Source organism: Devosia sp. Leaf64, from assembly GCF_001421945.1.
GTDB lineage: Bacteria > Pseudomonadota > Alphaproteobacteria > Rhizobiales > Devosiaceae > Devosia.
In genome coordinates this window covers 232,793-288,169 of the sequence record NZ_LMLO01000021.1, presented here as the reverse complement: position 1 = coordinate 288,169, position 55,377 = coordinate 232,793, and the positions used below count along the sequence as shown (strand labels likewise).

The following is a 55,377-nucleotide window of genomic DNA, read 5'->3' as shown; positions in this document are numbered from 1 at the left end:
ATGCGGCATGGGCTTTATCATGCGGCGCTCGACATCATGGATGCCAACAAGAGCGAGCCTGGCCTGACGCCCGACAAGGTCGCAGGAAGCATCGGCATTTCACGGCGGCAACTGTTCACCGTCTTTGAAGAGGCGGAAACGAGCTTTGCCAAAACGCTTTCAGTCATGCGCATTCGCGCGGCGCGGCAGTGGCTTCTCGAGAGGCCAACGGCGCCGGTGATCGACATCGCCTTCGGCTGCGGCTTTGAAAGTGTCGCGACCTTTTATCGGGTGTTCAGCAAAGCCTATGGCATGTCGCCCAATGACCTGCGCCATAGCGAGCACATTGACTAACCCTAACTGGGTGTACCCAATAATGGTCGGGACATTGCCCGCCGCCTGCACGCAATGAGAAGACTTACCGCATCGATCGCCTGATTATGACAGCCAACACCACCGTGCTTATGGGAATGCACGGTGGTGGACAGCGTCATTGGAGGTTGCATTGGGCCAGGGACAGGGCACCGAGACCGCCGAACAACGGACCGCCGCGGAGAGGCGGGTTCGGCAAGATAGCGAACTTTTCGGATCATATGGCAAACGGCCGCGCTTCTTCGGAAGACCGGGCATGCCGCCAAAAAAGGAAACGGATATCGACCAACCTGCGTTCGGGCGGCGGGTGCAGCCGCCGAAGTCGCAGATTTCATTACAGAAAGAGCGGCTTCGCGGCCTCTATGCCGAGCTGTGGATGGTCTTTTCCGATCCAGCCTATCCCCAGAATGGGGTGCCCATCCAATATCAGGATGGTGAGACGCCGGTCATAAGGCTCGGCGATCAGGCGGTCATTTCGGTCGATGCGCAGACAGGTGCGTTCGTCTTCCGCAATGAAGACGGCACGGGATCGAGCGACACGATCACGACCTCGGATGTCGACCGGCTGATGGATTTTCTCGTCGCGCATCTGACGCGGATAGAAGGCACGCCGCAAGGCGGGCTCGCCCATGTCGAAAAGAGCGTGGGGCGCTCGATTGAAGATGTCGAGCGCGTCTTGATCCTCTCGACGCTTCGCCACTGCCAGGGCAATCGCACCATGACGGCGCGCATGCTGGGTATTTCGCTGCGCACTCTGCGAAACAAGCTGCACGCCTATTGGGCAAGCCTGATCGCCGAGGGTCAGCGGGCGCCAGATGCCCTGACCTGAGCTTTTGCACGCAACGAGAAGACGGTGTCACCTTCGCGTGGCACCGTCAGTTCCATTACATGGCACAATCCGGGGGATGACATGGCCTGGTTTTACATCAAGCTGCCGCGCGGAACCCTGAAGGTGAAACCGCGATCGCAAATGCGCACGCTCGAACTGGCGCGGCACGTGCCGGTGCTCGACCTTGGCTTCTTCGTGATGAGTTGGTGGAGCGACGCGATGATGCGGGAAGATGATCGCCATCGACCAGCGATAGAAAAAAGGGGCCGATAGCGGCCCCTTTTTATTGAACTTGAACGTGCAGCGGCTAGCCGACGTCATTCCCACTCGATCGTGCCGGGCGGTTTGCTCGTGACGTCATAGACGACACGGTTGATGCCGCGGACTTCGTTGATGATGCGGGTGGCGGTACGCCCAAGGAAGTTCATGTCGAACTGATAGAAATCAGCGGTCATGCCGTCGACCGAGGTCACCGCGCGGAGGGCGCAGACGAATTCATAGGTGCGGCCATCGCCCATAACGCCGACGGTCTGGACCGGAAGCAGCACGGCAAAGGCCTGCCAGATCTTGTCGTATTGGCCGGACTTGCGAATTTCGTCGAGATAGATGGCGTCGGCCTGGCGGAGGATATCAAGCTTTTCGGGCGTGATACCGCCGGGGCAACGGATGGCAAGGCCCGGACCGGGGAATGGATGGCGGCCGATGAAGTTATCCGGAATGCCGAGTTCGCGGCCGAGAACGCGGACTTCGTCCTTGAACAGCTCGCGCAGGGGCTCGACGAGCTGCATGTTCATGCGCTCGGGGAGACCGCCGACGTTGTGGTGGCTCTTGATGGTGACCGAGGGACCGCCGGTGAAAGAGACGCTCTCGATAACGTCGGGATAAAGCGTGCCCTGGGCGAGGAATTGCGCGCCGCCGAGCTTCTTGGCTTCGGCTTCGAATACCTCGATGAAGAGGCGGCCGATGATCTTGCGCTTGGTTTCCGGGTCGGACTGGCCGTCGAGTTCTTCGAGGAAGACCTTTGAGGCATCCACGTGGACCAGGGGGATATTGTACTGGTCGCGGAACATGGTGAGGACCTGTTCCGTCTCGTTCAACCGCATCAGGCCGTGATCGACATAGATGCAGGTGAGCTGATCGCCGATGGCTTCATGGATCAACACGGCTGCAACGGAGGAATCGACGCCGCCGGAGAGGCCGCAGATGACCTTGCCCGTGCCGACCTGAGCGCGGATCTTTTCGACCATTTTCTGGCGATAGGCGGACATGGTCCAGGTCGACTGGATGCCGCAGATCTTGTGGACGAAATTGGCGTAAAGCTTGCCGCCATCGGGGGTATGAACCACTTCAGGGTGGAACTGCACGGCCCAGATGCGGCGCGCTTCGTTGGCGATCATGGCGAAGGGCGCGTTGGGCGAGGTGCCGACGACCTCGAAGCCTTCGGGAATCTGCGTGACGCGATCGCCGTGGCTCATCCAGACCTGGTGGTCTGTGCCGAGATCCCAGACGCCGGCATAGAGTTCGCTCGGCTTTTCGATGGTGACCTGAGCGCGGCCGAATTCGCGATGGTGACCGGCTTCAACCTTGCCGCCCAGAGCCATGCAGAGCGCCTGCTGGCCATAGCAGATGCCGAAGATCGGCACATTCGCATCGAAAATCGCCGGATCGATGGTCGGAGCGTTTTCATCCAGCGTCGAAGCGGGGCCGCCGGAGAGCACGATACCCTTCGGTTTCAGCGCTGCGACGGCGGCGGCTGCGGCCTGAAAGGGATGAATTTCGCAATAGACGCCGGTTTCACGAATACGGCGTGCGATGAGCTGGGTCACCTGAGAGCCGAAGTCGACGATCAGGATGGAATCTTGAGCGGAAGCGGGATCTGGGAGCTGCATGGCGAGGCTTTAGCCGCAGCGCGCGGTTTTCGCAAGCGCTGCCACTGCAAGGCCGGAATGTTGCATCACAAAGGCACGATCTGCCATTTGGTGCGTTGGGACGAGGAATCGCGTGGGTAAGCACACATGAACCAAGACAACCGCCTGCTGGGCGCCGACTTTTTGCGCGCAACGGCCTGCATGGGCGTGCTGCTGCATCATCTCGCGTTCCGCATGGACATGAACTCCGTGCCCGAAGCGATCCAGCCGGTGCTGCGGTTTCTGGTCTATGGCAGCTTTGGTGTGTCGGTGTTCTTTGTCCTTAGCGGCTTTCTGCTGGCGCGGCCATTTTGGCTGGCGCTCGACGGGGGAAAGCCCATGCCATCGATGCGGACCTATGCGCTGCGCCGGCTGGCGCGGATCGTGCCTGGGTTTTGGCTGGCGCTCATCGTCAGCCTTTGCCTCGACCTGATGCTGGGCGGCAAAGTTTTGGATGGCGAGCGGATCATTCGGTTTGTCGCGGGTCTCTTGCTGGTCAGCGATTGGCATTGGGTGACGCTCTTTCCAGTCGACAATAATGGGCCGCTTTGGTCCATCGGCTTCGAAGTGACGGCCTATCTGCTTCTGCCGCTCGGAATGGCGGCTCTGTTTGCAGCAAAGGCGCGGGATTGGCCGGCGCGGCTGCTTTGGATTGGCGTGATTGCCGTCGTGCTGCTCGTTCATTGGATGGCGGTGCAATGGGCGCCGATCGACGAGGTGGAACGCGGCTGGAATCATGGCCTCGTCGGTGGCGCCAAGGCCTGGATGCCGCGCTTCAATCCGATTGGGTTTTTTGCGATTTTCGCGCTGGGTGGGCTCGCTGCGGGCGTGCAAGTGCTGGTGCAGCGTCATAGGGGTGTCGCCATGGATGTTATCGGCGGGCTCGCCGTATTGTCGACGGCGGTCATTCTCGCGCTCAATATTGGTGGACTATCCGAGGGGTTCGGCTGGCTTGGGATTCCCTATGCCTTTCCGATCATGCCGATGGCGGTTGGGGTAGCTCTGATCGCCCTGCCCTCTTCGGTCTATCTCGGGCGGTGGCTCGACATTGCACCTCTGCGCTTCATCGCCAAGATTTCCTTCGGCATCTATGTCTGGCATTTCCTGATCATGTGGCTGATCGAAAAGCTGGTGCCGGGCGCGTTCGACACGTCGGGGGACACTGGCTGGGAGACATGGCTGCAGACGAGTGGCGTCGTCATTGCGGTGACCTTTGTCGTGGCGACGCTGAGCTTTTATCTGCTGGAGCAGCCAGCGGTGCGTTGGGCGCGGAAGCTGGAGCAACCCGGCAGGCGAGGTGAGGCGCCGGCCGGGATCAAGACGGCTAGTTGAGAATGCCGATCGAGAGATTGAGGAGGCTCGCAAAGCTCACCCAAGCCAGATAGGGCAGGAACAGCGAGGCGGCGAGACGATCGCGCTTCCAAGTGATGAGGATGAAGCCGACGATCGTGAGCCAAAGCAGCACGATGATGGCGAAGGCCGGCCAGATCATCTGGCCGATGAACCAGACCGGCGACCAGGCCCAGTTGAGCGCCATCTGGGCGTACCAGAGCTTCATCGGCGTGCCGGTCGGGTTGTCCATGAACATGCGCCAGCCGGAAATGGCGATCAGCACATAGAGGGTGAACCACACCGGCCCAAAGATCCAGTTGGGTGGATTGAAAGGCGGCTTGGTGAGGGATTCGTACCAGGTGCCGGGTATGGACTGGGTGCCGATCAGCGCGCCGACGCCTATGACGACGAGAAGGAAGGCGCCGAGGACAAGCCATGACCGCGGCGTTTGGTGGTGGGTGGTGGTGGCTGACATGAGCCTGCCCCTTGTTCGTGGATGACTGATCCTAGAACGTAGGGAAGTTCGCCGTGGTTCACTTCACGCCTTGCGTAGCAGGTGGCAATAAAAGCCATCCGTGCCGGTACGATGCGGAGTGAGAAGGACGCCGCCAGCGGGGGTCGCAAGACCAGACGGGATATCGGTGATGAAGACGCTGCGCCATGCGGCAGCAATGTCGACCGATTTGAGTTCTGGATGCGCGGAGAGAAGCGCTGCGACCTGATCGTCGTTCTCTTCGGGGAGGATCGAGCAGGTGATGTAGACGAGCGTGCCGCCGGGCTTGAGGTAGCGCGTAGCCTCTTCAAGGATCGCGGCCTGGTCAGCCTGGCGCTGGGCGAGAAGTTCGGGCGTCAGCTTCCATTTTGTGTCCGGGCGGCGGCGCCAGGTGCCCGTGCCGGTGCAAGGAGCATCGACGACGACGCGGTCCATTTTGCCAGCGAGATCATCGAGTGCGCCTTGCTCCGGGGCACGGACCTGAGCATTGCGCACGCCATTGCGCTTGAGGCGATCATAAATGGGCGCGAGGCGATTGCGATCGCTGTCATAGGCAAAGATCTGGCCCTTATTGCCCATGGCCGAAGCGAGTGCGAGGGTCTTGCCCCCTGCCCCGGCACAGAGATCGAGCACCTGATCGCCGGGCTGGGCGCCGGCAAGGGCCGACACCATCTGGCTACCCTGATCCTGTACTTCGAACCAGCCTTTTTGGTAGCCCTCGTCGGTCGTGACATTTGGTGTGCGCGCATCACCAGGGCCAGCCGGCATGGTGAGGCCAAGAAGCGCGTATTGGGTTTGCTGGGGCGAAAAGCGAGCGAGCGACTTGGCGACCTTTTCCGGCGTCGCTTTGAGGGCATTGACGCGAAGGTCGAGCGACGGTCGGCCGGCCATCGCCTGGCCCTCGGCGGCAAGGTCTGTGCCGAAAGCGCGCTTGAGGGACGAGGCAAGCCATTCGGGAAAATCGGCCTGGACGATATCCGGCGCGGCTTCGACCTCGGCATGTGCGCCGGCTTGTTCGAGCGGGGTCAGCGGCGCTGGGGCGTGGCTGTCGTCGGCGAACATTGCGGCGAGGGTTTCGGGCGTTTCGCCCCAATGGCGGAGGACAGCCGCGAGAACCAGCGCGCGCGGCTCGTGGCTGCCCATCGCGAAAGCATACGAGGCGCGGCGCCGCAACGCGTCATAGACGAGATTGCCGATAGCGGCACGATCGCCGGCGCCGGCAAAGCGATTGTTGAGGCCCCAGGCTTTCAGCGCCTCCGAGACGGGACGCTTGCGGGTTTCGACATCGGAAAGGACATCGATGGCGGCGGCGATACGGCCGGGAAGGCGCATGGGTCAGATACTCGGGGCGAGAAGAATTTTACCCACGAGCCATAGCCAGAAGAGCACCAGCACCGCAAGACCGGCCGAATAGACCATGAAGCGATGGAGCACATGATTGCTGGTGATGTGGATGGCGGCATGAACATAGCGCAGGACGACGAAAGCCCAGGCAAAGAGCACTTCAACCCAGCCAACGAAGCCGATCTGTAGCGCGAGAAGCGCGGCGACGAAGAAGAGAATGGGGAGCTGGAACTGATTGTCGAAATTGTTCGACAGCAGCCTGGCGCGCAGCGGATAGGCCGAACGCTCGACGGCAATGTCGGCCATCGGGATTTCGCCGCTTATCACGCGTGGCACGCGCTCGCGACCCATCATGACGAGGATGGCGACCGCAAGGAGAACCTGGGCGGCCATGGCGAGGACGAGGAGTTTTTCGGTAAGGGGCATGGCAGGGTCCGGTCGATTGCGCTGAGGCAGTAACGGGGCGGAACGCAAAATGGTTTGGCGGGGAACGCAGATGGGGGTGACCGCCGTTGCCTTGGCAAACGAGGAGCAAGGCCATGGCCCAGGACGATCACGAGGATATCTACAAGCAGTTTTCCGAGGCGGTGAACATGACGCCGGCCAAAATCGACAAGTGGCTTGAGACTGAGGAGAGCAAGGAAGTCGGTTGGCCGAAGGACGGCGACAAGGAGTCCGTAGGGCACCATTCAGGACGGCGGATTGTCGAGATCAAGCACAAGAAAAAGGCCGACCTGACCGACGCGGACTATGCGCATATGAAGAAGGTGGTCGGCTATGTGCATCGGCATCTGGCGCAGAAGCCCAAGGGCGACATCAAGGAAACCCCTTGGCGCTATTCGCTGATGAATTGGGGGCATGACCCGCTGACCGACTGACCAGCGGGCCGAAACGGTCAGCGACCGCTACGATAGTTCGGGGCTTCGCGGGTGATGGTCACGTCGTGGACGTGACTTTCGCTGAGCGCGGCACCGGAGATTTTGACGAAGGTGGCGTTCTCGCGGAAGTCCTTGAGCGTGTGCGCGCCGGTATAGCCCATCGAGGCGCGGAGGCCACCGGCGAGCTGATGGAGCACGGCGCCGACTGGGCCCTTATAGGGTACCTGGCCTTCGATGCCCTCGGGCACGAGCTTCATTTGATCGCGCACATCCTGCTGGAAATAGCGATCGGCAGAACCTGCACCCATGGCGCCGACCGAGCCCATGCCGCGATAGGATTTGTAGGAGCGGCCCTGGTAAAGGAACACTTCGCCCGGCGCTTCATCGGTGCCGGCGAGCAGCGAGCCGACCATGACGCAGGAGGCGCCACCGGCAAGGGCCTTCGCCATATCGCCCGAGAACTTGATGCCGCCATCGGCGATGACCGGAATGCCCTGCTTGTGGCCCTCCTCGGCGCAGCCCATGACGGCGGCGAGCTGAGGCACGCCGACGCCGGCGACGACGCGGGTGGTGCAGATCGAGCCCGGGCCGATACCGACCTTGACCGCGTCTGCGCCGGCATCGATCAGCGCCTTGGTGGCTTCGGAAGTGGCGACATTGCCAGCGACGATGCGGGTGGAGTTGCTCTCGCGCTTGACACGTTCGACGGCTTCGGCGACGCGCACCGAGTGGCCGTGCGCGGTGTCGATGACGAGGAGATCAACGCCGGCATCGATCAGCGCGAGGGAGCGCTCAAAGCCATTGTCACCCACGGTTGAGGCAGCAGCGACGCGCAGGCGCCCCTGTGCGTCTTTGACGGCGTTCGGGTGAAGCTGGGCCTTTTCGATGTCCTTGACGGTGATGAGGCCAATGCAGCGATAGTCTTCGTCGACGACCAAGAGCTTTTCGATGCGGTGACGATGGAGGAGAACCTTTGCCTCTTCCTTTGAAACACCCTCGCGAACCGTGATGAGGTTCTGGTGCGTCATCAGTTCGGAGATCGGCTGGGCCGGGCTCGAGGCGAAGCGCACGTCGCGGTTGGTGAGGATACCGACGAGCTTGCCGATGGCGCGACCGCCGGAGCCGCCATTTTCGACGACCGGAATGCCGGAAATGCGGCTCTTCTGCATCAGGGCCAACGCATCGGCGAGGGTCGCATTGGGGCCGATGGTGATGGGATTGACCACCATGCCGCTTTCAAAGCTCTTGACCATGCGGACCTGCTCGGCCTGTTCGGTCGCCGTCAGGTTCTTATGGATGACGCCGAGCCCGCCGGCCTGCGCCATGGCGATGGCCATATTGGCTTCTGTGACCGTATCCATGGCCGAGGAAATGATCGGTAGGTTGAGCGCTATGTCCTTGGTGACATAGGTCGCAATATCGGTTTCGGTCGGCAGGATATCGGAGCGCGCGGGCTGGAGCAGCACGTCGTCGAATGTCAGCGCATATTCGCCGGTAATGGTGGTAATAATCTTCGCCAAGGCCAGACCCTTCCTGCCTTCTGAACTCATTCAGAGATGATGGAATATGAACCGGCGGAGCAAAGCTGCGGGTTCAGGTTGGCGAGGGTCAATAGCATCGGGGCCTCGGCTTGCATAGGGCCGCGCGGGACGGGAGGAATGCGTTTGGGCACCTAGCTCAAGAGGGTCCCAAGTGCTATCAGGAAAAGGTTTGGGGCATTGAAAGCGCTGACGCTTTGCCAAAAGCCTCTCTGGCGACACGAAAATCCTGCCCTGAAATGCCACTATTGACTGGCGCCGCCCGTTTCATCGGCTCATAGTCTCCAGGTCGCATTCGCGGCATTTTCCGATTCATAGGGATTGGTCCCTTGATCCGCGTTACACCGCTCATTCTGGCGGTCGCCCTGTTCATGGAACAGATGGACTCGACCGTCATCGCCACGTCTCTGCCCGCCATCGCCGCCGATATCGGTAGCGATCCGATTGCGCTGAAACTGGCATTGACCGCCTATTTCGTAGCGTTGGCGATCTTTATCCCCTTAAGCGGATGGATGGCGGACCGGTTCGGCGCCAAGAACATTTTCCGGCTCGCGATCTTCATCTTCATGCTCGGCTCGCTCGCCTGCTCTTTTGCGTTTTCGCTCGAGAGTTTCGTGATCTCGCGGTTTTTCCAGGGGATCGGCTCATCGATGATGACGCCGGTCGGGCGCTTGCTGCTGGTGCGTTCGACGCCGCGCAATGAACTGGTTTCGGCCATGGCCTGGCTGACGGTGCCTGCGCTGATCGCGCCGGTGACCGGCCCGCTCATCGGCGGATTTTTGACGACCTATCTCTCGTGGCACTGGATTTTCTGGATCAATATTCCGATCGGAATTGCTGGGATCATCCTTGCTGGAATTTTCCTCCAGGTGCCGGATGAGCGAACGCCGCGGCCGGTCGATCTCATCGGTTTCTTTATTGCCTCAGTGGCGTTTTCGGGCACCGTGTTTGGGCTCTCGGTGATCAGCCTTCCCGCGCTGCCAATCATCTACGGTTATCTGACGATCGCGGTGGGCGTCACGGCGGGCATCTTCTATTTCCTCCACGCCAAGCGGACGCCCTATCCGCTGCTCGACCCAAAGCTTCTTCGCCACCGCTATTTTCGATCCTCGATCACGGGAGGCTCGTTCTTCCGCGTCGGGGTTGGCGCCATTCCGTTTCTGTTGCCGCTCATGTTGCAACTTGGTTTTGGGCTCACCCCGTTTCAATCGGGTGCCATTACGTTCGTGTCCGCCATCGGCGCGATCGTAAGTAAATTTCTCACCGAATGGCTCTACGCCCGGTTCGGCTTTCCGCGCGTCCTGGGCCTAGCCGCGATCTTCGGCGGACTGTTGATCGCGGCGCAGGGCATGTTCACGGCCACGACGCCCGTGCCGATCATGATGGCTGTTTTGGTCGGTGGCGGTGTCTTGCGATCGGTCTTCTTCACCGGCTCGAATGCGCTCGGCTATGCCGACGTGTCGGACGAGGAAGCCAGCCAGGCGACCGCGATCGTCGCGGTGTGCCAGCAGCTATCGGTCGCTTTCGGCGTCGCCGTGGCCGGCGGAATTCTGGAAGTGTCGAGCCGCTTCACCGGCGGGCATCTCTCGGTACTCAATTTCCAGATCGCCTTCTTTACGGTGGGCGCCCTCAGCGCCCTCGCCAGCGTCGTTTATCTCACCCTACCCAAGAACGCCGGCGCCGATGTTTCGGGCCACCGCCGCTATATCAAGGAGTAGCGGCGGCTCAGCCGGCGCCTGATCTCTCGTGAACCGTAGTACACCCCTGATCCTCGCCACGGCCCTGTTCATGGAAAACATGGACTCGACCGTCATCGCGACCTCGCTCGCCGCCATCGCAGCCGATATCGGCACCGATCCGATCTCGCTGAAACTAGCGCTAACGGCCTATCTCGTCGCGCTCGCCATCTTCATCCCCATTTCGAGCTGGATGGCCGACCGCTTTGGCGCGCGCCGCGTGTTTCGCATCGCCATGCTGGTCTTTATGATCGGTTCGATCTGCTGCGCCTTTTCCGGCTCCCTCGCCCAGTTTGTCGGCGCTCGCTTCATCCAGGGGATGGGCGGGGCGATGATGGGTCCGGTGGCGCGACTGGTTCTGGTGCGCGCCACGCCGCGGCATCAATTGGTCGACGCCATGGCCTGGCTGACCATTCCGGCGCTGATCGGCCCGATCGTCGGGCCGCCCTTTGGCGGATTTCTGACGACCTATTTCTCGTGGCACTGGATTTTCATCATCAACGTGCCGATCGGAATTTTGGGCATCGTGCTGGTCGGCTTCGCGCTGCCCAACGAACATCGTAACAAGCCCCGCAATATCGATGGACCGGGCTTCGTGCTGGCAGGTCTCGCCTTTGCGCTCTTTGCCTTCGGCTGCTCCGTCGTCAGCCTGCCTGCCCTGCCCCCGATCTATGGTGTCATCTCAGCCATTGCCGGCATGGTGCTCGGGGTCTTCTACACGCGCCACGCGCTGCGGACGGAATTTCCGCTGCTCGATCTGCGGCTGTTGCGGGTGCGAACCTTCCGCATCGCCATCGTCGCCGGCACTTTCTTCCGCCTCGGGCAGGGCGCGACGCCGTTTCTCTTTCCGCTGATGCTGCAATTGACGTTCGGCTTCTCGCCCTTTCAAAGTGGTATGGTGACCTTTGTCGGCGCGATTGGCGCGCTGGTCGCCAAATTCGCCGCCAATTGGATGTTTGCCCATTGGGGTTTCAAATATCCGCTCGTTTGGTCGACCGCGATTTCAGCAGCTGGCATCTACGCGATGGGGCTCTATACACCCGAGACGCCCATCCCGCTGATCCTGGCGCTGCTGACCTTTATCGGGTTCTGGCAATCGACCTTCTGGACCGGCTCCAACGCCTTCACCTTCGCTGATATCGAAGACAAGGACGCCGGCCAGGCCAATGTGATCAGTCAGGTCTGGGGCCAGTTGATGTTTGCCATGGGCGTTGCTGTGGGCGGGGGAACCTTGGAACTCGTACACCGGATGCGCGGCGGCGGCGAACTGGCGCTGATCGACTTCCACATTGCGTTCTATGTGGTCGGGACCGTGGGGCTGCTGGCGACAGTGCTGTTCCTGTCGCTGCCCAAGAATGCCGGGCATCAATTGCTCAAAAACCCACGCCCGCACTGACTCGAGTGTGACCCTCAAGACTTTGTGCTGAGGTGTGCAGCAAAGCGCATCTGGATGAGGGCCAATGACAAAGACGCGTCATTCGCCTTCGGTCTCACCCCGCCATTCGGGCATAGCCCTCATGGCCTCGTCGCCTGAAATCACTCCACTGGAGTGATTTCGCCTTCGGCCGGCGCCGAGCCCTTAAAGCCCTTTGCGACCAGATAAGCTTCAGCCGACTCGCTGCGGCTCGATGGTGGCTTGACGTGCATGGTGGTCTTGAAGTGGCGCTTGAGCATATGCAGCAGCTCATGCTCGGTGCCACCCTGAAAGACCTTGGCAACGAAAGAGCCGCCGGGATTGAGCACCTGGATCGCGAAATCGGCAGCGATCTCGATCAGATGGACGATGCGCAAGTGGTCCGTCGGGCGATGACCAGTCGTCGGCCAGGCCATGTCGCTGATAACCGCGTCGGCCTTGTGACCGCCGAGAGCGGCAAACAGCATTTCGGGCGCGTCGTCCTCGGTGAAATCCTTCTGGAGAAGGACGACGCCAGGGATCGGGTCCATTTCGAGATAATCGATGCCGATGACCAAGGGATTTTCGGCCGTCGAACCCACGGCCTTGGCCGCAACCTGCGACCAGCCGCCGGGCGCCGCGCCAAGATCGACGACGCGCATCCCCTTCTTGAAGAGCTTCTGCTTTTCGTCAATTTCCTTGATCTTGAAGGCCGCGCGCGAGCGTAAACCTTCGGAACGGGCACGGGCGACATAGGGGTCATTGAGCTGGCGCTGCAGCCATTTCGTGGACGAGGTCGTGCGTCCCTTGGCCGTCTTGAGCCGGATTTTGAGGTCACGGTCGGATTTGCGTCCGCCTGTGCCGAGGGCTTTATCCACCATGTCCGTTCCTCCGCTTTGGGCGGCTCGGCCGCTTGTGAACCTTATCTGCATCCATCAGGGAAATCAGGATGCCTTCGCGCAAGCCACGATCGGCCACGCGCACGCGCTCGGTCGGCCATTCGCGCCGAATGGCTTCGAAAATGGCGCAGCCCGGCAAAACCAGATCGGCGCGATCCCGGCCAATGCAGGGATGGGTGACGCGACGATCAAACGGCATATTGAGCAGCACACGCATGATCTCGTCGACCTCGCCGCTCTTGAGCCAGAGACCATCGACCTTTTGGCGCTCATAGCGCTCAAGCCCGAGGTGAAGACCGGCAAGCGTCGTAACCGTGCCCGAGGTGCCGATCAAATGCACCGGATGGGTCGCGATCATCTGGCGGAGCTTTTCGCGGCCGCGGAACTGCTTGAGATGCTCAGCAACGAAAGCAACCATCGCCTCGAACACGTCGGGCGTCACATCGACGCCGCCAAAGCGTTCGGCGATGGAAACGACACCCACCGGCAGCGACTGCCAGGAGCGGATCGAGGCCGACATGCGGCCCTGCGAGCGGGGACGGCCACCGCGAAAATCGAGCCAGGCCAGTTCAGACGAACCACCGCCGATATCGAACATCAACGCGCCCTGGGCGCTATCGTCGATGAGGTCGGCACAACCCGTGACGGCGAGCTCGGCCTCGGTACGACGATCGACGATTTCGAGCTCGATGCCGAGCTCGTCCTTCACGCGACCGAGAAATTCCGGGCCGTTTTCAGCAGCACGGCAGGCTTCGGTCGCAATCAGACGCATGCGCGTCGGCTGGTGATCGCGCAGCTTGTTGCGGCACTGCTTCAGCGCTTCCATGGTGCGTTCCATGGCAGCATCGCCAAGACGACCGGTAACTGAAACCCCCTCACCCAGGCGCACGATGCGGGTGAAGCCGTCGAGCACGCGGAAACCGTGGTCATGCGGGCGGGCAATCAGCAGGCGGCAGTTATTGGTCCCAAGATCGAGCGCTGCATAAAGCGGCCCTCGTGCGCGCCTTGGCGCATGCGACGTCCGCGGCTCCGCCTGATGTGGCGCAGCCGAGCCCCTTTCCTTCCGATCGGGGCCGGAAGGCGTGCGGAGCGCCGTGCCGGTCCGGGCGACCGACAGGGCAGCGGACCGATTCGAATCGGTCACTTGGTTCTCCTGACGCTGCGCGGTCGCTGGCCAGCATTGCCGGCCGCGCCCACAGCGCAGCTTTTGTGTTGCATTGTTGAAAAAGACGGTACTTGAACGGGACGCGGAGCGCAATGCACACATTCATTGGGCAAACCTGCGCCCTAACCGCTTGCAATCCGCTTCTGCTTTGTCTAATGGAAACCCGCGCCGCCAAGAAGCTCAGGCTTCACCACCGAAGCGGCCGGCCAGCAGGCCCTGCTGGGGAATAGTTCAACGGTAGAACAGCGGACTCTGACTCCGTCGATCTTGGTTCGAATCCAGGTTCCCCAGCCAATTCTCCCTAAGCCTTTGAAATCGCAATAAGTCCTTGGTTTCCGGGGGTCTTAGCGCGTGTCACTGTACCACTTTAGTGATCCACTTTTGGTCCGCTGGGAACATTCGTGTGCATCTGATGTGGGGCTTCATAATAGCGCCTGGGGTTAGGAGAATTCTCTATGCCTACAGGCTCAAACCTCAAACGCCGCGGTGCAATCTACTATGCCCGCCAAGTCGTCCCGACCGACCTGCAAGCCACATTGCGCACGCGCGAGATGCTGCGGTCACTTAACACCACAGACCGAAGAACCGCGAATGTCCGCAAGCTCACCGTGCTAGCTGACTGGCAGGATCAGTTTGCCCGCCTGAGACGCCAGCGGGACATTACCGAAGAAGATTTCGCCGTCGCGACGTGGGAACATTATGCCACTGAACTTCGGCAAGATGAGATCGATCGGATTGTGCCGGGATTGAATCGAGGGGCAACAAGCCTCATCCGGGACCACTACCTTTCAGAGCTGCGCAAGCATTTAGGATTGGGTGAGACGGTACTGATGCATTGGGCAGCGGACGCCTACATCACCAAGAACCAGCTCAAGGTTGAGAAAGGCAGCGGGCAATATCGGGAGCTATGTTTCCGATTAATGCGGGCTCAAATCGAAGCGGCGCAGCGCGCCGGTGAGCGTGACGCTGGCAACTACAGTGGTCTTCCCGTTGATCCGATTGTTACGCGCCCTGCAGCGACTGCGGAAGTCGCCAAGCCCGGCGAAAGGCTGATGGATTTGTTTGAGCGCTACGCAAAGGAAAATCCCAAGCGCATCACCAAGGCCAATATGGACGATACCCGGAAGGACATCGGCACTTTTGTGGAGCTAATGGGGCCGGACTTTCCTGTCACTAAGCTGGACAAGAAGGCGGCGCGCGAGTGGAAGGGCCTGCTTATGCGCTACCCACTGCGCGCAAAGGAGCGCTCGATTTTCAAGGGCATGAGCTTCAAGGAAATCATTGAGGCTAACGGGCGCCTACCTAAGCCTATCGCATGCATCTCCCCCAAGACGGTCAACAGCTACATGGCAGGTTTCGGGGGCTTCTGTAACTGGCTGGCAGCGCACGACTACATTCCGACCAACCCTTTCTCTGACATGTATCTGTTGGTGGACAAGACCAAGACCAATGTGCGCCCCTTCACTGACGAAGAGCGCAAGGTGCTGTTCGCCTCTCCTCTCTTCCATAGCTGCAAGAGCGATATGAAGTGGCATGAGGTCGGTGCCCACAAGATCAGGGATCACCGCTATTGGCTCCCGCACGTGATGATGTATTCGGGCGCGCGGCCCGGTGAGATTGCCCAGCTCTTGGTGGATGACGTTCGCCAGATGCACGGCGTATGGGTGATGCACTTCACCGACGAAGGCGACGAAGAAAAGAGCCTCAAGACCAAGGGCTCAGTTCGCGTTGTGCCCGTGCATTCCAATCTGATCGAAATGGGATTTATTGAGCATGTGGAGCGCGCGCGGAATGCAGGCGAGCGCCGTGTGTTCCCGGAAGCAGAGCGCAATGAGCGCGGCCAGATCGCTGCCAAGTTCGAGAAGAAGTTTGGCATTTACCTTGGGAAGCTGGGCTTGAAGGACGGGCGCGGGCTCACCTTGTATAGCTTCCGCCATGGCTGGGCCGATGCGATGCGCAGGGCAGGTTTCATGAATGACGATTTCAGCTTCCTGATGGGGCATCAGTCGGGTGACGCAGGTCAGACACTTCACTACGGCGCGTTGCCGCAGGGGACGTTGCAGCAGCGTGTGGAGCTGATTGAGGCAGCAACCTATAACTAGCCTGCCCCTACTTCATATCCTTGAACAGCGCCTTCACAACGAACACCGCCAGACCGACGATCTGCGCCAAGTTTTGTGCAAGTAGGACAGGCAACAGCCATTCGTAGTCTGTGAAGTCCCAGACTTTGCCCCCGACCAACCCGAGCAAGACCGACTGGAAAGCAACCATCAAGAACATTACAAACATGAGGAAGTTGGACCACCTGCCCTTGTGCTTGTAATGATCCTGAAGGGCGCGCAGACGAACATAGTTCATCTCCTGATCGGTCGAGTGACGCCAAAAATCATCCTCAAACGACGCCTGTAAGGCGTCGTCCTCAATTTCGGCAGTCTCTTCCTTTAGCTCGTCTACTGACGGCAGCTCTATCGCGTCTTCCGTCTCCTCAGGCGGCTCGTCCTTAACCATTCTTAAGGCGATTTTCCATCATGGCGCGAGACACGCCGAAAACTTCGGCTAGCGTCGAAACTGGAGAATTACGAACGGGGTCGAGAAGCCGTTTTGGCACCAGCAAATTTGCGGCAAAGCAATTTGCTTCGCGCTCAAAAATATTGGACGCCTCTACCGACTGAAAGCGTGGCAAGACAGGATACCGGCTAGGATCACGCAAAAACACTTCACGGTGCATCACCCAATGACCTAGCTCGTGCGCCATCGTAAATAGCTGGCGCGTGCGAATGTCCTTCGCGTTTACGTAAAGCCTACGCGCTTCAAAGTCGCAAAAACCCGCTACAGTATCTGAATGCTTTCCGAAATCGGAAAAGACCACATTTACGCCGGTCTGCTCGGCAATCTCCAGGACGGGAATAGGTGGTGTAGAATAACGGACAGTGAGTGCATCAGCTCGCGCCTGGGCGAGCTTATAGCGAGGGCGCGCAGGCACCTCCGCAATAATTCCCTCATCCAACATAGCCATGCTCCTTACCGGCGCGTAAACACCGGCCCTCCCAAGAAGCGCCGACTCAAATTTACGCGCGTTTATACACGCACACAATATGTTCACCAAATGGTCTACACGCCACCTAATGACACGCATAGTTTATATGCGCCTACTGAACGGCGGCGGGGATAAGTAAGTTCAATAGCCTGTGGTCCCGTTGAGGCCAAAGCGACGTCAAGCCACTTAGGTCGGGCGGCGCAGGTGTTTCGGACTACCTAATTTAGGGCGGCGCTAAAACGCTTCGGCCCTGTCATCGTGCCAAGCCGTTGCCCAGATGGTACGGATAGCATCGGCAAGATCAGGCCGGTCACTGATCGACTTTTCGAGGGTATCCACGAAGCCTTCGCGCGAAACACCTCCAACGCGGTAAGACTCTTCCGCCTCGATGCACTCGGTCAATTCGCTTTCATGCTTCACCCGCAGCGCATTTGCCTGCTCGCGCTGGTTACGGCGGCTGCTAGTGAAGTCGTCGGGGATTGCCGCATGGGTGGATTCAGCCATGTTGTGGCTCCTATTGCTGGTGCTTGTGGTGAATGCGTGGGAGTGGCGAGGCCCTTAGGCCTCGCCTAATGCTATTGGTCATAGCTTCGCCAACGTGCGCCCATGGGCGCAGTGGAAGGTTATGAGCGCACCCCTACAGTGCCGTCTCAATTACGTTATAGGCAGCAAGTGTGCGGGATGCGCACGATTTAGGGCGAGAGCGCAATTAGGCTGCGTCCGCCTCAAAATCTGCCCGGAAGCGCTCAGGCCAGACGCAGAGCTTGCCCAGCCCTTCAAGCATCTGATCCACGCCAGGCGCGCTACTATGCTCGTCGTCGCAGATACCAAGCGCAGTGCAAAGTGACGGCTTGGCAGCAATAAACTCAGCGAGAGCAAGCCAGTCGTTGTCGGAAACAAAATGGTCGGTGTGCAATTTTCGCCCCAAATCGGTGAGGCCAAATCACTAGCACCCAGAACCTCCGAAAGCTAACAAGTAAGTATTTACTTATTTCGAAGCTTTCTTTCGCGATCTTTCCTTCGTATTTCTTCTCTTTGCCCTTCAGTTAGGTTTTTCCGCCTTTCTTGCTGAGCAAGCTTATTCTGCAACTTTCGGCTTTCCGAAGTGGCTTTGGTATAGGATCGCACGGTTGTGCCCGCCAGACGCGCTGCCTCTTGGCGCTCTTCCTTGCGCTTGAGATTGTACGCCTCATTCTCTTCAGCCCGCCACCGATCGGTCTTTTGCCACTCCCGCTTATTTTGGTTGTAACGGGTCTTGTTTTCCTTGGCGTCGTCAATCCAGTTCCTCGCCGCTTCAGCAAGCTCAGCGAGCCGGATAAACTCCAATTCGGCCTCAGTAAGTTTAGGGAGCGCCTCTTCACTCCCAACAGGCTTGTGAGTAGAAGCTTGCGGCTTTACGGGATCATCGCGCAAAGCGTCTAACTCGGCGAAAGTCTTTTCGCGAGAAGGGCGTATGTTCAATATATGTTGACGATCTTCTTCGATTGTCATAGAATTCAGCTACTCCAAAATTTCGCCGATTATGGATTGAAACAACCCCGGTGTTCCTGCATCGGGGTTGTTTGTTATGCAGCAGCTTTTTGGATTAGTTCGGCCAAATCACGCGCAACCGAAAAAGCCAACGTCCGCTCGACGCCGTTCTCTCCCTTGACCTTCACGGACGGCCCGCGACGGCTCAAGCCCACGACATGAGCACCGCTGAACATTTCCGAGACGTGCCGCGCTGCTAGCCCAATGTTCTCGCCTTTCGGGCTGGCGAACCAGCGGAGGCAGATTGCATACGCTTGCGCCAACTCCACGCTCATCACGCGCTGGAAATCTCCGAAGTCCACGGTGACTAGATTCGCTTTACGGCTCACCTCGATCCCCGGCACGCCGGGAGCAACGTGTCCACCCTCTACCGCCCATCCGATGAGCAGGGCGACGGCATCCGCGACGGAAGGCAAATTGTGGTCTTTCATGATCTTTCGGAGCTGGGCTTCCCGCTCGTCGGGAATAACTATGTGCTTGGGCATAAGGGCATATCCGTTTCAAATTCCGTCAGCATCGTACATGTTACCATGTATTTAATCAAGGCGACCGAAAGGACTGCATTCTCGCACTTTCCGTCAGCATTTTGGTTAGAATGAGGTTTCCAAGCGCGAGATATAGCGTCCTCCGTCAGCAAAATGGCGGACAAAAATTCCGTCAGCATTTTTGCACGTATGTAGGTTATAATAATAGTAAGAGACAATAGACTATAAGAGTCCGCCATTTTGCTGACGGAATTCTCTGCGGACGCACTCGGGCCTTCGGCCCTCACTGCGCGGCCCTCCGGGCCTTGCCGCGATCCTGCGGATCGCGACTAGGTACTGCACCGCTTTCCGAAGAGGTTATCAGGTTCCGGCAAGCGCGTTTCTGCAAATTGCTTTAGAGAATCACTGACAGGCGAAACCTTCCGGGCGCGGCACACCCCTTCGGACCGCGCACTCCTGCCACCCTGAGTCACCGCTGTGGATTTGTGGAGTCATCTGCTTCGGGTGTTGAGGATATTCCCTTGCCTCGTCTGCTTGTGCAATTCAGAGGCCACTACTCCGCGCATCGTAGCCTCAAGCTGCCGTGCCATCTGTTTCGACAAGTCCGCGTTCTGCTCCGGGGTGCCTGCGCTGCCCTCGACCTTGATGTTGTTCGTGACTGTGAAGGACGTCGGGCCATTGTCATTGGCGCTGGGGATGTTGTCATTCGCGGCGCGCACGGCAGGCCCTCCACCGACGAAACCGCCCTTCGCAAACGCGGCAACTTCACCGCGATTGATGGCGTGCAACAGGTCCAGATGCTTGGCGGTCTGGGCCGCGTTGATGACGAATTCGCCGTCCGACAATTTCGCCGGAATGCTATCGCTGGTGCCTGTACCTGGGCCACGGATATGACCACCTGTGGCCGCTTCGACGACACCGCCTTGGCTGAAGCCGAAGAGACCGCCCAGCAATCCGCCGCCCGCGCCAGCAGCCCCGCCCATCATGTTGGCGAAAAGGCTTTCGATCACGCTGTTGAGCGCCATGTCCATAAGCTTTGCCGCAAGATTGCTGAAAGCATTTCCCAGTGCTGTCGCGGCGTCGGTGCCGTTCATTAGATCGGACATCAGACCGCCAAGGAAGTCTTTGGCGAGACCCTTTGCACCCTCCATGGCACCCTGAGTGCGTTGCAAAGCGGCGTTTTGAGCGTCGATCTCGGTAACAAGGCCCCGAATAGATTGCTTCTGCGCTTCGGTAGCGCTGGTGCCAGCCCGACGCACTTCGGCGTCTATGCGCTTTTCAACTTCGCTCATGCCGATCACTCGCAGCTCATTTTCGAGCTCGGTGATCAGTTCGCGAACGGCATCGGCCTCGCTCCGTGCGCTAGATGCGCCGCCAGAACGCCCGCCACCAGCACCACTGCTTCCACCTGAAGGGGTCGGCGTGACTGGATAGTCAGCAAGCGTCACCGGCTTAACCGGCGCGGTGGGCGGTCCAAACTCAGCAGAAAACTCATCCCAACTTGGCATGCCAGCGCCAAGGTCGCTGGTATTGGCGGCAGCGGAATGCGCCGCTACGGCAGCGTCACGCATGGCAATAAAGCTCTGGATCACACCAGAGATACTGCCCTGCAATCCGCTAAAGTCTGGATTGGCCTCCCCAAGTGCGGTGATGGCTTCCGCTGCGCTTTCAGCAGTGCCCTTTCCTTCCAAGAGCTGCTGCACCAAATCCTGAAAAGCGGCATCTACCTCGCCAAATCGACCTTTGGTGTTTTGAGCCAGGTTGACTATGGCCTGCTCGGCAGCGGCAAGCTCAAGCTCCGCATCGGTGACGGAAGCGCCGAAGCGGTCAAACTTGGCCGCTAGACCCTCTACCGTATCGATGACCTTTTGAATGTCCGCCAAGTCGCGGGCGAAGGTCTGCTGCATCGCATCGCCAAGGTCGTTGAGCGCGTTATCGAAAGCTGGCGAGTTGACCAGATTGGTGATGCTGGTGCCCAGCGTATCGAGGAAGCTGGCAAACCGCTGCCCAGCGCTAGAAGTTTCGTTGAACTTGCCAGCGGCATCAGTAAGCACGTTTTGCAGCCTGACAAAGCTGCTCGATACCGTTGTTTCAGCACCGGCAATCTTATCCCGCAACGTAACCGAACCGGCTTCAAAGGCGCGGAAAAACGCTTCGCTTGAAACCTTGCCATCCACCACAAGCGCGCGGAGCTTCGACACCGAACCACCGGCCTCGGCAAGTCCAGCGGCAGCAGCCTGAGCGATCGGGCGCGCGCCCTCAAGGATCGAATTGAATTCTTCGGCGCGGACCACCCCGCCGCCCATTGCCTGACTAAGCTGCATCAGCGCGCCGGAAGCAGATTGAGCATCAGCGCCAGCGACACGCAGCGCCATCGCTACGTTGTCGGTGAAGCTCAGCATGTCATCGCTGGATGCGCCTAGATCGTCCTGCGCGAGCGAGACGCTGGAATAGAGCTGAGCAAGAGATTCCAGCGGTGCGGCGTTCCGCTGCGCGGACGCGAACAAGCTCTTGTAGACCTTATCCAAATCCCGCCCAGCAAGGCCAGCGACCTTGAGCGAATTGGTGATGCGGATGCTGCTATCAATGAGCTGTTGCGCGGCGCGCACCGAAAGCCCACTGGCAAGCCCGGCTACGATACCGCGACCAACACCAGCAAAATGGCGCTCGATGGTGGATGCGGACTGCTTCGCTCGCTGGTCAATTCGGCGGAAGTTGCGTTCGGCGGTTGCATACGCCTGCTTCATCTGGCGTTCAAAGGCCGTATGCCGCGCCTCAAGCAAAACAACTAGATCGGCATCAGCCATGGTGTAGTCCTATCGGTAAAGTTCAAGCAATTCGTCGGTGTATTGAGGCCCGGCATTGTCATTAGCGACGGCGCGGGAAACGGCCATGGCAGCGGCAATCGCACCATCGATGCGGTCGGTTTCCTTGTCCTTCTGCATGAACGGCAGGCCGGTCGTGCCGAAGCGGGTCATGACATGATCCAGATGGGCGCGGAGGATCGGATGCCCATCGTGCCGGATGCGGCGGGCGCTCACGGTCCGGGAAAGGTCGGCAGCGGCAATCCCCATCAGCAAAGGCGACTGCTTAAGGCTGAAAGCAGGGATGCCATCGGCAACAAGTCGGCGAAGCATCGGTCCAGCCATGTGCGGGTCAATTGCGACTTCCATGACATTGTCATTAGCCGCGACGATGTTGCGGATTTCGGCCTCGACGTGTGTGTCTTCAATCACCGGGCCGGGCACGACATTGAGCAGATGTTCATCGGCCCAACGTCCGTAAGGGGCTTGGTCACGGTCGGCGCGGGCCTGCAAATCCTCTTCGGGAAGGAAGAAGGTTGGGCGCACGGTGACATTGCCGTCATCATGCAACCACGCGGTCACGATAGCGGAAAGGTCGCCAGTCCGGGAAAGGTCCACGCCAAGGAAACACGGCAGGTCTTTCAATTCGGCAAAGTCGATGTCGAACTTACCTAGATCGAAAGTCGCCATGTCGAAAAGCGGCGAGCGCGAATGGCCCAGCCACATATTCAGATGGTCATTCTTGAAGGTGTCGCGCAGCACCGGGTTATGTTCGGCCTCGCGGGCTTCCTGCCGAAGCGCATCTATATCTGGGAAGCCCTCGGCAAGGCCGGGGTTAACCCGGTGCCAATTGGCCTCATCGCGCCAGTCGGCATCGCCAGCGGTTTCAAGCAGGATTGGCAACGTGCCGGGGTCGGCAACTTCGCCAGTGGCAACACGGCGCGCATAGCCGAAAACCTCAAAGGCGATATTGCCCTGCCCGCGCCCAGCCTGAGAAATGACGACTTCAAGGGTGCCAGCGGTTTTTGAGAGGCCAGAGCGCAAAACCTTGTAGAGGTCCGGCTTCTTCCACGCATGGATTTCGTCGATCAGCACGAAATTGGGCGTGCGCCCGTTCTGGGCATTAGCATCGCTGGAAACGGCCTTGAGGATCGAACCGGATGCCGGGTGCTTGATGATATGCCGGGAGTCGCGAACGCGGGTCCGCTTCTTCACCACCGGCGTTTGCAAGATGATGCCAAGCGCTTCTTCATAAGCGATGCGGGCTTGGTCACGGTCATAGGCAGCAAGGATTACCTGCCCATTGTTGACGCCCTCCGGCCCATAGAGGTGCAACAGGGCAAGGATTGCGCCCAGCGAGGTCTTGCGTGCACCACGCGGAAGCATGATCACAACGCGCTTGATGATGCGATTGCCGTTAGCGTCGCGCGGCCCATAAATTCCCCTGATAAGCCGCTCTAGCCACCGGGAAAGCTGGAACTTGCGCCGGGGATGGCTAGACTTCGGGTGGTAATGCGCCAGCACGAAATCCACCGCCCGCTGGCCGTAACCAAGCGGATCGGGAATATCGCTGTTATCAAAAAGCCAGTGCGGGTGCGGATCAGCCAAAGATTGCACTGGCCTCTTCATCGTCGCCTTCATCGCGCATTGCAGGGCGCGAACGATCAACCGGCGTCAGGCCAAGCACTCCGGCACAAAGCCGGTGAATGGTCTGGGCATTGTTCAAAATACCATGGGCAGGATGCTTCTTGCCCGCTGCCGTTACCAAACCTTCACGCGTCAAAATCCGATGCGCTTCCCTCATGGTGCCGGTAGCGATGCAGTAGTTTTCAAGCGTGGCTAGATCAGCTTCGGTGAGCGTCTTGCGCTCAACAATCAGAATAGGCGCAACGCGCTTCCATTCTGCCTTGGCGTCCCTACTCATATAGCTGGGCGGGCGCGGCACGTCCGTTACCGGACTACTGCCGCTCACGATGGTGCTGGGCTTGCGTCCTCTCACTTCACCACCTCGCAATGCAGCTCAAGGCCACGGCCATCAGCGACGGATAGCAGCTTGACGATATTAAGCGCATGCCCGGCATGGATCACGCGGTCGGCAGTCGTGATGCCGGGCCGGAAGTGGGTTCGGAAAACGATGGTCGTGGTTTCGCGCTGGCCGTTGTCGGCATTGGCCTCGACGGCCTCACTGCTCATCAGCTCGGCGCGCAGGGTGTGAATGTCTGCCCAGCTAACAAGCGGCTTGCCACCCCCTGCAATGGTTTCGGAAGCGCGCTGCACGATGATGGTGTGCCGGAAATTACCCGTGAGCATGGCGCACCTCGGTCATCATAGCTTCGACCGACACAATGACGTGCCCGTATTCCTTCGGGTCGCGCAGGGTGCGGGAGCCCGTAACCCAGAAGTTGCCCCAAAGGTCGTGCCCAGCCACGTCCAGCTCGCCGGACAGGGCATTGCGCACTTCATCGGCAATCGCGCGGGCGTCCATCATGTCGCCCTCATGGGTCCAGCAATGCAAGTCCATATAAACGCGCACCGAACGGGTCGTGCGGGTTTCACCTTCCCGCACGATCTGGGCATCGCCCAGCCGAATGCACGGGAAGTTATCGGGTCGGGTGCCAGAATCCTTGATATGGTTGGCGAGCACTAATGCAGTGAGCGCCGGTGCGGAGATTAGGCGATTATGGATGGCAATTTGCAGTGCAATATCGGGGGCCATTAGCGCTTCCCCTCTTCGCGGACGGCCTTGCGAATGTCGCGCGTGGTCCGGTTCTTGATCCGGTTGCGCAACATGCGGAAGGCAGTCCAGAAAAACGGCTGGGCTGGCGCTTCACCGGTGCCGTGCTCGACCAAATGCGGGTAGCGCACATCCTCATTACCAGCCGTCACCATGACGGCATTGGACGGCACAACGGTGCTGCCGCCGGGCTGGCTGAACGGCGGCGTGTGCATATCGCCGGGCGTCATCTCGATACTGTCGATAAGTGCGCCGGTGTCACGGCTGCTTTCGGCAAGCGTCCGCATCAGGTCGGCTAATTCATTGCCCGACTTCTGCAAAGATACTTGTGCAGCTTCCTTCGCCCGCACCGGAACGGCATCAAAACGGGCCTTTAAACGGCGCAGTTGAGCGGCAATATCGGCCATTAGCACACCTGCCGAACGTAGGGTGCAATGAGGTCGTCATAGCCCATAGCCAGCCGAACCATGGAATGGTCCACCAAAACCGGGTTGCGGTTCCAGAACAGATGCGTGGCCTTCATCAGCACGGCGTGCTGCAAGGGCGCGGGCAAATTCTCATATTCTGCGGTCGTTTCAGCGCCAATGTCATTGGCGAGGGTCGCCAGCGCCACGACGATGATGCGCGAAAGCTGGGAATCCTCAGTGTCGTCAAGCAGCTCAAGGTGCTGCTTCAAGTCAGTCAGTGCGGTCATTCAGAAAAATCTCTATTTGCGTTGTATCTTGCGCGTGCCTCCCCCCGCCGGTCCCCTCAAGAGCCGGTAAGTTCTGGACCACCCCCACGCCGGTTGGGTTAGAATGCTGATGAGACGACTCACCGGAGATAAGCCTGTGCTTGGAAGCGCCAAAGACCAGCCGACAGCAGACGAGATTGCCACGCTGAAGCTGGTAGCGAGCGGCGCTCTGCTGATTAATGCCAGCCCTGCTCACCTCAAGAGACTGCGAGAGCTTAAGCTGATTGAAAGCTCTCTCGCTGGCATTCCAGTTGTCTCTGCAGAAGGGCGAAAAACCCTCAACCGAAACCGCCGATAATCGTGCACTAATGCTCACGGCTGCACCGCCTGCCGTTCAAGGCGCTGCTTGGTGCTGTTGTGGTGATGGGCGCAAAGGCCCTGCCAATTGCTGCGATCCCAGAACAGGCGATCATCGCCACGGTGCGGGATGATGTGGTCAACATGGCTGGCAGCGACATAGCAGCCGGGATGATTGCAGTGCGGATGCGTGGCGAGATAGTCTTCGCGGGCCTTGCGCCATAAATGGTTATAGCCACGCTCGCGCGATGATGGGCGGTTGCGGTCATGGCGTGCCTTGCGGGCGCGGTCGCCAGCAATCTGGCAAGCACAGCGCTCACCGGATGGGACAATGTTGCCGCAACTGCAAAGGCGTGGTGGGGCGATAGGCATGGTCTAGGCGATCTTTGCTTTCAGAGCGGCAAGCCCTTGGCGATCAAAGGCCGGGTCATTCCCTGCCTCTTCGATCTGCTTGAGCCGTTCCGGGGTGTAGGTGTTTGGCTTGTTGGTGCCATCGGCAGGCACGAGAACGCCGGTCATTTGCAGATAGGCGATGTGCCCAGTCTGTGCGGCGAGGATTTCGGCTGGCGTTGCCGACCAAGCGTGATCTGGCGTCCAGCCAAGCCAGCCGGTTGCGATCTGGAAAAGCTGACTGTGATATTCGTCGGGGGTAATGGGCGTGCCGGATGATGGCTTAATCGGCGTGGTGTTGTCGGGATCAATACCCGCGATAGCCAGGACGAATTCTGCCAGCGGGCCGGTGAACCGATTTCGGACAGCGCCAAGGCCACTAGTGGCGATCTCTTCAACCAAAAGGACTGGCTTGATCCCGGTTTCGCGCAGCATGTCTGCGATTATGGTGATGTCGAAGCCTTGCACACCGGCAAGCAGTCCTGCCCACTGATGCCGATGCACAAGGCGAGTGCAGGCGCGAAGAGACGGGCGAAGCTCATAAGCCTCGCCTGCCAGTTCGACATAAATGCCGTCCGCGCCCAACACGATTATGCAGTCGCCATCTTCAGCTTGCGGAAAGCTTCAGGACGGACGACGCCAGCACCCACACGGCGACGGGCATGGAAACGCGTCTGACCTTCAGTGGCGAGGGTGAACGGGTTGGACAGAACAGAGAGGTCCAAGCGATCATAGATGCGATAGCCGGCCTTGAAGTCGCCAAAAGCGATCGGGAAGGTGTTCGCGGCGATGTCAGGCATGTCGAGCATTTCAACAACCGGACGGCCAAGGATCGTTTCTGGCTGGCCTGCCTGATAGGACGGCTGCCAGAGGTAATTACCCTGCCCGTCCTTGAGCTTGCGGACGGCAGCGAGGGTGTTGCCGTTCATAGCCCAAGTGCCGCGGCTGCGGAAAGCGCCGGGCACACTGTAAAGCATGGAGATGAGCGCATCAGCGGAAATGAGCGTGGCATGACCATTTACGTAAGCGGCAATGCCAGCATCAGCCATGAAGCCCTTAACTTCGGCTGCGGCGGTGCCGTTTACGAAACCAGTCACTTCCTTCTTGGCGAAGTCCTCTGCGAGCGCCAGACGCACTTCACGCTCAGCAACTTCGGCAGAGTCTTCGACCATCCAATTGGAGAGGTCCACAAAGGTCGTCAGCTCCTTTACGGCGATTTCCATCTGGCCGAAGGTTGGCTGAGATGCTTCGGCTGCAACGGCTTCCCCGGTCCACTTGGCATTGGTGATGCCGGTGCGCTTGGGAAGCAAAATCGCATGAGTGTTAATGGTGCGAACGTCAGCAATGGCGCGGACAGGGGACCATTCCACGAGATTGCGGATGAACTCTTCCGACACTTCCTTGGGTGCTAGCACATAGTTCGGCGCATCATTGGCGACGGTAAGCGCCTTTCGCTCAATTGTGTCAGCATCCATTCGGCCAAGGCGCAGATAATTGCCAAAGCTCTTCAGAGCTTCTGTCGGGACATTGCCGTTGTCATTGGCAGCGGCAGGCCGATTGGCCTTGGCCTCAACCTTGTCCAGCCGGGCGGTGAGCTTGGCGAAGTTGTCGTTAACAGCCTTCAGTTCAAGGGCTGCATTTTCGTCGGTAGCGGTTTCCATAGGGGTTTCCTGATTGATGGATTTGACAGAGGTGATCCGCGCGTCGGGGTGAACCGGACGGCGACAAAGAGAGATTTCGATGATGGTTAGGGCGCTGAACTTTCGCCCGCCTGTTGGCAGGGGCTCAAACGCGCCGCCTTTGAAGCCGATAGAGAGGCCGGTGATGCGCTTGCTACGCATGTCGTCGCGCGCCTTCTTGGCCGGGCCGATGCCCTCAACAAACAGACGGCCTTTTACCTCAAGGCCAACGTCCGTTTCGGCAGCGTTTTCCCAAACGCCGACAACCTGTGACTGGTCATGTTCCATCACGATAGGCAGCGCGGGCGGAAGTGCGAACGCGCCCTTCTCGATAACATCGCCAACGCTGTCAGCTGAGCCGAACGGCCATGCAATGCCGGTGATCGTCCCAACATCATCGATGCTGACTTCGGCCTTGATTTCGAGCTTATCCATCACGCGGCACCAGCATTGGCGGTCTCGGCTTCAGGGCCGATCCAAAGGTCAGTGAGAATGTCGATTGCGAGGATATTGGCTTCTGCGAGCGGGCGAGCCGGAACGTAGGTTGTCACCAGCGCAGCAGCCTCTTCGGGTTTGGTGCCAGCACCAACAAGACCAAGCCGGATCGTCTCCGTGATCTCGGCATAAGATAGGCGGCGCAGGCTATCGATGATTGCGCCGATGCCTTTGCCGGTCGTGCGCTGCAATTCATGAATCACTGGCGACGTGAGCGCGAAATCGCGTTCACGGTCGCCAAAGAAGGCGGTGTGCATCAGGCGGCGTCTTTCTCGCAGGTGGGTGGGGTGTCGTCGTTATCGGCGTCCGGCGCCGTTGCGCCGGTCGTCGTGTAGGGGTTTGCAAGTTCATCGCCGCCCGGCAGCGCAGGCATGTTCAGCCCGGCCCGCACTTCATTCGGCGTCATGGCGCGCATAGCAACCAGCTTGCCGTAGATTTCGGTGCGGACGGTCGGGTTAACGGTCAACAGGTCATCGGTGATGAAGCCGACAAATCGCGTCGTGCGCTCTTCCGGGGTGAGCAAAACGCGGGCATAAGACCAAGCCCAAGCATCCAACCATGGGCGCAGCGTCTGCTCAAGGAAGCCTTGCCGCATTTCCTCGGTATTGGACCAAGTGCCGCGCGTGAGGTCGAAGAGCATGGTCGGCGGCACTCGGAACGTGCGGGCGATTTCCTCGACCTGATAGCGGCGCTGTTCAAGAAACTGCGCGTCAACGGACGTTAGGGCGGTCTGAAGCCACTTCACACCGTCTGCGAGGATGGCAGGCTTGCCGCTATTCTCAGAGCCACCATGAGTGAGCGCCCACATTTCCAGCAGACCGGCAGCGGCCTCAGGCTTCATGGGCTTTTCGGATGACAGAATTCCACCTGGACGCGCACCATTGCCGAAAAGGCGTGAGGCGTGTTCCTCAAGTGTCATCGCAAGGCCGATGGCGTTCCGGGCGCGTGTGATGGGTGCCTTGCCACCAAACGCCTGAATATGGAGCATGTCCTGATATTCATAACGCTTGGATGTACCGCCCTGCTTCACCAGATAGAACGGCTCCCCGGTAGTCTCATCGGCCTTCGGCGTGACGGTAGCTGGGTCGATACGGTTGAACTCAAAAACGCGACCATCGCTCAGGCGATTGGCGACGGCGAAACCGCCCTTGTCGTGCAAGAGAGCGTCCGTGGTGAGCTGGGTGCGCAGTTCAGCAGCGCTGGTCCAGTAATTGGCCTCATCGTGCACAAGGCGAAAGGCAGGGTGAGCCGAGTCGGCTTCCTTGCCCTCTGCATTACGCACGAACAGCTTGGCGGGGAGAGTGCCCACGGCTTCCGCGATAAGCTCCACTGCCGACGACACGGCAGGAACGCTCATGGCGTTCACGGCAGTGACGGACTTGCCGGTGTAGGTCGGCGCTGCGCCGAAGAGCCAAGACGCCAGCGGATCGGTGAGTGTCACCGGCTCAGGTGCAGGCTGAGGTTCGGCTTTGCGGAAGAGGCCGGGGAGGAAGTCGGTAAATGGCAACGAGTCTGCTCACAGCGTGGATGTGAAGAGACAATATTCCTAAATAGGAATCTTTTCAAGGCCGCATTATTGCGTCGATCAGCTCGGCATCCATGTCGGTGCCATGTTCAAAGAGAGTTCGATATAGACCTAGTGCTGCACCTGCCGCACCGCCTATGAAGGCATTTCCGACTTCCGCGCGCATGGGTGCAGACGCTACGGCAATAGCCAGATCAAGTTCAGCGAGAACGTTCGACAAGGGCACCAATTTGTCTATATTCGCAAATTTTATATTTGCCCCCTCTTGGACAAGTTTAGACAATTCAGCTCGTGTATTTGTAATTTGCATGTTGATATCGGAAACACACTTTATAGCATCACCGTGAGCAATTCCGTATAATTGCAACGCAGGTTGTTTCTGGTCGTGCCAAGGCTTTGTGTTGTCTACAACTGGAATTCCATCGTGAACAACAAAGCCATCTGCGAGTTCGTTAAAAATCTTAACAGCTACTCTAGCAAGCTCGACGATGTCTTCATCAGCATCTTTCTGGATAGAGGCCTTCCTTTGATCTTCTAGAATCTTCGTCTGAACAGATATCAGTTCGACATTTCGCCTCGCCTCTTCGACTTGTTGAGTCGAGACAGCCCGGCTTTCTCGCAATTCCTGCCGTTGAGCCGCCAGTTCGTTTCGCTGCAAAAGCACCGCGGCAACAAGCCAGACGAACGCCACTGGTGCGAAAGCGCCAGCGAACGTGTCACCTAAAGCATTGGGTTCAAGGCATACTAAGCGATCCACAAGCCATAAGCCGGGTGCGCACCCCTCGGGTAGCCTGCCCACGCTGAGCAGCACGAGGAACAACGTAAGAAACATTGCGGTCAGGAGCAGCGCTAAGCCAATGATCGGGCTGCGCTTATCAGCGGCATGGTCTTTCATCAGCGGCGCACTGCCCGGCTGATCTCAACCAAGATGCCCAATGCAATAGCGCAGGCGGCGATTACTAAGGCTTGATCGATAGCTTGCGCGGGCGACTGCCCCAAGTATCGGGCTGCCCACGCCCGCGCCTCAGCGGCGTTAGGTATGCTGGTGATAATGTAGATTGAAATGCCAATCCGGCCCGCTGCCATGACGAGCGCGAGCCAAGCGGCGATTGTGCCAAGTCTAGTAAAAAACATTCTCTGTCCCATTCTCGACTCGCGCCCACGGGCCGCGTGCAATCAGGGCATATGTTGCTCAACCGCTCAAGATAAGCGAGATTAAGTTGTTACGGTTTCAGGAGAAAGTAGCGATGGCAGTAAAACGGACTATTCCGCATTTCAAGGTTGGCGACCCCGGCGATGATAGGTTCAGCATCTATGCGGACGACTACCAAGGCGACGAAACGGCACTTACCAGCAACCGACTATCGTTTGTGCTTAAAACTGGCACCACCCTAGCGCAGGCTGAAGAACTTAAACGGCTGATGCATACCCTGATCGAAAGCGTCACTGAACAGAGCTAGATGCGCTGCTCGCCTGCCCCAAAAGGGTGATCCACTTTGGTCCACTTTTTTGATCGCCGACCTTGCTAACCCATTGAAAACGCTATACCTATCACTCCAATGGGAGGGTCCAGGTTCCCCAGCCAAAACTACCGACATTGTTTCAAACGGTCACACACGCGCTGGCTCTAAGCGAAGTGCCACGGTCCGCTCGCGAGGCCCTGCATCACCGCAGCGGGGCGTTGGGCTTTAGGTCCAATCTTGAAGTTGTGTCAGGTACTCTTCCGGAAACCGGTGCATGGATGCGCCGTCGCGTAGGTGCCGGAGATAGGCTGCGTTGGGGCGGTGTGCGCCATCATGCGCTACAGCGATATAGGTCTGCACTAGATGCGGCCGGCCATCTACCAGCACCTCGATCTCGACCCGATTGTAGCTATTGAGCTCCGCCGCCCGATCGACAACAAAATCTTCGTAGGCGTCGAGCCGAGCGATATTCTCCGCCGAGAGCCTATAGACCACCCCTAGGGTCTTGCCGCCCGGTCGCGGCGAGATGGAGGCGACGCCGCAATCGCGAGTTACCGAATGTCGCGGGAAGCAAAGCACATGGTCCGCCAAAACCCCGATGCCGACGACCTCTGCCCCAGTGCAGCGCGCCTGCATTTGCGCGAGGTCCATGTTGGAGCCATAGGCGAAATAGAGAAAGTGCTGTTTCATCGCTTCAGCACTTCGGCGACGAACTCAGCATATGAACCCGATGTCGCCAGATCCAGCAGATGATCCAGCGCCGCCAATGGGTCATCGGCCGCATCGACCCTGAGGTCGAGATCAGGATAGGCTTGGCTTCCCTGCACCAGTAGGGCAGACGAGCCGACGCCACGGCTGTCGCCCCCCGCCGCTGCACCTGCCAAGAGCGCGTCGAGCAGTGCCCGCGCCAGATTTCTCTCGGCCGCGCGAAACGCTGCCATCATGTTCTCGATCACGGCGCGACCCGTCAGCATATTGCCGGCCACCGCGACATTGGTCTCCAGCACATGCCCTGCAAACCCGATGCAGTCCGCCCCGGTCCAACCCGCCGTACGCCCTGCCGCATCCACCAGCACCACCTGCCGCCGATCGGCTTCTGCGTCATTTGCGAGCGCCGACGCCAGCGCCGCATCGGCCGGTTGGCCATCGAGCAGCGCCAGCGCATCGATCGCCAGATACGGATTGGTCATCGCCTGCGTCGCCGCCGCGCCGATTCCGCCGCGCACATGAGGCACCAGCGCACCCACCATCGGACCGGCCGTTGCCGTCGCCACGCCGAAGGCGCCGCTGACCGGATCACGCGCAATTATGGAAAAGGTCATTCGGGCATCCTCGCAGGCAAAGAAGATTTATCATCATAAATTGACATGGTACCAATTTATGCTGATAAATTGACCATGCTCTGCTGCATAGCGCAACCGCACGGCGAGAGCGAGGGAACGCAAGGAGAGGTTTTCACTATGATCCGCACATGGAAAGGCGTCGCGGCGCTGCTTTTGGCCGCCACTTCGCTCAGCTTTATATCGCCAGCATTTGCTCAGACGCCGCCCAACATCCTCGTCATCGGGCAGATCGCCGAGCCGGCTTCGCTTGATCCGCATGTCTCAACGGCCGCAAACGATTTCCGCATCGCCGTCAACATCTATGATGGCCTCGTCCGCAACACGCCCGGCACGCTCGAAATTGAGCCGGCCCTCGCCACCGACTGGACCATTTCCGACGATGGCCTCGAATACACCTTCAATCTCCGCGAAGGCGTGACCTTCCACGACGGTACGCCGTTCAATGCTGAAGCGGTGAAATTCAACTTCGATCGCATGCTGAAGGAAGATCACCCCTTCGCCTCGACCGGCCCCTTCCCACTCGCTTTCTTCTTTTCTTCCGTCAAGGATGTTGCGGTGGTGGATGACCTGACGGTCAAATTCACCCTCAACGAACCCTTCGCCCCGTTCATGAGCAATCTGGCTTCGCCCACCGGCCTCATTGTCTCGCCGGCCGCCGTCGAACAGTATGGCAAGGATTACGGTCGCCATCCCGTCGGCACCGGCCCGTTCAAGTTCGAGGAATGGCAGTCCAATACCAGCGTCGTCGCCTCGCGCAACGATGCCTATTGGGATGGCGCGCCTTCGCTTGAAGCCGTGATTTTCCGCCCGATCACCGACGCCAATACCCGCGTTGCCGAAATGCTCTCGGGCGGCATTGACGTGCTGCTCGAAACCCCGCCCGACAATGTCGCCCAGTTCCGCGACGACGCCAATTACCAGGTCGTCGAAGCCGTCGGCCCCCATGTCTGGTACGTCATGCTCAACGCCAAGGACGGCCCCTTTGCCGACAAGCGCGTGCGCCAGGCGGTGAACTACGCGGTCAACAAGGAAAGCCTCGTCAACGACGTGCTCCAGGGCACGGCCGACGTGTCCGCCGGCCCCATCCCGCCTGCCTTCAACTGGGCTTATAACGAAGACGTCGCGCCCTATCCCTATGATCCGGCAAAGGCCAAGGAACTTCTCGCCGAAGCCGGGGCGGAAGGCGCAAAGCTGACCTTCCTCGTCACCGAAGGCGGCTCGGGCATGCTCGATCCCGTTCCCATGGGCACCGCTATCCAGGCCGATCTCGCGGCCGTGGGGCTCGATGTCGAAATCAAGACCTATGAATGGAACACCTTCCTTTCGGAAGTGAACCCCGGCCTCGAAGGCAAGGGCGACATGGCCGAAATGGCCTGGATGACCTCGGACCCCGACACCTTGCCGTTCCTGACCCTGCGCACTGCGGCCTTCCCGGCCGAAGGCGGTTTTAACTCGTCCTATTATTCCAACCCGGAAGTCGACGCCCTCCTCGACAAGGCGCGTCTCTCGACCGATCCTGCAGAGCGCGGCGAGTTTTATAAGCAGGTCCAGGCCATCACCCACGAAGATGCCCCCTGGCTATTCGTTGCCAACTGGAAGCAGAACGCCGTCGTCACCAGCGCCGTCGGTGACTTCGAACTGCAGCCTGACTTTTCTTTGGTTTTGCGAGACGTGACGAAGCAGTAGGTCACCCCCACCCAACCTCCCCCTTAAACAGGGGGAGGAGTTACCGGTGGCCCACCAGCCCCACCGCAAGCGCGATCCATCCCTCCCCCTCCCAGGGGGAGGCTAGGTGGGGGTACCCTCCCACCTTACCTGCCCCGGAGGACCACCCATGACCGCCTATATCGGCAAACGCCTCCTCGCCGCGATCCCCGTCATTCTCGGCCTTTCCATCATCGTTTTCCTCGTGATGAAGCTGATCCCCGGCGATCCCGCGCAGGCCCTCCTCGGCTCCTATGCGACCCCCGACAATGTCGCGCGCATCAATCGAGCGCTCGGCCTCGATCGCTCCTGGCCCGAGCAATATGTCATCTGGATCGGCAATCTTCTCCAGGGTGATTTCGGCCGCTCCTACATCCTCAATCGCCCCGTCCTCGACGAAGTGCTCGAGCGGTTTGGCGCGACGCTCATCCTAGCCGGCGCATCTCTGATCATCTGCTCGGTGCTTGGCATTCTCGCTGGCATCGTCTCGGCCGTGCGCCAGTTCGGCTGGACCGATCGCGTGGTCACCTTCTTCGTCCTCATCGGCATTTCCATGCCGGCCTTCTTCCTCGGCCTCGTTTTCATCCTGTTCTTCGCCGTGCAATGGAAGCTGCTCCCCGCCTCGGGCATGTATGCAGTCTATGGCGGCGGCGACCTCCCCGATCTGCTGCGCCACCTGATCCTGCCCGCCTCCACTCTCGCCATCGTCGCGACGGGCGTCGTCGCCCGCCTCACCCGCGCCGCCATGCTCGAAGTCCTGCGCCAGGATTTCATCCGTACCGCCCGCGCCAAGGGTCTCAGCGAAAACAAAGTCATCTACCGCCACGCCTTCCGCGCCGCATTGGTCTCCATCATTCCAGTGCTTGGCATTCAGGCCGGCTTCGTCCTCGGCGGCGCAGTCTATATCGAAACAGTCTTCCAGTGGCCCGGCCTCGGCCAGATGCTGGTCAAGGCCGTCTCGACCCGTGATCTGCTGCTGGTGCAGGGCGGCGTGCTCGTTGCCGCCACCGTCTATGTGCTCGTCAATCTTCTGGCCGATGTCGCTCAGGCCATGCTCGATCCAAGGCTCAAAGCATGACCGATCTCACTGTCCCGACCCCGACCTTTGCTCGCAAGCGCCGCAGCAATCTCCAATTGCTGCTGGCCAATCGCCTCGCGGCGGCGGGTCTCTTCATCTTCGGCTTCATCGTCATTGTGGCGCTGCTCGCGCCCATCCTGCCGATCCCGAACCCGGACATAACCGATCAGCCCAATCGCCTGCTGTCGCCACTGAGCCCCGGCCATCTCCTCGGCACCGACCACCTGGGCCGCGATATCCTTTCGCGCCTCATCTGGGGCACACAGGTGTCCCTGCTCGTCGGCATCAGCGCCACGGCGCTCGCGGCCTTCTTCGGCTCGCTCATCGGCCTCGTCGCCGGCTATGCCCGCGGCGCCACCGACAGCATTCTCATGCGCTTTGTCGATATGCTGATGGCCTTCCCCTACATCCTCCTTGCCATCGCCATCGTCGCGGCGCTTGGCCCTGGCCTTCTCAATGCGCTCTACGCTATCGCCCTCGTCAATATCCCCTTCTTTGCCCGCAATATTCGTGGCGTCACCGTCTCGATCCGTAATCGCGAATTCGTCGACGCCGCGCGCCTCTCGGGCAAAAGCCACGCGGCTGTCCTCTTCACCGAGGTCCTGCCAAATGTTCTGCCGGTGATCGTCATCACCATGTCGACCACCGTCGGCTGGATGATCCTTGAAACTGCCGGCCTCTCCTTCCTTGGCCTCGGTGCCCAGCCGCCCACCTCAGACCTCGGCTCCATGCTCGGCCAGGCCCGCGCTCAGCTCTTCACCGCGCCACATGCTTCCATCATTCCCGGCGTGATGATTTTCCTCCTCGTCATGAGCATCAACCTCCTCGGCGACGGTATCCGCGACGTGCTCGATCCGCGCCTCCGCTCCGGCACCCTCGGCCGCCCCATGCCGGTCACCAAGATTGACCGCCAGTCCAAGCCCGCCCCGACTCTTGCAGACGCACCCGCCCTCGTCGTCGAAAACCTCTCGACCGGCTTTGATACCGGCGCCTCTATCACCCCCGCTGTCCGCGACATCAGCTTCCGCTTGGGCAAAGGCGAATGTCTTGGCCTCATCGGCGAGAGCGGCTCTGGCAAGTCGGTCACCGCGCTCTCGTTAATGGGCCTGGTCGCGTCCCCGCCCGGCGTCATCACCAATGGCGGCGTCTATATCCAAGGCCAGGACGTGCTGTCTGTGCGCGAGCAAGACCTTATCGCCCTCCGCGGCGCCCGCGTCGCCTATGTGTTTCAGGACCCGCTGACGACGCTCCATCCGCTCTTCTCCGTCGCAGACCAGATCGCCGAAGCCGTCCTTGCGCACAATCCCATAGGCAAGCAGCAGGCCCGCAAACGCGCCGTCGAATTGATGGAGACCGTCGGCATCCGGGACGCCGCCAGCCGCGCCAGCGCCTATCCGCACGAACTCTCGGGCGGCCAGCGCCAGCGCATCGGCATCGCCATGGCGCTCGCCAATGATCCCGACATCATCATCGCCGACGAGCCGACCACCGCGCTCGATGTCACCGTGCAGGCGCGCATTCTCGATCTCCTGCAAAACCTGCGCCGCGAGCGCGGCCTCGCCCTCCTCCTCATCACCCACGATTTCGGCGTCGTGGCCCAGGTTTGCGACCGCGTCGCGGTGATGAAAAACGGCGAAATCGTCGAACAGGGCGAAACGCAGGCGGTCCTCCGCGATCCCCAGCACGACTACACCAAGCGCCTCATCGCCTGCGTCCCGGAGCTGGGCGAGGGCCACAGCTTCCTCGACCGGGTCCGCCCGCTCTTTACGGAGGCACGCGCATGAGCCAGAACGCCATCCAAATCCGCGATCTCGTCAAAACCTTCGGTGGTGGCCGCAATCTCTTTGGACGTCAGGCCAGCGAGGTGCAGGCCGTAAGAGGCATTTCTCTCGATCTCCAGCGCGGCGAAACCCTCGGCATCGTCGGCGAAAGTGGCTCGGGCAAATCGACGCTCGCCCGCATGCTGGTCGGCCTCGAACACCCCACCTCCGGCACCATGCTGATCGACAACAAGCCCTGGGCCGAGCTTGCCTCGTCCGGCTCCCGCGCCTTTGGCCGCACCATTCAATATGTCTTCCAGGACCCCGTCGCTTCGCTCAATCCGCGCAAGACCATCGGCGAAATCCTCGATGTGCCGCTGCGCCTTCTCTGCTCTTACGACAGCACCAGACGCGCCATTCGCAAGCGCGAACTTGTCGACGCCGTGCAAATGCCCCTCGACACACTCGAACGCTATCCCCACGAATTCTCCGGCGGCCAGGCCCAGCGCATTGCCATAGCCCGCGCCCTAGCCGCTGAAGCCAGCATTCTCGTTCTCGACGAACCCGTCAGCGCGCTAGACGTCTCCGTGCAGGCGCAAGTTCTCCTGCTCCTCCAGCAATTGCGCGACGACCTCGGCCTCTCCTACCTCTTCATCAGCCACGACCTCGCCGTCGTGGAATCGATTTCCGATCGCGTTGCCGTCATGTATCTCGGAGAAGTGGTGGAGGTCGGGCCCGCAGCCCAGCTCTTTGCCAACCCGCAGCACGACTACACGCGGTCGCTCATCGCCAGCGCACCGCGCCTTTCCGCAACGGACAGCGCCGCATGAATTTGCCTAAGCTTCGCCAGGCATTACCCCCACCTAACCTCCCCCTTGCAGGGGGAGGAACAGATCGGTTCTTGCCCATAGATCGTGAGCCACAGGCAGATCCCTCCCCCTATCAGGGGGAGGCTAGGTGGGGGGCCTTACTTGCCCCACCGCCCGCGTCATCGATCAAGACCATTTGGGGCAGATCTGCATGACAACCATCACCCCACCCCCCCCCGTCGAGCCCCCACGCCGCAAGCGCACCGACGAAATCGTCGATGCCATCAAGCGCATGATCGTCGAACATGGCCTCGGCCCCGGAGACCGCCTGCCGCAGGAGCGCGACCTGCTCGCCCAATTCTCGGCCAGCAAGGGCACCGTTCGCGAGGCGCTCAAATCCCTCGAAGTCCAGGGCCTCATTTCCGTCCGCACCGGCCCCGGCGGCGGGGCCTTCATCGAGCGCATGTCCGAAGGCCGGGCCATGAGCCTTCTCTCCAATTTCCTCTTCGCCAAGAACCTTTCGATCGCCAATATCTACGAGATGCGGAAGGTCCTCGAACCGCAACTGGCGGCGAGCGCCACCCCCCATATCGACGAAGCCGGCCTCAAGCGCCTCGAAGCCATCATCCGCATCTACGATCACGAGCCCGCCGACCAGAACGAACGCTGGACCCAGCGCATGGCGGAACTAGATTTCCATGGCGTCGTCGCGGAATATTCCGACAATCCCATTCTTGCATTCACCTGCCGCTTTCTCCAACGCCTCCTCAAGGATCTTACCATCGCGCAGGACATTTATGTCCAGCCCGAGCCGGTCTCGCGCGCCAGCGGCATCCAGCATCAGCGCGATCTCATCGTCGCCATGCGCGATCGCGATGCCGCAGCCGCTGCCGCCATCCTTGCCGAGCATATGGCCGAAGCCGAAAAGCACATGCTGACCCTTGAGGCCAAGCTCGAAGACCGCTTCCTCGAGGAAGTCTCCCCGGCCCGTACCAGAAAGCGCCGCACCGCATGATCGATACCGACTATCTCCTCGACCGCCTGTTGCAGCTGGTCAAAACGCCAAGCCCCGTCGGCATGACCGACCGCGCCGTTGCCTTGGTCGATACCTGGCTGCGCGATCTCGGCTATTCGCCCAAATACACCCGTCGCGGCGTCCTCTATGTCGAAGTCGGCGAAGGCTCACCCCGCCGCGCCCTTGCGGCCCATCTAGATACACTCGGCGCCATGGTCACCGAGCTCAAGCCCAATGGCCGTCTCGCTTTGCGCAATACCGGCACCTGGGCCGCCCGCTTTGCTGAAGGCGCCCGCGTCACCATCTTTTCCGACAATACCGAGCATCGCGGCACCATCCTGCCGCTCAAAGCCTCGGGCCACCGCTTCAACACCGAGGTCGATACTCAACCTGCAGATTGGGACAATCTCGAAATCCGCATCGACGCCATCCTGCCCGACCGCGCCGCGCTCATCGCCGCCGGATTCAACGTTGGCGATATGGTCGCGATCGACGCCCAGCCCGAAGTCGTCGACGGTTTCATCGTCTCGCGTCACCTCGACGATAAGGCCGGCTGTGCCACCCTCCTTGCCGTCCTCAAATCGATCGCCGAGGGTCACACCAAGGTCGCCATCCCCTTCCAGGCCATGTTCACCATCGCCGAAGAGATCGGCATCGGTGGCACGCACGGTTTTGGTCCCGAGGTCGAAGAACTGCTCGCCATAGACAATGCCGTCACCGCCCCAAACCAGACATCACGCGACGACGCCGTCACCATTGCCATGCGTGATCGCCAGGGTCCCTTTGACGCCCGAATGACGCGCCAGATGTTAGCAGTCTGCCAACACAATGGTATCGCATGCGAACGCGATACCTTCCGCCACTACCGCTCCGACAGCGCCGCCGCAGTTGAAGCCGGCTGGGACATCCGCGTCGGCCTCGTCTGCTTTTCCCTCGACAGCTCCCACGGCTGGGAACGTACCCACCTAGCCTCGCTCCAAGCATTGGCAGCATTGCTGAAGGGCTATATTGAAACCGAGATGTTCAATGACGAAGGCCAACTGTCGTAATTTTTTATTTGCCCTCAAAACATTGTTGACGCACGAATGAGCAGTTCCGTAGTAATTTCAGAACCTAGAATAATGTCCGTCTCTTCAAGCCCAAGTAGACTAGCGACCACCGCGGCGGTTTTGCGGCCAATCTGGTCAGGAAAGGGGTTGACCGTGGTCAAAGGCGGAACGCAAATCTCAGCGACTTCATAATTACCGAAACCTGCAATCGCGATTTGCTTGGGCACGGCGATGCCCATTCGCTGGCACTCAGTTAGCGCGCCAAAGCCGACAAGATCCGAGACGCAAATGACAGCGTCTATCTCGGGCGACTGCTGCAGCAGCGGACGCATGGCGGCGGCGCCTTCGAGCATCGAGACGGGCGGGACACCGGCTGCGACGAGCCGGGTAGCATCGAGGCCGTGACGCTCCATGGCGGCGATGAAGCCGGCGCGGCGGTCGGCACCGCGGGTGTCGCGGCCGGCTTCGCCGCCGATGAAAGCGATGCGGCGGCGGCCGGTGGCGACGAGGTGATCGACCAGCATGGCGGCGGCATCGGCATTGGAAAAACCGACGACGTGGCCGATTGGGTCTGACGGAATGTCCCAGGTTTCGATGACCGGAATGCCGGCGCTTTGAAGAAGGCGGCGGCAACGCGGCGTGTGCTGGCCGCCGGTGACGACAATAGCTTCGGGGCGGCGGCGAAGGAGCTGTTCGACGAGGATCTCTTCCTGCTCGATATCGTAGTCGGTATAGCCGAGAAGCGGCTGCAGGCCGTGGGCCTTCAAACCATCTGACAGGCCGCGGACGGTGTCGGCGAAATTGGCGTTGTTGATCGAGGGGATCGTAACGGCGACGAAGCCAGTGCGCTGCTGGCGGAGATTGGCGGCGGTACTGTCAAAGACATAGCCGAGCTCTTCGACGGCCTGCCGGATGGCATCGCGCGTCTGGGCGTTGACCGAGGTGCCGTCGCGGAGGGCCCGACTGACGGTCATGGGCGAAACGCCGACCTTGCGGGCGATATCCTGCATGGTCGGCGGTTTTCGTGGCGGCATCAGCGGTTCTCGAGGGGAGAAATAGCAGCGGCCAATTCGTAGTCTTCGGCGTCCATCACGTGATGGTGGATGCGGCCGGTGAAGAAGCGGGCGAGGACGCTTTCAGTAGCGGCGCGCGCCTTGGTGCGCACGGGGCTCGACAGCGCGGCGTCCACCGCGGCAACATCGGGATAGGAGACGGCGAGGATCATCGGGAATTCCGGCGCGCCGTCCTCGCGCTTGACGGCATAGCTGACGCGGACCGAGAGCGCGCCGGGAAACTGTTTCCAGAGCGGCAGGATTTCTGCGGTGACGGCGGCGCGGAAGGCGGCTTCCTGGCCTTCATGCACCTGTCCTTCGAAAAGGGCGTAGCGGGTGATCACTGAAACTTCTCCTTGCTGGGGCCGCGGAAGAATTCCATCAGCGCGGCCTGATCTTCGCCGCCCAATCCCGCCGCGGTCAGCAGGCGATGGATTTCGGCCGCAAGGGCCGTCAGCGGCATGGTAATCTGGGTTTGACGCGCGAGATCGCGGGCGCCATCGAGGTCTTTGACCATATTGTCGATGCGGCCGGTGTGGCGATAATCGCGGGCGGCAAAACGGGGCATATATTCCTGGAGCAGTGCACTATCGGCGCGCCCGCCCTTGAGCGCGGAAGGAATGCGCTCGACATTGACGCCTGCGGCTTCCGCCAAGGCGGTGGCTTCGGCGACGGCCATGAAGCCGAGGCCGCAGAGGACCTGATTGACGATTTTGGTGGTCTGGCCGGTGCCGACATCGCCCATATGGGTCTGATTGGAGGCGACCTTGGCGAGTATGTCCTGGGCCTCGCGCACATCGGCCTCGGCGCCGCCTTGCATCAGCGTCAGCTGGCCGATTTCAGCTTTCGGTGCGCCGCCGGAAAGGGGGCTATCGACCCAGCGGAGGCACTTTTCCCTGGCCTCGGCGGCGAGAGAGCGCGTGGCTTCGGGGTCGATGGAGGACATGTCGATGATGAGGAGACCTGGCGCAGCGCCTGCGGCGATGCCGTTGGGACCAAATACAGCGGCGCGGACGATGTGCGAAGCATTGAGGCTGAGGATGACGGCGCGGGCGCCCTGGGCGAGTGCGCTGGCGCTGGCCGCGGCGGTCGCGCCCTTGGCGACGAGATCGGCGACCTTTTGTGCGTCGAGATCGAAGACTTTTAGCGCCGTTCCGGTGGTGGCAAGACGCGCGCCGATGGCGCCGCCCATGGCGCCGGCGCCGACAAGACCGATGTGACCTGTCATGAAGTCCTCCTCAGGCAGTCTTAGAGCGACGCGGTGATGCCGCCATCGACGTAAAGCGTGTGGCCATTGACGAAGCTCGAGGCCGGCGAGGCGAGGAAAATGCAGGCGCCGACCAGTTCCTCGACATCGCCCCAACGACCGGCAGGGGTGCGCTTCTCGAGCCAGGCGGAAAAATCCTTATCGGCGACAAGCGCGGCATTGAGCGGCGTATCGAAATAGCCCGGCGCGATGGCGTTGCACTGAAGACCATATTTGGCCCAGTCGGTGCACATGCCCTTGGTGAGATTGCCGACGGCGCCCTTGGTGGCCGTGTAGGGCGCGATCGAGGGGCGCGCGAGAGCGGTCTGGACGCTGGCAATATTGATAATCTTGCCGGCGCGGCGGGTGATCATGTGGCGGGCGCAGGCCTGGCCGACATTGAAGACGCTGGCGACATTGGTCTGGAGAAGGCGCGTAAAAGCGTCGGCGGGAAAATCTTCGAGCGGGGCGCGAAACTGCATGCCGGCATTGTTGACGAGGATATCGATGGCGCCGGTTTGAGCCTCGAAGGCATCGACGGCAGCGCGGGCCGCGGCGTGATCGGTGACGTCGAAGGCGAGCGTCGCGGCGCCGGGAATTTGCAGGGCGGCTTCGGCGAGCTTGGCCTCGTCGCGCCCATTGAGGGCGACGCTGGCGCCGGCTTCGGCAAGACCCTTGGCGAGCGCGAGACCGATGCCTTGCGACGATCCCGTCACCAGGGCGCGGCGGCCGGTGAGATCAAAAATCTGCATGGGTCACTCCTTCAAGAAACGGGCTCGACAAATGTGCCTGCCTCTGTTTTGTTATCGATAACATTTTCTGTCAAGACGTAAAGCCTGCTTCTCATGACCAAGCCGCATATCCTGCAAATGGGGCCTTATCCCGAATGGGATCAGGTGCCGCTCGACGCCGCCTTCACCGTTCACCGCTATTTTGAAGCGGCGGACAAGCCGGCCCTTCTCGCGGCGGTCGGCAAGGACATTCGCGGCATCGCGACGCGCGGCGAGCTTGGTGCCAGTGCCGACATCATCGCGGCTTTGCCCAATCTCGAAGTGATCAGCGTCTATGGCGTAGGCTATGACGCGGTCGATCTCAATGCCTGCCGGGCGCGCGGCATCCGCGTCAGCAATACGCCCGATGTCCTGACCAAGGACGTCGCCGATCTCGGCGTTGCGATGATGCTGGCGCTCTCGCGCGGCATGATCGGTGCCGAGACCTGGGTGCGGGATGGGTCATGGGCGCAAAAGGGGCTTTATCCGCTCAAGAGCCGAGTTTGGGGCAAGAAGGCCGGCGTGCTCGGCCTCGGCCGCATCGGCTTTGAAGTCGCCAAGCGCCTGCAGGGTTTTGATCTCGATATCGCCTATTGCAATCCGACGCCCAAGGACAGCGCACCGGGCCACTGGCGTTACGTCGCCAATCCCGTCAGCCTTGCCGCCGAGGTGGATTTCCTCTTCGTCACGCTGGCCGCCTCTGCTGCAACGCGGCACATCGTTGGGAAAGAGGTCATCGCGGCGCTCGGCCCCGAAGGCATGCTGATCAATGTTTCCCGCGCCTCCAATATCGATGAAGACGCACTGCTGACGGCGCTTGAGACCAAGGCGCTCGGCTCGGCAGCGCTCGACGTTTTTGAGGGCGAACCGAAACTGAATCCGCGGTTCCTGGCTCTCGACAATGTGCTGCTGCAGCCGCACCATGCCTCGGGTACGGTCGAAACACGCAAGGCCATGGGCCAATTGCTGCGCGACAATCTCACCGCCCACTTTGCGGGCCGCAACCTTCTCACACCGGTGCTCTGATGAAAGCCATTGTCATTCATGCCGCCAAGGATCTGCGTGTCGAAGACCGTCCGGTGGAAAAGCCCGGTCCCGGCGAGGTTTCGCTCCGGCTGGCGACCGGCGGCGTCTGCGGTTCGGACCTGCACTATTACAATCATGGCGGCTTCGGCACGGTGAAACTGCGCGAGCCGATGGTGCTCGGCCATGAGGTTTCGGCCTTTGTCGCAGAGCTTGGCGAGGGTGTGACAGGACTTGAGCCCGGGCAGTTGGTTGCCGTATCGCCATCCCGGCCCTGCGGCCATTGCCGCTATTGCCAGGAGGGCCTGCAGAACCAGTGCCTCAACATGCGGTTCTATGGCTCAGCCATGCCCTTCCCCCACATTCAGGGTGCGTTTCGCGAGCAATTGGTGGCGCTGGCGAGCCAGTGCGTCGTTGCCGACGGATTGAGCGCCGGTGAGGCCGCCATGGCTGAACCGCTGGCGGTGACGCTGCATGCGACACGCCGCGCGGGACAGTTGTTCGGCAAGCGCGTGTTGGTGACGGGTAGCGGCCCGATAGGCGTGCTTTCGATCCTCGCGGCACGCCGCGCAGGTGCAGCCGAGATCGTCGCGACCGATCTATCGGATTTCACCCTCGCCATTGCCAAGGCTGCGGGCGCGGACCGCGTCATCAATACAGCCAAAGAGCCCGACGGCCTGGCACCTTATGGCGCCGACAAGGGCTATTTTGACTTGCTCTATGAATGCTCCGGCGCGGCCCCTGCCCTGGCCTCGGGCATTGGCGCTTTGCGGCCGCGCGGAATCATCCTGCAACTGGGCCTGGGTGGCGACATGACCATCCCAATGCAGATGCTGACCTCCAAGGAACTGGACCTGCGCGGCTCATTCCGCTTCCACGAGGAATTCGCCATCGGCGTCGAGCTGATGCGGAAAAAGCTGATTGATGTGAAGCCGTTGATCACCCATTCGGTGCCACTCGCTGAAGCGGAGTCGGCGTTCAAGCTGGCTTCGGACCGTTCCTCGGCCATGAAGGCGCAGATTACCTTCGCGAGTGCCTGATCAGTCCTCGGGCAGTTCGACCGTGGCGGTGCGCCCTGGTCGGAATACCCGGACGAATTCCTGTACGATGATGCGCTCGGCTTCCGAGAGTTCGCGGTCGGCCGAGAAGATGACCGACAGTGCGCCGGAGAGTTCCTCGTGGCGGATGGGCACGGCAATGAGATTGCCGGCCTCGATATCCGCTCGCACGGATGATGGCGGCAGGATGGTGCAAAGTGGCGCTTGGCGCACCATGGCGATGGCCAGCGCCAGCGAGCCGACTTCGACCACCGTCTTGAGGCGCAGACCGCGTTCGCGGGCGGCATCGGCAAAGCTCTGGTGGATGCTGAGATGCTGGCGGCCGAGAACGAGCGGCAGCGCCACCGTTTCCTCGATCCCCAACTCCTTGCGACCGCCGAAACTGATCGCGGGATTGCCGATGACATAGAGCGGCTCGGTCGGTCCGAGGCGAATGCGCGCTACCTGCGCCTGCACCATGCCGACCAGCGCCAGGTTGAGATCGCCTGAACGCACATGCTCGTGGAGCATGGTGTTGGAGCTTTCAACGATCTGCAACTGCCAATCGGGATGGCGCGCATGGATGCGCGTCATCACATGAGCGATCTTTTCGGTGAGGACGCTGTCATGCCCCGAGCTCGGCAAGGTGCCGATGGTGACGCGGGCCTGGGAATGGGCGGCAATGTCATGGGCCTTTCGGACGATCCAATCCTGCCGCTCTTCGATGACGACGGTCTGCGCCCGCACGTCCTCGCCGCGCGGGGAAAGGCTCGTGCCCTCCTCGGTACGCTGAAGCAATGGCGCGCCGATTGCCTCTTCCATCTGCGAAATGTGCTTGGAGGCGGACGACTGCGCCGTATTGGCGACGCGCGCCGCGGCCGAAATACTGCCGGTTTGGGCGACGAGATTGAAGAAATGGATCTGGCGCGTGGTGAGGCGCGGCGTGAAGACCGCGCTGTTTTCTGCGACGAGATTGCGCAGCATGGCTTCGAGGAACGCCTTGCCATAGGAGCCGGCAGCCCCGCCGGTTTCGCCATAAATCGAGGACACGAAGCGCGGGGCAAAGGGCGCCTCCTCGTGACGGGCGAGGCCGAGCCGGCGCGGCATGAGATTGGCGGGCATGAGTAGCCGCGTCTGCGGCTGGTCGCGCAGAATGGCCGAGACCTGGGCGGGCTCGTCGTCCCGATAGCGCAGGCGATCGGCAAAGCCGTGTTCGGTGGCAAAGCGCGTCATGGCGTCGACGATCTCGCGCCGCATGCGGAGGAGCGTCACGCGTTCGTCGGGCTGGAAGGCGTCGACCCGACTGCCTTTATTGCCGACGACAATCCAGGGATCGTCGTAGAGATGGACGGCTTTGGCACTCACCGTCGCAGCGGTGCCGTAAAAGATGCGGAGCTGGCCGGATTTGTCGGGCAAGCGCTCGCTTTGGGCAAGACCGGTGGGATCGCCGATATCGTCGTCATCAAGGCCCGAAAAGTGCCAATCGACGAGCAATTCCGGCGCTGTCTCGATCATCTCCTGCGAGGTGCGCAGCAGAGCCTTCGAGACCCGACCGATGGCAAAATTCAGATCAAGATGAACCGATAGCTTGACCATGCGGCGGCCGCCCGCGAACCGGGCCTCGCGCGTGTGCTGCTCGAGATAAAGCAGGTGTGCGCCGGTGCGAAACAGCCAGAAGGCGGCCGGCAGGAGATCAAGCCCGGCGCCCCGACGCTCGAAGAGTTTGAGGCCAAGCCGTTCTTCGAGATTATGAAGGGCAATGCTGAGGGCGGATGGGGTCTGGCCGAGGTCTTTGGCTGCGTCGGCAAGACGGGGGGATTGGCAGGCGAGCACGAACTTTGACAATAGGGAAAGTTCGAAGCCAGCCTTATCCATAAGGGGCAGCATAGAGCCGGCCATGGTCGCACTCAAGCTAGCCTGAAGTCGAGTATGGGTAGCGAGGCCCGCGTCGAGCGCGGGCCTCAAGAGGGCTTAATTGAGCGCGCCGACGGCGCCTTCAGCAGCGGCGAGGACGCCGCCATCGGTGAGGAGCTTGATCATCGGGACGATCTGGTCCTGCATATAGCCATCCTGCTCCTGGAGCGGGACGACATCGGACACGGCGTCATAGATCGCCTGGGTGCCGGCGCCGAGGGCGAACTGCCCAAGCGCATCGCGCGTGAGGAAGATCGCCTTGGTGGCCAAGAGGCATTCGACGGCGACGATTTTCGGCATGTTGCTCAGGACCTGCTGGGCCTTGCGGCAGGACCAGGCGGCCATCGAGACGTGATCTTCCTGGCTCGACTTGGTCGGGATGGTGTCGGCCACCGATGGGAACGCGAGAGTCTTGTTCTCCGAGGCGACGGCGGCAGCGGCTGTCGACAGGATGCCATAGCCATAGTTGAGGCCGATGGGGCGGCCGGCCAGGTTGGGCGGCAGGCCATAGTTCAGCGTCGTGTCGCAGAGCGCAAAGAGGCGGCGCTCTGAGATGTTGCCGATTTCGATCAGCGCGATGGCGAGGATATCCATGGCAAAGGCGATGGGTTCGCAGTGGAAATTGCCGCCCGAGAGGAATTCAAGCGCGCCTGCTTCATTCCAGAACACCAGCGGATTGTCGGTCGCGGCATTGAGTTCGCGCGTCATCAGCGTCTTGGCGTGTTCGAGCTGGTCGCGACAGGAGCCATGGACCTGCGGCAGGCAGCGGAAGGAATACTGATCCTGCACGCGGGCATGGTGGACGGGATGGAGGATATCGTCTTCGAGGCGAACGGCGCGGGCGGATTCCGAGGTGCGGCGCGAGCCCTTGATCATGCGGCGCACGTTTTCGGCGGCGTTGATCTGGCCCGGTTGCTTGCGCACTTCGTGAATTCGCGCGTCGAACGCGGCCTGTTCGCCGCGGATGGCTTCAAGGCTGAGCGAACCGATGGCGTCCACCGTCTTCATCAACTGCTCGGCATCCCAGATGGTCAGCGAGCCCATGCCGGCGCAGAGGCTGTTGCCATTGATGAGCGCGAGGCAATCCTTGGCCTTAAGATCGAATTTGGTCGGCGAAATGCCGGCCAGTTCGAGGGCCTTGGGGGCGGACATGCGCTCGCCCTTATAATAGGCCTCGGCCTTTTCGTAACCGATCAACACCGAAACCATATGGGCGAGCGGAGCAAGGTCGCCCGAGGCGCCGACAGATCCCTGAATCGGAACAACGGGATGCACGCCGGCATTCAACATGTTGACGAGGCGATCGACGACTTCGATGCGGAGGCCCGAAACGCCGACGCAGAAGGCGTTGATGCGGACGGCCATCATGGCGCGCACGATTTCTTCGGAGGCCGGATCGCCCATGCCCGAGCAGTGCGAGAGCACGATATTGAGCTGGAACTGCTCGTTATCGGCCTGGTTGATCTTGTAATCCTTGAGCTTGCCGACGCCGGTGTTGAAGCCATAGGTCGCCGGGGCATTTTCGGTGAGCCAGTTTTCCTCGATATAGGCGCGCTTCTTGACGATCTCGGCGCGGGCCTCGGGGGCCAGCTCGACCTTGACGCCTTCGCGTGCGATGCGGACGACCTGCTCGATGGTGAGGCTGTTGCCGTCGAGGATGATACTGCTCATTCTTCTATTCCTAGGTGGGGGCGCTGTTGCGCCAATGGTCAGGCCGCGGGGGCACGGGGCTTTTGATCGAGGGTTGAAAGGGTCAGCGCCAGAACGTCGGCGGCTCGGGCGATGGCTTCGGTGTCGGTCCACTCTTCGGGGGCATGGCTGATGCCGCCCTTGGAGGGCACGAAAATCATGGCGGCGGGGGCAATGCGCGCGACAAAGGCCGCGTCATGGCCGGCGCCGGACGCGAGCGAGCGCGTCGCGAGGCCATGGACTTCGGCGGCTTCGCGAATGATGCCCTGGAGGCGCTGATCGCATAGGACTGCGAAAGTGCGGCTCAGGCGCTCGGTGGCGGCGACACGGCAGCCTTCGGCTGTGGTAGCGTTCTGAGCCAGAGTGTCGATGGCAGCGAGATAATCGTCCATGGCCGCATCGTTCTCGGCGCGGATGTCGACGATCGCTTCGGCGGCCCCGGGCACAACATTGGCGCCATTGGGCTCGAACTTGATGACGCCGACGGTGGCGGTGAAATGGCCCCTGCCCTTTTCGGCCTCGACGCGGGCGGCATCTCGAAGTGAGAGAAGGAGGCGCGACATGGCCATGCCGGCATCGGCGCGCATATTCATCGGCACGGTGCCGGCGTGACCGGCTTCGCCTTCAAGGCGGAGGCGGACGCGGGCGATGCCGGCAATGCCACTAACCACGCCGAGCGGAATGGCTTCGGCCTCAAGGACAGGGCCTTGCTCGATGTGTATCTCGACGAAGGCTGCAACATCGGAATGAAGCTTGCCGCCGAGGCGCGCGGGGTCGCCGCCCATGCGGGTGATGGCCGTGTCGAGCCGTTCGTGATCGGGGCCGATCATGGCGAGGTGGTCCGGGGTCAGTGCCCCGACCATGCCGCGGCTGCCGATGCAGGAGAGGCCCCATTCGCTGGGCTCTTCGGCGAGGAAATCGACGAGATCGATCGAATGTTTTGGCTTGTATCCGGCTTCCCGCAGCGCGCGGATGGCGACAAGGCCGGAGAGAATGCCGGCAATGCCGTCAAAACGGCCACCGCTTGGCACGGTGTCGCTGTGCGAGCCGGTCATCAGGGCTGGCGCGGACGCATCCGTGCCCTGCCACCGGCCAATGAGATTGCCGGCGGCGTCGATATGGGTGGACAGGCCCTCTTCGGCGAAGCGCTTGGCGAGATAGTCGCGTCCCCTGAGGAACATCGGCGTGAAGGATCGGCGGGTCCAGGGTTTGCCGGGCTCGGTGAGCGTCGCCAGCGCGTCGAGATCGCGCTGGAGCTGCTCGCGATCCACCTTGAGCGGGGTGTTGGTGCCGGGGATGTTCATGCCGCGATAGCCGGGGTGATGCGGTTGGGCTTGATGAAGCGGCCATTGCCGGGCTGCGCCCGGACGTTGGTGCCGTCGAAGACAAGATCGCCGCGGAGGAAGGTGGCGACCGGGGCGTGGCGAATGAGGCGGCCTTCATAGGGGCTCCAGCCGACGACGTTGTGGCCGCTGGCGGAGGGGTCGTAATAGCGTGGGCGTTCGGTGAAGACAGCGAAGTCAGCGTCGAGCCCGAGGCCAAAGCCGCCCTTCTGGTCAGCGATGCGGAAGAGGCGGGCCGGGTTGGACGCCAGCAGTTTTGCGGCGTGGGTCAGCGGCAGGTTGCGGTCGGTGAGGCCATCGAGCAACAGGCTCGGAAGAACTTCGAGGCTCGGCATGCCCGAGGCGTTTTCGAGCATGACCGGGGACGACTTGCGCTCAAGGCCCCAGGAAACGTGGTCGGTCGAGACGATTGTAATGTGGCCGGCAGCAAGATGCTGCCAGAGCTTTTCGCGTTCGGCGGCGGAGCGGATCGGCGGATTGCACTTGGCGCGGCCGAGCATGCGCGACACATCTTCTTCCTCGCTGCAGACGAGATAGTGGATGCAGGCTTCGATGGTCGCATCGACGCCCTGGGCGCGATAGGCCTGGGCAATGTCGTAGCCGCGCCCGACCGAGCAGTGGACGATGTGGGCAGAGGCGCCGGTCGCCTGGGCGATTTCGTAGACTTCGGCGATGGCCAGGGTTTCGGCAATCGGCGGGCGGGATTCGCCATGGGTGCGATAGTCGGTGCGGCCCGTTGCCTTGATAGCCTCGCTCCAGACCTGAACGCATTCATCGTTCTCGTTGTGCACGCCGGCGATCAGGCCGGTCTTGGCGACCTCGGTAAAAGCGGCATGGAGCAGCGGCGTCGGGATGCGCGGGAAGCGGGTGGAATCGGTGTTGAAGGTCGAGAACTTGAAGGAAGCCGCACCGGCTTCGGCCATTTCGGCGATATGGATCGGGCCATGCGCCGGATTGATCGTGCCATAGAGCGCGAAATCGACCCGGGCCTGTTCGCCGGCACTGCGGGCCTTTTCGCGGATCATGTCGCCAGTCGAAATCAAGAGGCCCGCGTCATAGGGCATATCGACGATGGTGGTGACACCGCCGGCCGCGGCTGAGCGCGTCGACCAGATGAAGTCTTCCTGGTCCTTTTGCGAGCGCGAATGGACCTGGCCGTCGATGACGCCAGGCAGGACGATGGCGTCGCCGAAATCGTGGACATCTTTTGCCGCGGGCGCGGTGCCCGAGCCGAGCATCGCGATCTTGCCCTCACGCACGGCGGCAAAGCCGCGCTCGACGATGCCGTCTTCGCCGACGAAACGGCCCTGGATGACTGTATCGAAATCACTCATGATTATGCTCCGTTCAACCCAGCGCCACGACCGGCGCAACCTGCGCATCATAGGCGATATCGAAGGTCTGCAAGAACTGCGTGGCAATGTCGTTGGGCATGCCGCGCAGCGCGAGATATTGGCTGGCCGCCGTGCCGCCTTCCCCACCTGCGGGCGGGAAGGCTTCGGCGAGCCGCTGGACATGAAGGCGCTCGGCTTCGAGTTCGAGGCGCTTGATGTCGTCGCGCAGCGCCTGCTCGGACGGCGCGGTGAAGCGCATCTTCATGGCCTGGCGGGCGCGGCGGAGCGGTTCGATGGCGGCAGCGCGCCAGTCTTCACTTTCGATCACCAGCGCATCGAGATTTTCGGCTGCAATGCCGTGGCCGACCCGATCCGCAATGCATAGGACCAGCAGCAGCGGCACATCGACATTGTACCGCTCCTGCAGGTCGAGGCAGGCACGGCCAAGCGCGGCGTCGCGATAGGCGGCGCACATATCGGGCCAGACGCGCTGGAGAAAGCCGGGGTTGCTCATCGACTTGCCCTCACGCCGCCATGCCGGGGGCCGGCTCATCATGGGGATGATGGCAGGCGACCATCTGGCCACCTGGCGCGGGCTGCAGGGTTGGGACGACTTGGGCACATATGTCCGTCGCGCGCGGACACCGGCTGCGGAAGGCGCAACCGCCTTGGGGCCGATTGCGCGAGGGCATCACGGTGCGCTTGCCGTCGGGCTCGATTTTTCGAGTGGCATCGACCACGGGCACGGCTTCGAGCAGCGTGCGGGTATAGGGATGCGCCGGTCGGGTGTAGATCTGCGGTCCGGTGCCGATCTCGACGATGCGGCCCATGTAGAGCACGGCGACGCGATCGCTGACATTTTTGACGACCGCGAGATCGTGCGAAATGAAGATCAGCGCGAGATTACGGTTTTCGCGAATGTCCTGCAGCAGATTGATGACCTGCGCCTGCACCGACACGTCGAGCGAGGCGACCGGTTCGTCGCAGACAATCAGTTCGGGCTCGACGGCGAGCGAGCGGGCGATGGCGATGCGCTGGCACTGGCCGCCGGAAAACTGATGCGGCTTGCGCCCGGCAACGATGTCGATATCGAAGCCGACATCGGCGAGAGCGGACTGCACGCGCGTCTTGCGTTCGCTGGCGGGCTTGCCCTGGATAACGAGGCCTTCGGCGACGATGTCTTCGACATTGCGGCGCGGATTGAAAGACGAGAGCGGGTCCTGGAAAATCATCTGCAGGCGATCGCGCATGCGGCGCATATCTTCGCTTGGCAGGGTGATGAGGTCCTGGCCCTTGTAGCGCACCGAACCCTTGGCCGTCGTATTGGCATTGGGCAGGAGGCGCAGGAGCGCGCGGCCGATCGTGGTCTTGCCGCTGCCGCTTTCGCCGACGAGGCCCAAGGTTTCCCCTGCCCCGACGGTGAAGGAGACGTCATCGACCGCCGTCATTTCCTTGCCGGCGCGGGTGAAGCTGACCGAGAGGTTCTGGACCTCGAGAATGGCGTCACTGGACATGGGCAACCTCCTGCGGCGCCTGGCGCGGCAGTTCAGCCAGCGGGAAGTGGCAGGCAAAGCGATGGTCGGGGTGAATGCCGGCCGACATCGGCGGCATCGCTTCATGGCAGATGGCCTGGGCAGAAGGGCAACGCGGTGCGAAGGGGCAACCGGCAGGACGATTGGCTAGGTTCGGCGGCTGGCCGGGAATGGTGCGGAGCCGTGTGTGGGCCGGCTGGTCCATCGCCGGCATGGCCGAGAGCAATGCCTCGGTATAGCGATGGCGCGGATTGCGGAAGACTTCGGCGGTCGGGCCATATTCGACGACATTGCCGCCATAGAGCACGAGGATTTCGTCCGTACGCCCGGCAACGACGCCGAGATTGTGCGAGACGAGGATCATCGACATCTGCCGCTCGGCCTGGATGGTCTGGAGCAGGTCCAGCACTTCCTTTTGCACGGTGACGTCCAGCGCCGTCGTCGCCTCGTCGGCGATCAACAGATCAGGCTGGCAGATGAGGGCAGCCGCAATCATGATGCGCTGCTTCATGCCGCCCGAGAACTGGTGCGGATAATAATCGTAGCAATCCTCTGGGTCGGGAAGGCCGACGAAGGAGAGGAGCTCGATGGCGCGAGACCGGGCTTCGGCCTTACCCAGGCCCATATGGATGCAGCCGGCTTCTTCGATCTGCCGCCCGATCTGGACGAAAGGATTGAGCGAGGTCATCGGGTTCTGGAAGACGATGCCGACCTTACGACCGATCAGCCGGGCACGATCTCGCGGCTTGAGGGCGAGCAGATCCTGCCCTTCGAGTTCGATCCGGCCCATGGTCTTGAGGCCCTTGGGCGCTATGCCCATGATGGCCTTGACCAGCATGGACTTGCCGGCGCCGGATTCACCGACAATGCCCAGAGCGCGGCGGGGCGCGAGCGTGAAGTTGATGTCCTGAAGGATTTGCAGGGGACCCGAGACAGAGTCCATCTCGCAGGTCATGGCCGCGCAGGAGAGGATCGGGCGAGGAGCTTCTGCGTACATCTCAGCTCTCCCGTTCGCGGCTGTTGAGGCGTTGGGCGAGATAGTCGCCGATGGTGTTGAAGGCATAGACGGTCAAGACGATGGCGAGCACGGGTCCCACGATGAGAATGGGGAAGCGACTGAGGAGATCGGTGGAGCTGGCGATCATTCCACCCCAGCTTGGAGCCGGCGCAGGAATGCCGTAGCCAAGGAAGCTCAGCGAGCCCTCTGTGATGATGAGGCCAGCCATCAGCGTCGGCATGACGGCGGTCAGGGCCGGAATGAGATTGGGCAGGATTTCCTTGAGGAGGATGCGGCCATCGGTGGCGCCCATGGCGCGAGCGGCCAGCACATAGTCGCGGTTGGACTGCGAAATGACGCCGGCCTTGGCGACGCGGGCATAGGTGCCGATGTCGAAAATGCCGAGGACAACGATTATGGTAACGACGGACGGACCGGTGACGGCAACGAAGGCCAGCACGACAAGCGTCGAGGGCATGGCGGCAAGGGCATTGGCGAAGAGATCGACGCCGCGCTCGAAAATGCCACGATAGTAGCCGGCGAGCATGCCGAGGAGGAGACCGGCGACGAGAGCGATGGTGGTCGAAATGGCGACGATCATCATTGAGGTCCGCGCGCCATAAAGCACACGCGAGAAAATGCTGCGACCGATATCGTCGGTGCCAAGGAGGCCATTGAGCGACCATTCCGGCAGAGCCGAGAAATCGCCATAGGGCAGTTTCGGGCTGACAAGACCGGGAATGAAATCGACGAAAAGCGCGATCAACACCAGCAGGACGAGAAAGATCGCCGCCAGCATTTCGAAGGGCGAGGCGCCGGGGAGTTTGAGGCGGCTCGACCAGGGCATGGCGTGGCGCACGATCTCGCCGAGCTTGGCATCGGGGCCAGGCTTGAAGACGGGGGAATTGCCGATATCGGTCATGATACTTTCACCCGTGGGTCGATGAGCGCGTAGCCGAGATCGACCAGCATGAAGACGATGACGAAGATGACGACGGTGAGCGATAGGATAGCCTGGACGAGCGGAATATCGTGGCTCTTGACGGCGCTCAGGATGGTCCAGCCGATGCCGGGCACGGCGAAATAGCTTTCGACGACGAAGGAGCCGGCGAGCATATAGGTCAGCGACAGGCCCATGACCGTCAGGATCTGCGGCATGGCGGGGCGCAGGGCATGATGGAAGAGAATGTAGCCGAGCGGCAGGCCCTTGGCGCGGGCGACGGCGATATAATCTTCCTGCAGCGTCGTGACGAATTCGTTGCGCGCCACGCGGTAGAGATAGGCCGTCTGGTGCATGCTGAGGCAAAGAACGGGCAGCGCTACATACCAGAGATTGGCCACCGGATTTTCGGTGAACTTGGCCCAGCCCGTCGCCGGGAACCAGCGCAGCACCATGGCAAAGAGATAAGAGAACAAGACCACGATGACGAAGGTCGGCACGGCGAGGAGCACCGTCGAGATCGAACGCATGACCTTGTCGGCGAGCTTATTGGGATGGCTCGCGGTGTACATGGCAATCGGAATGCCGAGGAGCGACACGGCCATGGCAAGGAAGGCGATCTCGAAGGTTACGGCAGCGCGTTCGAGGACGACGCCAAGAATGGGTTGCTGGCTGAAGAGCGTCACCCCGAGATCACCGCGCAAG

General features: G+C 61.0%; 58 protein-coding genes and 1 tRNA gene (2 of these 59 only partly in view). 18 read left to right on the top strand and 41 right to left on the bottom strand.

What is annotated here, in order from left to right; translation table 11 throughout:
- From ASE94_RS14325 to ASE94_RS14315, 3 genes are all read left to right on the top strand, one after another.
- Positions 1-333 carry the 3' portion of an AraC family transcriptional regulator gene (locus tag ASE94_RS14325; RefSeq protein ID WP_062630970.1) on the top strand. The gene continues 621 nt to the left of window position 1, outside the view, so only the last 333 of its 954 coding nucleotides appear in the window; its start codon lies off the left edge, out of view; its stop codon occupies positions 331-333.
- Positions 334-607: 274 nt separating this feature from the next.
- Entirely contained in the window at positions 608-1,180 is a 573-nt protein-coding gene (locus tag ASE94_RS21590) for a helix-turn-helix domain-containing protein (RefSeq protein WP_062630969.1), read from the top strand.
- An 81-nt stretch (positions 1,181-1,261) separates the two neighbouring features.
- Positions 1,262-1,453, top strand: a complete 192-nt coding sequence (locus ASE94_RS14315; protein WP_061907177.1) for a hypothetical protein — start codon at positions 1,262-1,264, stop codon at positions 1,451-1,453.
- A 44-nt stretch (positions 1,454-1,497) separates the two neighbouring features.
- Here ASE94_RS14315 and guaA read toward each other — a convergent pair whose 3' ends face one another.
- The gene (gene guaA / locus ASE94_RS14310) at positions 1,498-3,069 is read right to left on the bottom strand and encodes a glutamine-hydrolyzing GMP synthase (RefSeq protein ID WP_062630968.1); all 1,572 of its coding nucleotides are present in this window, start codon (positions 3,067-3,069) and stop codon (positions 1,498-1,500) included.
- 126 nt (positions 3,070-3,195) lie between these two features.
- Between guaA and ASE94_RS14305 the strand changes: the two genes are divergently transcribed.
- The gene (locus ASE94_RS14305) at positions 3,196-4,419 is read left to right on the top strand and encodes an acyltransferase (protein ID WP_062630967.1); all 1,224 of its coding nucleotides are present in this window, start codon (positions 3,196-3,198) and stop codon (positions 4,417-4,419) included.
- On the opposite strand, the gene ASE94_RS14300 is transcribed toward ASE94_RS14305, so the two are convergent.
- The 3 genes from ASE94_RS14300 to ASE94_RS14290 all read right to left on the bottom strand — a co-directional run bounded on the left by ASE94_RS14300 (position 4,412) and on the right by ASE94_RS14290 (position 6,682).
- The gene (locus ASE94_RS14300; protein ID WP_062630966.1) at positions 4,412-4,894 is read right to left on the bottom strand and encodes a TspO/MBR family protein; all 483 of its coding nucleotides are present in this window, start codon (positions 4,892-4,894) and stop codon (positions 4,412-4,414) included. The genes ASE94_RS14305 and ASE94_RS14300 overlap by 8 nt on opposite strands.
- A 63-nt stretch (positions 4,895-4,957) precedes the next feature.
- Positions 4,958-6,244, bottom strand: a complete 1,287-nt coding sequence (locus ASE94_RS14295) for an RsmB/NOP family class I SAM-dependent RNA methyltransferase (protein ID WP_062630965.1) — start codon at positions 6,242-6,244, stop codon at positions 4,958-4,960.
- Positions 6,245-6,247: 3 nt separating this feature from the next.
- Positions 6,248-6,682: an MAPEG family protein gene (locus ASE94_RS14290; protein WP_061907182.1), complete on the bottom strand. Its 435-nt coding sequence runs from the start codon at positions 6,680-6,682 to the stop codon at positions 6,248-6,250.
- A 113-nt stretch (positions 6,683-6,795) separates the two neighbouring features.
- Between ASE94_RS14290 and ASE94_RS14285 the strand changes: the two genes are divergently transcribed.
- On the top strand, positions 6,796-7,134 hold the full coding sequence (locus tag ASE94_RS14285; protein ID WP_061907183.1) for a DUF3140 domain-containing protein: 339 nt from the start codon (positions 6,796-6,798) through the stop codon (positions 7,132-7,134).
- A gap of 17 nt (positions 7,135-7,151) precedes the next feature.
- Here ASE94_RS14285 and guaB read toward each other — a convergent pair whose 3' ends face one another.
- Positions 7,152-8,654, bottom strand: coding sequence for an IMP dehydrogenase (gene guaB / locus ASE94_RS14280; protein WP_062631353.1), 1,503 nt, complete (start codon positions 8,652-8,654; stop codon positions 7,152-7,154).
- A 347-nt stretch (positions 8,655-9,001) separates the two neighbouring features.
- Here guaB and ASE94_RS14275 point away from each other — a divergent pair, with 347 nt between their 5' ends.
- Both ASE94_RS14275 and ASE94_RS14270 read left to right on the top strand, forming a co-directional pair.
- Positions 9,002-10,390 carry an MFS transporter gene (locus ASE94_RS14275; RefSeq protein WP_082461225.1) on the top strand — a complete coding sequence of 463 codons (1,389 nt, stop codon included), beginning with the start codon at positions 9,002-9,004 and terminating at the stop codon, positions 10,388-10,390.
- A gap of 28 nt (positions 10,391-10,418) precedes the next feature.
- Positions 10,419-11,804 carry an MFS transporter gene (locus ASE94_RS14270; RefSeq protein ID WP_062630964.1) on the top strand — a complete coding sequence of 462 codons (1,386 nt, stop codon included), beginning with the start codon at positions 10,419-10,421 and terminating at the stop codon, positions 11,802-11,804.
- A gap of 140 nt (positions 11,805-11,944) precedes the next feature.
- On the opposite strand, the gene ASE94_RS14265 is transcribed toward ASE94_RS14270, so the two are convergent.
- Entirely contained in the window at positions 11,945-12,682 is a 738-nt protein-coding gene (locus tag ASE94_RS14265; RefSeq protein ID WP_061907186.1) for an RlmE family RNA methyltransferase, read from the bottom strand.
- Positions 12,672-13,844, bottom strand: coding sequence for a Ppx/GppA phosphatase family protein (locus ASE94_RS14260; RefSeq protein ID WP_062630963.1), 1,173 nt, complete (start codon positions 13,842-13,844; stop codon positions 12,672-12,674). Before ASE94_RS14260 ends, ASE94_RS14265 begins: the two co-directional genes overlap by 11 nt.
- Positions 13,845-14,085: 241 nt before the next feature.
- Between ASE94_RS14260 and ASE94_RS14255 the strand changes: the two genes are divergently transcribed.
- Together ASE94_RS14255 and ASE94_RS14250 are read left to right on the top strand one after the other, a co-directional pair.
- A tRNA-Gln gene (locus tag ASE94_RS14255) sits at positions 14,086-14,159 on the top strand.
- A gap of 161 nt (positions 14,160-14,320) precedes the next feature.
- Positions 14,321-15,967: a site-specific integrase gene (locus ASE94_RS14250; RefSeq protein WP_062630962.1), complete on the top strand. Its 1,647-nt coding sequence runs from the start codon at positions 14,321-14,323 to the stop codon at positions 15,965-15,967.
- A 7-nt stretch (positions 15,968-15,974) separates the two neighbouring features.
- Here ASE94_RS14250 and ASE94_RS14245 read toward each other — a convergent pair whose 3' ends face one another.
- The 19 genes from ASE94_RS14245 to ASE94_RS14150 form a co-directional block, all read right to left on the bottom strand.
- Entirely contained in the window at positions 15,975-16,373 is a 399-nt protein-coding gene (locus ASE94_RS14245) for a hypothetical protein (RefSeq protein ID WP_062630961.1), read from the bottom strand.
- On the bottom strand, positions 16,366-16,881 hold the full coding sequence (locus ASE94_RS14240; RefSeq protein ID WP_162236097.1) for an ImmA/IrrE family metallo-endopeptidase: 516 nt from the start codon (positions 16,879-16,881) through the stop codon (positions 16,366-16,368). Before ASE94_RS14240 ends, ASE94_RS14245 begins: the two co-directional genes overlap by 8 nt.
- Positions 16,882-17,136: 255 nt before the next feature.
- Complete coding sequence (locus ASE94_RS14235; protein WP_062630959.1) at positions 17,137-17,406, bottom strand: hypothetical protein; 270 nt, start codon at positions 17,404-17,406, stop codon at positions 17,137-17,139.
- Between the two features lie 205 nt (positions 17,407-17,611).
- The gene (locus ASE94_RS14230; protein WP_062630958.1) at positions 17,612-17,818 is read right to left on the bottom strand and encodes a hypothetical protein; all 207 of its coding nucleotides are present in this window, start codon (positions 17,816-17,818) and stop codon (positions 17,612-17,614) included.
- A gap of 68 nt (positions 17,819-17,886) precedes the next feature.
- The gene (locus tag ASE94_RS14225; RefSeq protein WP_062630957.1) at positions 17,887-18,393 is read right to left on the bottom strand and encodes a hypothetical protein; all 507 of its coding nucleotides are present in this window, start codon (positions 18,391-18,393) and stop codon (positions 17,887-17,889) included.
- Between the two features lie 74 nt (positions 18,394-18,467).
- On the bottom strand, positions 18,468-18,917 hold the full coding sequence (locus ASE94_RS14220; protein ID WP_062630956.1) for a hypothetical protein: 450 nt from the start codon (positions 18,915-18,917) through the stop codon (positions 18,468-18,470).
- A 491-nt stretch (positions 18,918-19,408) separates the two neighbouring features.
- Complete coding sequence (locus ASE94_RS14215; RefSeq protein WP_062630955.1) at positions 19,409-21,724, bottom strand: tape measure protein; 2,316 nt, start codon at positions 21,722-21,724, stop codon at positions 19,409-19,411.
- Positions 21,725-21,733: 9 nt separating this feature from the next.
- A complete protein-coding gene (locus ASE94_RS14210; protein WP_244484047.1) occupies positions 21,734-23,338 on the bottom strand; it encodes a terminase TerL endonuclease subunit in 1,605 nt (534 codons plus the stop codon).
- Positions 23,322-23,720 (bottom strand): phage terminase small subunit P27 family, encoded by a 399-nt coding sequence (locus tag ASE94_RS14205; RefSeq protein ID WP_062630954.1) that lies wholly within the window; start codon positions 23,718-23,720, stop codon positions 23,322-23,324. Before ASE94_RS14205 ends, ASE94_RS14210 begins: the two co-directional genes overlap by 17 nt.
- Positions 23,717-24,031, bottom strand: coding sequence for a head-tail adaptor protein (locus tag ASE94_RS14200; protein WP_062630953.1), 315 nt, complete (start codon positions 24,029-24,031; stop codon positions 23,717-23,719). Before ASE94_RS14200 ends, ASE94_RS14205 begins: the two co-directional genes overlap by 4 nt.
- A complete protein-coding gene (locus ASE94_RS14195) occupies positions 24,018-24,437 on the bottom strand; it encodes a DUF3168 domain-containing protein (protein ID WP_062630952.1) in 420 nt (139 codons plus the stop codon). The genes ASE94_RS14200 and ASE94_RS14195 overlap by 14 nt, the downstream gene beginning before the upstream one ends.
- Positions 24,437-24,862, bottom strand: coding sequence for an HK97-gp10 family putative phage morphogenesis protein (locus tag ASE94_RS14190; protein ID WP_062630951.1), 426 nt, complete (start codon positions 24,860-24,862; stop codon positions 24,437-24,439). Before ASE94_RS14190 ends, ASE94_RS14195 begins: the two co-directional genes overlap by 1 nt.
- Positions 24,862-25,149: a head-tail connector protein gene (locus ASE94_RS14185; protein WP_082461223.1), complete on the bottom strand. Its 288-nt coding sequence runs from the start codon at positions 25,147-25,149 to the stop codon at positions 24,862-24,864. The genes ASE94_RS14190 and ASE94_RS14185 overlap by 1 nt, the downstream gene beginning before the upstream one ends.
- A 351-nt stretch (positions 25,150-25,500) precedes the next feature.
- Complete coding sequence (locus ASE94_RS14175) at positions 25,501-25,857, bottom strand: HNH endonuclease signature motif containing protein (RefSeq protein ID WP_062630948.1); 357 nt, start codon at positions 25,855-25,857, stop codon at positions 25,501-25,503.
- 3 nt (positions 25,858-25,860) lie between these two features.
- Entirely contained in the window at positions 25,861-26,463 is a 603-nt protein-coding gene (locus ASE94_RS14170) for a hypothetical protein (protein WP_062630947.1), read from the bottom strand.
- Positions 26,464-26,465: 2 nt separating this feature from the next.
- On the bottom strand, positions 26,466-27,989 hold the full coding sequence (locus tag ASE94_RS14165) for a phage major capsid protein (protein WP_062630946.1): 1,524 nt from the start codon (positions 27,987-27,989) through the stop codon (positions 26,466-26,468).
- Positions 27,989-28,306, bottom strand: a complete 318-nt coding sequence (locus tag ASE94_RS14160; RefSeq protein WP_062630945.1) for a gene transfer agent family protein — start codon at positions 28,304-28,306, stop codon at positions 27,989-27,991. The genes ASE94_RS14165 and ASE94_RS14160 overlap by 1 nt, the downstream gene beginning before the upstream one ends.
- The gene (locus ASE94_RS14155) at positions 28,306-29,556 is read right to left on the bottom strand and encodes a phage portal protein (RefSeq protein ID WP_062630944.1); all 1,251 of its coding nucleotides are present in this window, start codon (positions 29,554-29,556) and stop codon (positions 28,306-28,308) included. Before ASE94_RS14155 ends, ASE94_RS14160 begins: the two co-directional genes overlap by 1 nt.
- Before the next feature lie 55 nt (positions 29,557-29,611).
- Positions 29,612-30,469, bottom strand: a complete 858-nt coding sequence (locus tag ASE94_RS14150; protein WP_062630943.1) for a hypothetical protein — start codon at positions 30,467-30,469, stop codon at positions 29,612-29,614.
- Positions 30,470-30,821: 352 nt separating this feature from the next.
- On the opposite strand from ASE94_RS14150, the gene ASE94_RS14140 reads away from it, so the two are divergent.
- The gene (locus ASE94_RS14140; protein WP_062630941.1) at positions 30,822-31,034 is read left to right on the top strand and encodes a hypothetical protein; all 213 of its coding nucleotides are present in this window, start codon (positions 30,822-30,824) and stop codon (positions 31,032-31,034) included.
- A gap of 228 nt (positions 31,035-31,262) precedes the next feature.
- Here the strand turns inward: ASE94_RS14140 and ASE94_RS14135 are convergent, their stop codons facing one another.
- Both ASE94_RS14135 and ASE94_RS14130 read right to left on the bottom strand, forming a co-directional pair.
- The gene (locus tag ASE94_RS14135; RefSeq protein WP_062630940.1) at positions 31,263-31,727 is read right to left on the bottom strand and encodes a gamma-glutamylcyclotransferase family protein; all 465 of its coding nucleotides are present in this window, start codon (positions 31,725-31,727) and stop codon (positions 31,263-31,265) included.
- Complete coding sequence (locus ASE94_RS14130; protein WP_062630939.1) at positions 31,724-32,359, bottom strand: DUF1028 domain-containing protein; 636 nt, start codon at positions 32,357-32,359, stop codon at positions 31,724-31,726. Before ASE94_RS14130 ends, ASE94_RS14135 begins: the two co-directional genes overlap by 4 nt.
- A 138-nt stretch (positions 32,360-32,497) precedes the next feature.
- On the opposite strand from ASE94_RS14130, the gene ASE94_RS14125 reads away from it, so the two are divergent.
- From ASE94_RS14125 to ASE94_RS14100, 6 genes are all read left to right on the top strand, one after another.
- Entirely contained in the window at positions 32,498-34,066 is a 1,569-nt protein-coding gene (locus tag ASE94_RS14125; RefSeq protein ID WP_062630938.1) for an ABC transporter substrate-binding protein, read from the top strand.
- 148 nt (positions 34,067-34,214) lie between these two features.
- Positions 34,215-35,162 carry an ABC transporter permease gene (locus tag ASE94_RS14120; RefSeq protein ID WP_062630937.1) on the top strand — a complete coding sequence of 316 codons (948 nt, stop codon included), beginning with the start codon at positions 34,215-34,217 and terminating at the stop codon, positions 35,160-35,162.
- A complete protein-coding gene (locus ASE94_RS14115) occupies positions 35,159-36,946 on the top strand; it encodes a dipeptide/oligopeptide/nickel ABC transporter permease/ATP-binding protein (RefSeq protein ID WP_062630936.1) in 1,788 nt (595 codons plus the stop codon). Before ASE94_RS14120 ends, ASE94_RS14115 begins: the two co-directional genes overlap by 4 nt.
- Entirely contained in the window at positions 36,943-37,752 is an 810-nt protein-coding gene (locus ASE94_RS14110) for an ATP-binding cassette domain-containing protein (protein ID WP_062630935.1), read from the top strand. Before ASE94_RS14115 ends, ASE94_RS14110 begins: the two co-directional genes overlap by 4 nt.
- A gap of 190 nt (positions 37,753-37,942) precedes the next feature.
- Complete coding sequence (locus ASE94_RS14105; protein ID WP_062630934.1) at positions 37,943-38,746, top strand: FCD domain-containing protein; 804 nt, start codon at positions 37,943-37,945, stop codon at positions 38,744-38,746.
- Complete coding sequence (locus ASE94_RS14100) at positions 38,743-39,795, top strand: osmoprotectant NAGGN system M42 family peptidase (protein WP_062630933.1); 1,053 nt, start codon at positions 38,743-38,745, stop codon at positions 39,793-39,795. The genes ASE94_RS14105 and ASE94_RS14100 overlap by 4 nt, the downstream gene beginning before the upstream one ends.
- A 14-nt stretch (positions 39,796-39,809) precedes the next feature.
- Here ASE94_RS14100 and ASE94_RS14095 read toward each other — a convergent pair whose 3' ends face one another.
- The 4 genes from ASE94_RS14095 to ASE94_RS14080 are packed head-to-tail and all read right to left on the bottom strand — an operon-like array spanning position 39,810 to position 42,845.
- The gene (locus tag ASE94_RS14095) at positions 39,810-40,832 is read right to left on the bottom strand and encodes a LacI family DNA-binding transcriptional regulator (protein ID WP_244484103.1); all 1,023 of its coding nucleotides are present in this window, start codon (positions 40,830-40,832) and stop codon (positions 39,810-39,812) included.
- Positions 40,829-41,191: a hypothetical protein gene (locus tag ASE94_RS14090; protein ID WP_062630932.1), complete on the bottom strand. Its 363-nt coding sequence runs from the start codon at positions 41,189-41,191 to the stop codon at positions 40,829-40,831. The genes ASE94_RS14095 and ASE94_RS14090 overlap by 4 nt, the downstream gene beginning before the upstream one ends.
- The gene (locus tag ASE94_RS14085) at positions 41,188-42,075 is read right to left on the bottom strand and encodes an NAD(P)-dependent oxidoreductase (RefSeq protein WP_062630931.1); all 888 of its coding nucleotides are present in this window, start codon (positions 42,073-42,075) and stop codon (positions 41,188-41,190) included. The genes ASE94_RS14090 and ASE94_RS14085 overlap by 4 nt, the downstream gene beginning before the upstream one ends.
- 20 nt (positions 42,076-42,095) lie before the next feature.
- Positions 42,096-42,845 carry an SDR family oxidoreductase gene (locus ASE94_RS14080; protein ID WP_062630930.1) on the bottom strand — a complete coding sequence of 250 codons (750 nt, stop codon included), beginning with the start codon at positions 42,843-42,845 and terminating at the stop codon, positions 42,096-42,098.
- A gap of 93 nt (positions 42,846-42,938) precedes the next feature.
- Here ASE94_RS14080 and ASE94_RS14075 point away from each other — a divergent pair, with 93 nt between their 5' ends.
- Both ASE94_RS14075 and ASE94_RS14070 read left to right on the top strand, forming a co-directional pair.
- Positions 42,939-43,889 carry a 2-hydroxyacid dehydrogenase gene (locus tag ASE94_RS14075; protein WP_062630929.1) on the top strand — a complete coding sequence of 317 codons (951 nt, stop codon included), beginning with the start codon at positions 42,939-42,941 and terminating at the stop codon, positions 43,887-43,889.
- The gene (locus ASE94_RS14070; protein ID WP_062630928.1) at positions 43,889-44,926 is read left to right on the top strand and encodes an L-idonate 5-dehydrogenase; all 1,038 of its coding nucleotides are present in this window, start codon (positions 43,889-43,891) and stop codon (positions 44,924-44,926) included. The genes ASE94_RS14075 and ASE94_RS14070 overlap by 1 nt, the downstream gene beginning before the upstream one ends.
- Here ASE94_RS14070 and ASE94_RS14065 read toward each other — a convergent pair whose 3' ends face one another.
- From ASE94_RS14065 to ASE94_RS14025, 9 genes are all read right to left on the bottom strand, one after another.
- Positions 44,927-46,822, bottom strand: coding sequence for a LysR family transcriptional regulator (locus ASE94_RS14065; RefSeq protein ID WP_082461222.1), 1,896 nt, complete (start codon positions 46,820-46,822; stop codon positions 44,927-44,929).
- 72 nt (positions 46,823-46,894) lie between these two features.
- Positions 46,895-48,508 carry a histidine ammonia-lyase gene (locus tag ASE94_RS14060; RefSeq protein WP_061907201.1) on the bottom strand — a complete coding sequence of 538 codons (1,614 nt, stop codon included), beginning with the start codon at positions 48,506-48,508 and terminating at the stop codon, positions 46,895-46,897.
- 38 nt (positions 48,509-48,546) lie between these two features.
- Entirely contained in the window at positions 48,547-49,830 is a 1,284-nt protein-coding gene (locus tag ASE94_RS14055) for a Zn-dependent hydrolase (RefSeq protein WP_062630926.1), read from the bottom strand.
- The gene (locus tag ASE94_RS14050; RefSeq protein WP_062630925.1) at positions 49,827-51,203 is read right to left on the bottom strand and encodes an amidohydrolase family protein; all 1,377 of its coding nucleotides are present in this window, start codon (positions 51,201-51,203) and stop codon (positions 49,827-49,829) included. Before ASE94_RS14050 ends, ASE94_RS14055 begins: the two co-directional genes overlap by 4 nt.
- A gap of 13 nt (positions 51,204-51,216) precedes the next feature.
- A complete protein-coding gene (locus tag ASE94_RS14045; protein ID WP_162236096.1) occupies positions 51,217-51,717 on the bottom strand; it encodes a TIGR02444 family protein in 501 nt (166 codons plus the stop codon).
- A gap of 10 nt (positions 51,718-51,727) precedes the next feature.
- Positions 51,728-52,717: an ABC transporter ATP-binding protein gene (locus tag ASE94_RS14040; protein WP_062630923.1), complete on the bottom strand. Its 990-nt coding sequence runs from the start codon at positions 52,715-52,717 to the stop codon at positions 51,728-51,730.
- On the bottom strand, positions 52,707-53,732 hold the full coding sequence (locus ASE94_RS14035) for an ABC transporter ATP-binding protein (RefSeq protein ID WP_062630922.1): 1,026 nt from the start codon (positions 53,730-53,732) through the stop codon (positions 52,707-52,709). The genes ASE94_RS14040 and ASE94_RS14035 overlap by 11 nt, the downstream gene beginning before the upstream one ends.
- A 1-nt stretch (position 53,733) precedes the next feature.
- Positions 53,734-54,654, bottom strand: coding sequence for an ABC transporter permease (locus ASE94_RS14030; protein ID WP_062630921.1), 921 nt, complete (start codon positions 54,652-54,654; stop codon positions 53,734-53,736).
- Positions 54,651-55,377, bottom strand: partial view of an ABC transporter permease gene (locus tag ASE94_RS14025; protein ID WP_244484046.1) — the 3' portion only. Its footprint extends 236 nt past the window's final position; only the last 727 of its 963 coding nucleotides appear in the window; its start codon lies beyond the right edge, outside the window — the gene reads right to left on this strand; the stop codon is at positions 54,651-54,653. Before ASE94_RS14025 ends, ASE94_RS14030 begins: the two co-directional genes overlap by 4 nt.

Excerpts from the sequence above, each read along its gene's own strand:
- ASE94_RS14300 (WP_062630966.1), bottom strand. The coding sequence starts at position 4,894 with ATGTCAGCCACCACCACCCACCACCAAACGCCGCGGTCATGGCTTGTC.
- ASE94_RS14215 (WP_062630955.1), bottom strand. The coding sequence starts at position 21,724 with ATGGCTGATGCCGATCTAGTTGTTTTGCTTGAGGCGCGGCATACGGCC.
- ASE94_RS14060 (WP_061907201.1), bottom strand. The coding sequence starts at position 48,508 with ATGAGCAGTATCATCCTCGACGGCAACAGCCTCACCATCGAGCAGGTC.
- ASE94_RS14175 (WP_062630948.1), bottom strand. The coding sequence starts at position 25,857 with ATGCCTATCGCCCCACCACGCCTTTGCAGTTGCGGCAACATTGTCCCA.
- ASE94_RS14070 (WP_062630928.1), top strand. The coding sequence starts at position 43,889 with ATGAAAGCCATTGTCATTCATGCCGCCAAGGATCTGCGTGTCGAAGAC.
- guaA (WP_062630968.1), bottom strand. The coding sequence starts at position 3,069 with ATGCAGCTCCCAGATCCCGCTTCCGCTCAAGATTCCATCCTGATCGTC.
- ASE94_RS14065 (WP_082461222.1), bottom strand. The coding sequence starts at position 46,822 with ATGGCCGGCTCTATGCTGCCCCTTATGGATAAGGCTGGCTTCGAACTT.
- ASE94_RS14235 (WP_062630959.1), bottom strand. The coding sequence starts at position 17,406 with ATGGCTGAATCCACCCATGCGGCAATCCCCGACGACTTCACTAGCAGC.
- ASE94_RS14185 (WP_082461223.1), bottom strand. The coding sequence starts at position 25,149 with ATGACCGCACTGACTGACTTGAAGCAGCACCTTGAGCTGCTTGACGAC.
- ASE94_RS14035 (WP_062630922.1), bottom strand. The coding sequence starts at position 53,732 with ATGTACGCAGAAGCTCCTCGCCCGATCCTCTCCTGCGCGGCCATGACC.
- ASE94_RS14285 (WP_061907183.1), top strand. The coding sequence starts at position 6,796 with ATGGCCCAGGACGATCACGAGGATATCTACAAGCAGTTTTCCGAGGCG.
- ASE94_RS14120 (WP_062630937.1), top strand. The coding sequence starts at position 34,215 with ATGACCGCCTATATCGGCAAACGCCTCCTCGCCGCGATCCCCGTCATT.
- ASE94_RS14305 (WP_062630967.1), top strand. The coding sequence starts at position 3,196 with ATGAACCAAGACAACCGCCTGCTGGGCGCCGACTTTTTGCGCGCAACG.
- ASE94_RS14115 (WP_062630936.1), top strand. The coding sequence starts at position 35,159 with ATGACCGATCTCACTGTCCCGACCCCGACCTTTGCTCGCAAGCGCCGC.
- ASE94_RS14250 (WP_062630962.1), top strand. The coding sequence starts at position 14,321 with ATGCCTACAGGCTCAAACCTCAAACGCCGCGGTGCAATCTACTATGCC.
- ASE94_RS14075 (WP_062630929.1), top strand. The coding sequence starts at position 42,939 with ATGACCAAGCCGCATATCCTGCAAATGGGGCCTTATCCCGAATGGGAT.
- ASE94_RS14055 (WP_062630926.1), bottom strand. The coding sequence starts at position 49,830 with ATGAACATCCCCGGCACCAACACCCCGCTCAAGGTGGATCGCGAGCAG.
- ASE94_RS14265 (WP_061907186.1), bottom strand. The coding sequence starts at position 12,682 with ATGGTGGATAAAGCCCTCGGCACAGGCGGACGCAAATCCGACCGTGAC.
- ASE94_RS14040 (WP_062630923.1), bottom strand. The coding sequence starts at position 52,717 with ATGTCCAGTGACGCCATTCTCGAGGTCCAGAACCTCTCGGTCAGCTTC.
- ASE94_RS14245 (WP_062630961.1), bottom strand. The coding sequence starts at position 16,373 with ATGGTTAAGGACGAGCCGCCTGAGGAGACGGAAGACGCGATAGAGCTG.
- ASE94_RS14150 (WP_062630943.1), bottom strand. The coding sequence starts at position 30,469 with ATGAAAGACCATGCCGCTGATAAGCGCAGCCCGATCATTGGCTTAGCG.
- ASE94_RS14050 (WP_062630925.1), bottom strand. The coding sequence starts at position 51,203 with ATGAGTGATTTCGATACAGTCATCCAGGGCCGTTTCGTCGGCGAAGAC.
- ASE94_RS14045 (WP_162236096.1), bottom strand. The coding sequence starts at position 51,717 with ATGAGCAACCCCGGCTTTCTCCAGCGCGTCTGGCCCGATATGTGCGCC.
- ASE94_RS21590 (WP_062630969.1), top strand. The coding sequence starts at position 608 with ATGCCGCCAAAAAAGGAAACGGATATCGACCAACCTGCGTTCGGGCGG.
- ASE94_RS14240 (WP_162236097.1), bottom strand. The coding sequence starts at position 16,881 with ATGGCTATGTTGGATGAGGGAATTATTGCGGAGGTGCCTGCGCGCCCT.
- ASE94_RS14140 (WP_062630941.1), top strand. The coding sequence starts at position 30,822 with ATGGCAGTAAAACGGACTATTCCGCATTTCAAGGTTGGCGACCCCGGC.
- ASE94_RS14130 (WP_062630939.1), bottom strand. The coding sequence starts at position 32,359 with ATGACCTTTTCCATAATTGCGCGTGATCCGGTCAGCGGCGCCTTCGGC.
- ASE94_RS14160 (WP_062630945.1), bottom strand. The coding sequence starts at position 28,306 with ATGCACACCGCCTTCTTTGGCGACCGTGAACGCGATTTCGCGCTCACG.
- ASE94_RS14100 (WP_062630933.1), top strand. The coding sequence starts at position 38,743 with ATGATCGATACCGACTATCTCCTCGACCGCCTGTTGCAGCTGGTCAAA.
- ASE94_RS14165 (WP_062630946.1), bottom strand. The coding sequence starts at position 27,989 with ATGGATAAGCTCGAAATCAAGGCCGAAGTCAGCATCGATGATGTTGGG.
- ASE94_RS14200 (WP_062630953.1), bottom strand. The coding sequence starts at position 24,031 with ATGCTCACGGGTAATTTCCGGCACACCATCATCGTGCAGCGCGCTTCC.
- ASE94_RS14135 (WP_062630940.1), bottom strand. The coding sequence starts at position 31,727 with ATGAAACAGCACTTTCTCTATTTCGCCTATGGCTCCAACATGGACCTC.
- ASE94_RS14110 (WP_062630935.1), top strand. The coding sequence starts at position 36,943 with ATGAGCCAGAACGCCATCCAAATCCGCGATCTCGTCAAAACCTTCGGT.
- ASE94_RS14125 (WP_062630938.1), top strand. The coding sequence starts at position 32,498 with ATGATCCGCACATGGAAAGGCGTCGCGGCGCTGCTTTTGGCCGCCACT.
- ASE94_RS14225 (WP_062630957.1), bottom strand. The coding sequence starts at position 18,393 with ATGACAATCGAAGAAGATCGTCAACATATATTGAACATACGCCCTTCT.
- ASE94_RS14290 (WP_061907182.1), bottom strand. The coding sequence starts at position 6,682 with ATGCCCCTTACCGAAAAACTCCTCGTCCTCGCCATGGCCGCCCAGGTT.
- ASE94_RS14030 (WP_062630921.1), bottom strand. The coding sequence starts at position 54,654 with ATGACCGATATCGGCAATTCCCCCGTCTTCAAGCCTGGCCCCGATGCC.
- ASE94_RS14080 (WP_062630930.1), bottom strand. The coding sequence starts at position 42,845 with ATGCAGATTTTTGATCTCACCGGCCGCCGCGCCCTGGTGACGGGATCG.
- ASE94_RS14190 (WP_062630951.1), bottom strand. The coding sequence starts at position 24,862 with ATGGCCGATATTGCCGCTCAACTGCGCCGTTTAAAGGCCCGTTTTGAT.
- ASE94_RS14220 (WP_062630956.1), bottom strand. The coding sequence starts at position 18,917 with ATGCCCAAGCACATAGTTATTCCCGACGAGCGGGAAGCCCAGCTCCGA.
- ASE94_RS14295 (WP_062630965.1), bottom strand. The coding sequence starts at position 6,244 with ATGCGCCTTCCCGGCCGTATCGCCGCCGCCATCGATGTCCTTTCCGAT.
- ASE94_RS14195 (WP_062630952.1), bottom strand. The coding sequence starts at position 24,437 with ATGGCCCCCGATATTGCACTGCAAATTGCCATCCATAATCGCCTAATC.
- ASE94_RS14315 (WP_061907177.1), top strand. The coding sequence starts at position 1,262 with ATGGCCTGGTTTTACATCAAGCTGCCGCGCGGAACCCTGAAGGTGAAA.
- ASE94_RS14105 (WP_062630934.1), top strand. The coding sequence starts at position 37,943 with ATGACAACCATCACCCCACCCCCCCCCGTCGAGCCCCCACGCCGCAAG.
- ASE94_RS14085 (WP_062630931.1), bottom strand. The coding sequence starts at position 42,075 with ATGACAGGTCACATCGGTCTTGTCGGCGCCGGCGCCATGGGCGGCGCC.